Origin of the sequence: Rhodococcus tibetensis, from assembly GCF_024438035.1 — a bacterium.
Taxonomy (GTDB): domain Bacteria; phylum Actinomycetota; class Actinomycetes; order Mycobacteriales; family Mycobacteriaceae; genus Rhodococcus_F; species Rhodococcus_F tibetensis.
The window spans coordinates 115,343-173,013 of sequence record NZ_JANFQF010000014.1; the positions used below are offsets into that span (position 1 = coordinate 115,343).

A 57,671-nucleotide genomic window follows, 5' to 3' on the forward strand; every position below is an offset into this window, starting at 1 on the left:
GCGGCACGGCTGAACCACCGGGCGCCTACGTGGCCGGCGCTCCCCGTGCAGTACACCGACTACGCGCGATGGCAAAGTGAGATCCTCGGCGATCCCGCCGATCCGAACAGCCTGGTACACCGCGAACTCGAGTACTGGGCCGAGGCATTGAACGACATGCCCACGCTGCTGGCCCTGCCCACCGACCGGACGCGTCCCGGCACCGAGCAGTGGACCGCCGGTGTCGTGGAATTCACTGTGCCGGCCGAACTGCACCGCGCACTCGAACAACTGGCGCACCGGCAGAACGCGACCCTCTTCATGGTGATGCACGCGGCGCTGGCCGTGTTGCTGTCCAAGCTGACCGGATCCGACGACTTTGCCGTGGGAACCCCCACTTCAGGTCGCACCGACCCCGCTCTGGACGACGTGGTCGGCATGTTCGTCGGCACCGTGGCCCTGCGCAGCCGGATAGACCCGCGCGAGGCGTTCACGCAACTGCTGGCGTCGGTGCGGGAGACGGACATCGCCGCGTTCGCGCACTCCGAGGTGCCGTTCGACCTCGTGGTCGACGCCCTCGCACCCACACGGTCGGCGGGTCACCATCCGTTGTTCCAGGTGATGCTGGCGTTCGAGAACTTCGGCGACGGCGGCGCCGACCGGCTGCCCCAACTACCCGGCCTCGTCGTCCGCAGCCGCGCGGCAGGCACCGGGATCAGCCGCTTCGGCCTCGAGGTGTCGCTGCGCGACCGGCGCACCCCCGACGGAAGCGCCGCGGGTCTCGACGGCGTGTTCACCTTCCCCACCGAACTGTTCGATCAGCACACCGTCGAACTGTGGGTGCAGCGACTGCAACTGATCCTCCGTGCGGTAACCGACCGGCCCCACGTCCACATCGGCGCCATCGAGGTGCTGACCGCGGACGAACAGAGGACCCTGGTGGCGGGCACCGACGGCGTCGCACCCACGGCGGAGTCTGTGGCGGAACTCTTCGAACAGCGCGCCGCCGAGAAGCCGACCGCGGTGGCCGTCACCGACGGCGAGACCACCCTGACCTACGGTGAACTGGACCGGCGTTCCGCCGAGCTGGCCGCGATGCTGATCGATGCCGGAGTGGAGGCCGAAGACGTCGTCGCCGTGGCGCTGTCGCGGTCCGCAGACCTGATCGCAGCGCTGCTCGCGGTAGTCCGCGCCGGTGGTGTGTACCTGCCCGTCGACGTCGACTACCCGGCCGAACGCGTGCGCTACCTCCTCGCCGACGCGTCACCCGCGGTGCTGCTGACCTCCGCCGGAGACGCCGCACAGCTGCCCGAGGTCTCGTGCCCGGTTCTCCTGCTCGAGGCTTCGCCTGTGAGTGGTTCGCGAGTCCAGGGACTCCTCAACCACTCACGGGCGCACGGCGCCTACCTCATCTACACCTCTGGCTCCACCGGCGAGCCGAAAGGTGTGCTGGTCTCACACGCCAATGTGCTCTGGCTGCTGGCGAATACGTGCCGAGAATTCGATTTCGGTGCGGGCGACGTGTGGACCATGTTCCATTCCCACGCCTTCGACTTCTCGGTGTGGGAGATGTGGGGAGCGCTCACCACAGGCGGGCGTCTGGTGCTGGTGGAACACGAGGTGGCCCGTTCTCCCCGCGAGTTCGCGGAACTGCTGAGCCGCGAGGGTGTGACGGTACTCAACCAGACGCCGTCCGCGTTCGGTCAGCTGGCCGAATTCGACATCACCGACACCGTGCGACTGCTGATCTTCGGTGGGGAGGCTCTCGACCTTGCGCTGGTGTCACCGTGGCTCGCGAGGCACCCCTCGGTTCGCGCCGTCAACATGTTCGGGATCACCGAAACCACCGTGCACGTCACCCACGCCGACGTGAGCGTCGGCGACGGCAGGGCCTCCCTCGGCTGGGCGATTCCGGGAATGCGAACGTACGTATTGGACACCTCGCTGCGACCCGTGCCGCCGGGGACCGTCGGGGAACTGTATGTCGCGGGACCGCAGGTGTCGCGTGGCTACCTCGGGCGACCCGGCCTGACCGCCCTGCGGTTCGTGGCCGACCCGTTCACGACCGGTGCCTGCATGTACCGCACGGGAGACCTCGCCCGCCGGCGTAGCGACGGAGAACTCGACTACCTCGGCCGGGCCGACTCGCAGGTGGAGTTCCACGGGTACCGCATCGAGCCCGGCGAGGTCGAGGCAGCGCTACTGCGCCACCCCGACGTCGAACGGGCGGTGGTTCTGCTGCGCACCACGAGTATCGGCGAGCGATTGGTGGCCTACGTGGCGGCCGGAGTCGATCCGGCCTCGCTCACGCGGCACCTGCGCGCGATCCTGCCCGAGTACATGGTGCCCGGAGCAATTATTCCGCTGCCGTCGATTCCGTTGACCCGCAACGGCAAAGTGGACCGGCGTGCACTGCCCGAACTGGACGTGACCGCGGACGAGTGGCAGGTGCCGCACGGCCCGATCGAAGAAGTGGTCGCCGGCGTCTTCGCCGAACTGCTCGGCTCGCCCGAGGTAGACATCCGCCGCAGCCTGTTCGAACTGGGCGGCAATTCGCTGATCGCCACCCGGGTCGCGACCCGGGTGAGTGCCGTATTCGACACCGACGTGACAGTGCGCGACATCTTCGAAGCGCCCTCTGTGGCCGAGTTGGCAGCCCGCGTGGAGGACCGGGCACACACCGGGCGTCGTCGGCCCGCTCTGCTGCCGGACCGGTTGCGCGGCCGGGTGCCGCTCTCGCCCGCTCAGCAGCGGATGTGGGTTCTCAACCAATTCGACACAGGCGCAACTGGATACAACATTCCGATCGCCCTCCGTCTCGACGGCGAACTGGACGCCGCGGCCTTCGCTGCTGCGGCCCGAGACCTGCTCGAGCGGCACCGGGCGTTGCGCACCGTGTACCCGTCCGACACCGAGGGGGTGCACCAGGTACTGCTCGCGGCCGACGCGGTCCCCCTCGACCTGGCCCCGGTCGCCATTCCCGCCGACGCGCTCGACGCCCACGTGCGAGCCCTCGTCGGCACAGGATTCGACGTCGCCACCGCACCGCCGGTTCGGGGACGTCTGTATCGCGTCGGTGCCGATGCGCACGTGCTGGCGTTGGTGGTCCATCACATCGCCGCCGATGCCTGGTCGCTGGGCACGCTGATCCGCGACACCGCGGTCGCCTACCGTGCACGACTCGACGGTCGCAGCCCGGAATGGCTTCCGCTGCCGGTGCAGTACAGCGACTACAGCGTGTGGCAACGCACCATGCGGAACGATCTCGGCCGGGAGTACTGGCTCGAGACGCTGGCCGATCTGCCGGAACAAGTGACGCTGCCCCTCGATCACCCGCGTCCCGCGGCGCCGTCGGGGCGCGGACTCGTCCACACCGTGGAGTTGGACGAGCTACTGCACGACGGCATCGCCGCCTTGGCGCGTGCGGGGCGCGCCACCTCGTTCATGGTGTTGCATGCCGCGCTGGCCGTGCTGCTCTCCAAGTACAGCGGCAGTCGGGACATCCCGATCGGCACCGCTGTCGCCGGGCGCACCGACCCGCAACTCGACGATGTCGTCGGTATGTTCGCCGGAACCCTGGTGCTGCGCACACACATCGATCCGTCCGCCACCTTCGCCGAGGTGCTGGCCCACGTCCACACGCAGGACGTCGCCGCGTACACGCACGCCGACGTGCCGTTCGAGACTCTGGTGGAACTGCTCAATCCCGCCCGCTCGACGTCACATCACCCGCTGTTCCAGGTGGCGCTGTCGATGCAGCGGCACCGCCCGGGACACTTCACCCTGCCAGGCCTCGAGGTCACGCCGGTGACGCCGGCGACGAATCCCGCGAACTTCGACCTCCAGCTCACCGCCACCGAGGCAGCACCGGGCGGACGCATGCAGCTCGAATTCGGGTACGACGCCGAACTGTTCGACCGCTCGACGGTCATCGCGTTCGCCGAACAACTCGTGCGGTTGCTCGGGTCGGTCACCGCAGAACCGGATCTACGGGTCGGCGACGTGGACTTGTCGAGTCCGACCGAGCGAGCAGTACTCGCCCCTGCCCGTGGCGTCGCGGCACCCGCCCCCGTTCCGCTGCACCGAATCCTCACCCGCGGGGCGGTGCTGGCTCCCGGCGCAGTCGCGGTGCAGGACGGCGCCACGGCCGTCACCTATCGGCAGCTCGACCTGCAGTCGGACGCCCTGGCCCGCGACCTACGAGCACTCGGCGCGCGGCCGGGCACGACGGTGGCGTGGGCGGTGCCGCGATCGGCGCAGTCCGTGGTGGCGCTGTGGGCCATCGCGAAAACCGGTGCAGCACCCGTACTCATCGATCCCGATCTGCCCAGCGTGCGGGTACACGCGATGCTCGCCGCGGCGGGCACCACCCTCGGCGTGGGCTCCGTCGCCCTCGGCGGCGAGATCACCTGGCTGCAACCCCGCGCGCAACCGGACCCGTCGGCGATGGCGACGGCGCCGCCACACGTCCACCCGGACCAGCCCGCCTACGTGGTGTTCACCTCCGGTACCACAGGCACCCCCAAGGGAGTGGTGGTCACACACCGCGGCCTCGCCGCACTCGACCTGGACGTCGCCCAGCGCTACGCCGCCGGTCCCGGATCCCGGATGCTGCACCGTGCGGCCGCCGGCTTCGACATGGCGTTGCTCGAAATTCTCGTTGCGGGTGCTTCGGCCGCGACCCTGGTTCTCGCATCCGAGGCCGAGTTCGCGGGGCCGGAACTGGGCGCTCTGCTGGAACGGGAGCGGATCACACACGCCTGCATCACCCCGACGGCCCTGGCCACGATCGGTGCGCGCGAGTTGCCGCATCTGCGGATGATCATGCTGGGCGGGGAACGTCTGGGTACCGAACTGGTGGATCGGTGGGCACCCGGACGCCGGATGGTCAACGGCTACGGACCGGCCGAGGCGACCATGTACGCGATCGCCTCGGGCCCGCTCGCACAGGGCGGGTTCGTGCCGATCGGTGAACCCGTGCCGGGCATCGAGGCCGTCGTCCTCGACCAGCGGTTGCGTCCGGTCCCCGTCGGGGTGCCCGGTGAGCTCTACCTCGCGGGCGCGGGCCTCGCCCGGGGTTATGCCGGGCAGCCGGGACTGACAGCTGAGAGGTTCGTAGCTTCCTCCGACGGCCGGCGCAGGTACCGCACCGGTGACCTGGTGCGGTGGAAGATGGCCGGTGATGGCCACGTCCTCGAATTCCTCGGCCGCAACGACGCTCAGGTCAAAGTACGCGGGGTGCGCATCGAACCCGGCGAGATCGACGTTGCCATCGCCGGGCTCGTCGACGTGGACTTCGCCGCCACCGTGGTGCACACGACGCCTACCGGCCACGACGTGCTGGCGTCGTACGTTCTGCCGCGCGCCGAGCTCGATACCGTCGAGCTGCGCCACCGCCTCGCCGAAATCCTGCCGTCGTATCTGGTGCCGGCCGCTGTCGTGGTGCTCACCTCGCCGCCTCCGCTGGTCAACGGGAAGCTGAATGTTCGTGCGCTCCCCGTCCCCGTCCTCGGTGCAGGGGATCACGAAGCGCCGGTCACCGACACCGAGCGCGCGGTCGCCGAGGTGTTCGCGGACGTACTCGGTATCGGTACGGCGGGTAGGGGAGCGCACTTCTTCGATGCCGGCGGAAACTCGTTGCTGGCAACACAACTGACGGCTCGTCTGACCGAGACCGTCGGATTCCCGGTCCCGCTGCGCACCCTCTTCGCGCATCCCACCGTGGCCGAACTCGCCGCCGCCCTCGACACGTCGGTGCCCGCGGCGGACCTGCGTCCCGCGCTCGGAGCCCGGCGTCGCCCGGACCGGGTACCGCTGTCGCGCAGCCAGTACCGCATGTGGGTGTGGAATCGCCGCAACCCGGAATCTGCCACCTACAACCTTCCAGCCACCGTGCGGCTGGAAGGTGACCTGAAGGTGACGGCACTGGCCGCCGCACTCGGGGACGTGATCGCCCGCCACGAGGTGCTGCGTACCCGCTATCCGTCGGCGCCGGGGGAGTCGCCGTGGCAAGAGATCACGAACAGCGTGGCAGTCGACCTCACTCCTCGGGAGGTGAAGGCCTCGGATGTCGCCGACACGGTGATGCGTGCGGCGCGAGCACCATTCGACCTCACCGCCCAGCCGCCGCTGCGGATGCAACTGCTGCGAGTAGCGCCCGACGTCCACGTTCTGGTGGTCACCCTCCACCACATCGCCGCCGACGGCTGGTCTCTCGCCCCGCTGGTGGCCGACGTGCTCGCGGCGTACGCGGCTCGGTGTGCAGGTACCGCTCCGGAGTGGGAGCCGCTGGCCGTGCAATTCGCCGACTATGCGCTCTGGGAAGACGAGCTGCTGGGCAGTGCGTATGCGGCCCGCGGTATCGAGCGCTGGCGGGTCGCATTGGCCGGCGCGGAATCGGTCGCGCCCTTCCCCGTGGACCGTCCCCGCAAGGATGCTCCCGGGAACACGGCGGGGACGGTGCCGTTCTTCGTGCCTGCGCCGTTGCAGCGGGCGGTCCACCGGCTGGCACACGATCACCGGGCCACTCCGTTCATGGTGCTGCACGCCGCACTGGCTGTACTCCTGGCCAGGTTCGGCGACCAACGTGACATCACGATCGCCACCGCCGTCGCCGGTCGCGGAGACCCGGCGCTGGATGCGATGGTGGGGATGTTCGTGAACACCCTGGCCCTGCGCGCGCAGGTGGAGCCGGACATGCCGTTCACCGGTCTGCTGGCCCAGGTGCGGGACTTCGACGTGGAGGCATTCGACAATGCCGAGGTTCCGTTCGAGGTGATCGCGGACCTCCTCGGTGGCCGTGTTCCCCAGGTCGCGTTGGCGCTGGAGAATTTGCAACCTCCCGCCGTGCGGGTGTCCGGACTCGACGTGCAGGCGGAGGAAGTCGACACCGGGACAGTCAAATTCGACCTTCACCTCACCCTCACCGAACTGTGGGACGGCGCCGACCCGGCGGGAATGACGGGCGCCGTCGCCTATGCGCAGGATCTGTTCGACCACGCCACCGCCCAGTCGCTGGCCGAGGAATTCGTCCGGGTGCTGGCAGCTGTCGCCGACGACCCTGAGGTGGCCACCGGCGACATCACGCTCACCGGGGCGCCGCCACTCGTGGGAGCACCTGCCGCGGAGGAACGCACCCTCGCCGAGATCCTGACCTCGACCGCCGCCGCGTACCCCGACAACCCCGCAGTCACCGACGGCACACGGACGCTGACGTATCGCGAACTCGACCGGCAGTCGAATGCGCGCGCCCGCGAATTGGTCGCCGAGGGTTACGGGCCCGGGTGGATACTGCCGATCGATCTGCCGCGATCCGTCGACTTCGTCGCCGAGTTGTGGGCGATCACGAAGACCGGCGCCGCCTACGTGCCCAGCCCGAACCGGGCAATCGCCGCGACCGCGTCGTACCGGGACTCCGCACGGGGACTCGCCTACGTCATCTACACCTCCGGGTCGACGGGAGTCCCGAAAGGCGTCGCCCTCACGCACAGTGGGCTCGCCTCGCTGACCACCGAGGTCGTGCAGCGCTACCGGGTGACGCCGGACTCCCGGGTACTGCACGGATACAACCCCGCCTTCGATGCAGCGCTCCTCGAGATGTTGCTGGCGTTCGGATCGGGCGCCTGCCTGGTGTGCGCCCCGCCCGACGTGTACGCGGGCCCCGAGTTGCAGCGCTTCCTCGCGGAACAGCACGTGACGCACTACCTCTCCACACCCGCAGTGCTCGCAACCCTCGATTCCGACGGGCTCGACGCGTTGCGCGTGGTGGCGGTGGGTGGTGAGGCGCTGCGCGCCGAGCCGGCCGAAGTGTGGAGTGCCGGTCGGCTCATGCTCAACGCCTACGGGCCCACCGAAACCACCGTGGTGGCCACGCTCACCGAGGTGAACGGCGAGGTGACCATCGGCGCACCGGTCGCCGGCGCCACGGCGACCGTCCTGGACTCCCGCCTGCAGCCCGTGCCGGTGGGTGGCGTCGGCGAACTGTATCTGTCCGGTCCGGGTCTCGCCCGGGGATACGTGGACCAACCCGGCCTCACTGCGGCGAGTTTCATTGCCGCCGAGGGTGGCTCGCGCCGGTATCGCACCGGTGACCTGGTGCATCGCCGTGCAGACGGTGCGTTGTCGTTCTTCGGCCGCGTGGACCGGCAGGTGAAGGTGCGCGGCATGCGAGTCGAACCCGCCGAGGTGGAGGCGGGGCTGCTCCGTCTGACCGGAGTGGAACAAGCCGCTGTACTTCTCCGCGACGGCGAACTCACCGCCTTCGTCACCGGCACCGACGTGGATCCGGCATCGTTGACCGAGCGGCTGGCCGAACAACTGCCCGCGTACCTGGTGCCGCCGAGAATGGTCGTGCTCGAGTCCCTGCCCCTGACCGCCAACGGCAAACTCGATGTGCGCGCGCTGAAGCTGCCCGACGTGCAGCCGGTGAATGTGCTGCCGCCCCGAACGGTTACCGAAGAGCTGGTGGCAGGTGTCTTCGCCGATGTCCTCGATGTCGACCTGCCCGGTGCGGATCGCAGTTTCTTCGACCTCGGTGGTGATTCGCTGTTCGCCACCGCGGTGGCCGGCCGGCTCTCCGCGGCGTTCGGGGTGACCGTGGCATGGCGGGCGTTGTTCGAGAACCCCACCGCCGCCACCCTCGCACAATGGCTCGACCACGAACGATCGACCGGAGCAGCTCAGCGCCCGGCGATCGTGCGCCGCGACCCGAATGCCCGAGTTCCCCTCTCGCCGCAGCAGCAACGCATGTGGCTCCTCAACAGAGTGGATCCCGACGCGTCCGTCCATCACCTGGTGTTCGGCACACGACTCGACGCCGGCGTGGACCCGGCCGTCCTGTGGGCGGCGATCACGGATGTGGTGGAACGGCATGCAGTGCTGCGAACTGTTTTTCCCGCCGATGCGGACGGCCCGCACCAGGTGATCGTGCCCACCACCGAAGTCCTCGGCAGCCTCGTACCGGCGGACAGTGACACAGACCTTCACGAATTCGGCAGCCGACGTTTCGACCTCGAACACGAACCTCCGCTGCGCGTGCAGATGTGGACCGACCCTGCCGGCGGCTACGTGATCGCCGCGATAGTGCACCACATCGCCCTCGACGGCGGCTCGATGAATCCGGTGCTCGCCGACCTCGCCGACGCCTACCAGGCTCGGGCGGAAGGCACAGCGCCGCAGTGGGAACCACTTCCCGTCGACTACGGCGACTACACCCTGTGGCTGCGCGAGATGCTCGGTAACGCCGCGGATCCCGACAGTGTCGCGCATACTCAACTCGACTACTGGGGACGAGTCCTCGACGGCGTCGACGCGCCGCTGGCACTGCCGACGGACCGCCCGCGGCCGCGGCACCCCAGCCACACCGGTTCCGGCGTGGACTGGGTCCTCGACGAGGAACTACGCGCGCGGCTGCATCGACTGGCCCGGGAGCACGGAGTCACCGACTTCATGGTGTTGCATGCCGCGCTCGCCGTGTTGCTCGCGCGGGAGAGCGGAGAGACCGACGTCGTGGTGGGCACGGCCGTGGGTGGGCGACCCGACCCGGTGCTGGACCGGCTGGTGGGCATGTTCGTCGGCACCGTGGCGCTGCGTACCGAGGTGCCGGCCACATTGTCGTTCACGGAACTGCTCGAGCGGGTACGAATGGTGGACCTCGAGGCGTTCGCACACGCGGACGTCCCGTTCGACGACGTCGTCGCGCGGGTCGCACCGCAGCGTTCTCCCGCCCACAACCCGCTGTTCCAGGTGGTCCTCAATTATCGGCACGTGCCGGCGCAACCCATCAGTCTGCCCGGTGCCGCACCGGTCGATGTCGAAGACCCGCGCATCGAATTCGACCTCGTCTGGGACGTCCTCGATACCGGCGAAACCCTCACCCTGCGACTGGCCTACGCCACCGACCTGTTCGACGAGGCCACCGCCCGGGGATTGGTTGGACGCTACGGTCGCATCCTCGACGCCGTCACCGACAACCCGTCGATTCCGGTGGGAGACGTCACCCTCCTCACCGAGCACGAGTACGACGAGCTGGTACGTGGTCCGCTGCGCACACCGTCGCCCCGCACCCTCGCCGACGTGTTCGACGCCCAGGTGCGGGCGACCCCGGACGCGGTCGCGGTGGTGGACGGCGACCGGCAGTGGACGTACGCGGAACTCGACGCGGAAGCGGAACGCTGGGCAGGGCGGCTGATCGGCCAGGGCGTCGGACCCGAAGATGTCGTGGTGATCGCGACACCCCGCGGCCGCTATTGGGTCATGGGCGTGTGGGCCGTGACGAAGTCCGGTGCGGCGTGGGTGTCGGTCGACCCGGCGCATCCCCCGGAGCGCGTCGCCTGGATGATCACCGATTCGGCCGCGGTGCTCGGCGTGACGGTCGGGGACGTCGTCTCCACACTCCCCGACGCCGTGGAATGGCTCGATCTGTCCGATCCGCAGTGGGACGAGCAGACACCGGCCGCCGGGGATCGACGCTCTCGTCGGCGCGGCTACGCGCAAGCGACGGAACCGGATCACGCGGCCTACCTCATCTACACCTCCGGATCCACAGGACAACCGAAAGGTGTGGTGGTGCCGCATCGGGGGCTGGTGAACGTGGTGGCCGCACAGCCGCCGGTTCTCGGCGCCGAACCCGACGTCCGCGTGCTGCAACTCGCCTCACCCACCTTCGACGCCTCGCTGTTCGAGATGCTCTACGCGCTGAGCTCCGGCGGAAGCCTGGTGATGTCTTCCGAATACGGTTACGCCGGAGAGGAACTGGCCGAGACTGTCGACAGCGGACAGATCACGCACCTCATCGCGACACCCAGTGTGCTGGCAACCCTCGATGCCGAGACGCTGTCGCCGCGGACCGTCGTGGCCGTCGGTGAAGCACTGCCCACCGAACTGGCCGCACGGTGGTCTGGTCGGCATCGGCTGTTCAACGCGTACGGGCCCACCGAGTTCACCATCCTCGGGTCCCTCGCCGGACCACTCGAGCCCGGCCGAGTGAATATCGGCACGGTGATCGACGGCGGTGCCGCTCTCGTGCTGGACGCGCGCCTGCACCCCGTCCCGGAGGGTGTGGTGGGGGAGCTGTACCTCGCCGGTACCAGCGTCGCACGCGGGTATGTGGGCCGTACCGACCTCACCGCAACGCAATTCGTTGCCCACCCCTACGGCAAACCCGGTGAGCGGATGTACCGCACCGGTGACCTGGTGCGGCGCACGATCGACGGTGAACTGGAATACCTGGGCCGCCGCGACGCGCAGGTGCAGATCGCCGGGATCCGGGTGGAACCCGCCGAAGTGGATTCGGCGTTACTCCGTCACCCCCATGTCCAGTTCGCCGTCACCGTGCCCCACACCACGGGTGAAGGCGTCACCGTCCTGGTCTCCTACGTCGGTGGTGACCCCGACCTCACGTCGGCTGCGGTCCGCGCCCACGCGCGTAGTCTGCTGCCCCGGCACCTCGTACCCTCCGCCGTCACCGTTCTGGACCGGTTGCCGGTGATGCCGTCGGGCAAGGTGGATCGACACGCTCTCCGGGAGCCGCTATTCGACACCGAGGCGACTGTCCTGCCGTTCGGACGAGTCGAGCGAGACGTGGCCGATGCGATGGCAGGTGCGCTCGGCGTGGACACCGTGCCCGCCGACGAGGACTTCTTCACACTCGGCGGTACATCGATGGGCGCGGCCATCGTGGCCGGTGAACTGCGCCGACGCCTCGGCCGGGAAGTGCCGATTCAGTGGGTGTTCACCGACCCCACCGTGCAGCAACTCGCCGCCCGGATCGAGGCAGGCCCCGAACTGTCCGAGGGTGCGCTCGATACCGTGGTGCGGTTGGGTGGAACCGGGGAGGGGCCGCCCCTCTTCTGTGTCCACCCGGCGAGCGGAATGTCCTGGTGCTACGCAGGGCTCACGGACAGCGTCGGCGACCGCCCCCTCTACGGCCTCCAGGCCACGGGGACCGGCAACGTCCCCGACAGCATCCCTGACCTTGCCGCCTCCTACGTCGAGGCCATCCGAACTGTGCAACCCAGCGGTCCCTACCACCTGCTGGGCTGGTCACTGGGTGGCATCATCGCACACGAGATGGCCGTCCAGTTGAGCGAGAACGACGAGACAGTCGAGACACTGGCAATGCTCGACACCTTGCCGCCGGAATTCCACGACCGGGACGACCTCCGAGGCGAGCAGCCGTCGATCGGAGATGCGCTGGCCGAACTCGGCGTGCCGGCAGATCGATTGCCGGACGGCGGCATCGACTACGACGACGCCGCACGGATTCTGAGTGAAGAGCTCCCGGGTCTGAGTTTCCTCACCCCCGCCAGGCTCCGCCGACTCGGAAACATCATCGACCGTCTCGGGCTCATCAACGCCCAACACCAGCCCCGGCGTTACGACGGAGAGATCCACTTCTTCACCGCAGCAGCAGACCTCGAACTCCATGCGCGTCCGCCGCAGATGTGGCGGGGGCGTCTCGGCGAGAACCTCACCGAAATCGACGTCGACGCCACCCATGCCGCCTTGGCGGACAAGAAGCCGCTCGCCGAAATAGGCCGAGTGTTACGCGATCGGGGGAACACAGTGGCCCCTGGAACCTGAGCAAGCCAAGGCCCGCATCCTTCGAGACGAGGAGATTCGATCGGGTCAGGAAACGACGAATGACAACGCGATCACGGCGCTCGGCACGTGAACTCGATGGGAGACTCGAAAATGGAAATCCAGGACTACCTGCGCATTCTGCAGGCACGATGGAAAATCATCGCCATCACCACGGTGGTGGCGATCCTCGGGGCGCTCGGTGCCTCACTGCTCACTACGCCGCTGTACGAAGCCTCCACCCGGTTGTTCGTCTCCACCTCTGCCGGCTCGTCGGTCGGCGAGCTTCAGCAGGGCAGTCAGTATTCGATGAATCGTGTGACGTCGTACACCAAGCTGCTGACCGGTGAGACGCTCGCGCAGCGCACCATCGACAAGCTGGGTCTCTCCGAGACACCGGCCGAGCTCGCTTCCCAGGTGAAAGCGACGTCCGCACCCGACACCGTTCTCGTCGACGTCACAGTCCAGGATCCCTCCCCGGAACGAGCGCGCGACATCGCCAACGCGCTGTCCGACGAATTCGTCGTGATGGCACGTGAACTCGAGGCGCCGGAGAAGGGCGGAGCACCCACGGCGCGCGTCGTCGTCGAACAGCAGGCACAGACGCCGTCGACCCCCGTCTCGCCGAAGATACTGCGCAATCTGGCGCTCGGTGCCGCGGTCGGTCTCCTGCTGGGCATCGCGCTCGCCGTCCTGCGTGACCGCCTCGACAACACCGTGAAAGACCGTCGCACGGTGGAGGAGCTGGCAGGATCTGCCTTGATCGGCACCATTCCGTTCGACAAGGATCGGCAGACTCAGCAAGCCATCAATTTCGCGGAGGGCCACTCGTCGAGTGCGGAGGCGTACCGAGAACTCCGTACCAACCTGCAATTCCTCGAGGTCGACAACCCGCCCCGGGTCATCGTGGTCACCAGTTCGCTACCGACAGAGGGCAAGACGACAACAGCGATCAATATCGCGCTGGTTCTCGCCGAAGGCGGCAAGAACGTGTGCCTCGTCGAAGGCGACCTGAGGAAGCCGCGCGTGTCCAAGTATCTGGGCGTCGTCGGATCGGTCGGTCTCAGTAGCGTGTTGGCGGGGCAGGCCAAGCTCGACACAGTGCTCCAGCCGACGCAGTACAACGGGTTGACCGTGCTTGCATCCGGACCGATCCCGCCGAATCCCAGTGAGTTGCTCGGAACGGCGACGGCGCGACAGGTTCTCGCCGACCTTCGCGAACGCTTCGACTACGTCATCGTCGACGCCTCACCCCTGCTGCCGGTGACCGACGCCACCGTGCTCACCGCACTGTCGGATGGTGCCCTGGTCATCGCCCGGCACGCCGAGACGAAGCGGGAGCAGCTGTCTCGTGCAGTCGGGAATTTGCACAGCGTCGGCGCCACCATCCTGGGCACGATCATCACGATGACGCCGAGCCGTGGACAGGGCGTATACGAGTACAAGTACTACTACGAGACCGATAAGTCCCTGCCCCAGATGCAGAGGGCAGAGGCTGCCGTGCAAATTCCACCACCCCCGGTCCACGCCGCCCAGCCCCCGGCGGCGCCGCCTGTACGGAACTCGGCGCCGGCCGGGAACGGTCACCACGCGAGCTCCGCCTATGTCGAGACCCAGGCACATCAGGTGTTGGAGCAAGAACACGACACCAACTGGGTGGAGCAAGTGAATCCACCCGCGTACACGGCGCAGCCTCCCGCCCCGCGGCGTGCCCGGCGATACCGCGAGGACGGGGAGGACGCGTCAGGGCCGGACGCTCCGCGTCAGTAGTCCCGGACGCTCCGCGTCAGTAGTCCCAACAGGTCGGCTATCTCGGACCCGACGGCCAGGAACGTTTCTTCGTCCTGACCGATCGGGTCCGAGATGTCTTCGGGTGTGTCTTGCGGTCTGTGTTTGGGACGCGCTGCGGCCAGGTCGGCAACACTCTTCGCGTCCGCCGCCACAGCAAGTCGTGCCGCTTCCCTGAGTGTGAAGGTCTTCTTCAACTGCTCAGGTGCCATTGCCAGCACCTTCTCCCGCTGACGCTCGGTCATGGTCAGCACCAAGTCGGCATCCACCGCCAGGTCCTCGGTGAGCCGGCGCGCCGTGAACCCGCTGGGGTCGCCTCCGAGGCCTTCGAGTACCTGTGCCGCAGTCGGCTCCATCGGATGCCCGACCATGGCCCGGGTACCTGCACTTTCGGCAGTAAGATCGGGCAGTCCGAGCTCCTCGGCGAAGGCCACTGTGAGGCGCTCGGCCGTTGGGGAACGACAGACGTTTCCGGTGCAGACGAAGAGAACATGCATGGGCGAAGCATAGGGTCTCGGTCCGCACCATGCGTACACGCACTGTTGGCTTGGAACATCAGTCGGGTAAACACCCTGCTCACCCGCGCGGGATATCAACGGTGCATGCGCTGCACCGTCTTTGGAACCGGATACCTGGGAGCGACCCACGCCGCCTGCATGGCGGAATTGGGACACGACGTGCTGGGAGTCGACATCGATCCCGGAAAAGTGGCGAAACTCTCCGCGGGTGAGGTGCCGTTCTACGAGCCCGGCCTGGCCGAGGTTCTGCGCCGCAACATCGAGGCAGGCCGGCTGCAGTTCACCACCTCGTATGTCGAGGCCGCCGCGTTCGCCGACCTGCACTTCCTGGGAGTCGGCACCCCGCAGAAGAAGGGGGAATACGGCGCGGATCTGCGGCACGTGCACTCGGTGATCGACACACTGGCTCCCCTCCTCGACCGACCCGCCGTGATCGTCGGCAAGTCGACGGTCCCCGTCGGAACAGCGGCGGAACTGGGTGCCCGTGCGCGGGTGCTGGCGCCGGCAGGGGACGCCGTCGAGGTGGCGTGGAACCCCGAGTTCCTGCGGGAAGGGTTTGCCGTCGAGGACACCCTGCACCCCGACCGGATGGTCCTGGGAGTTGACCGGGACCGGCCCGGGAGCGCAGAGACGCAGTTGCGTCAGCTGTATGCCCCGCTGCTCGCCGAGGACATTCCCTTCCTGGTCACCGACCTCGCGACCGCCGAACTGGTCAAGGTGTCGGCGAACGCATTCCTCGCCACCAAGATCTCCTTCATCAATGCCATCTCGGAGGTGTGCGAGGCTACCGGCGCCGACGTCACCCAGCTCGCTGATGCGCTCGGCTACGACGCGAGAATAGGCCGTCGCTTCCTCAACGCCGGACTCGGATTCGGCGGAGGCTGCCTGCCCAAGGACATTCGCGCCTTCATGGCCAGGGCCGGTGAACTCGGCGCCAATCAGGCACTGCATTTTCTCCGCGAGGTCGACAGCATCAACATGCGCAGGCGTACGCGGATGGTCGAACTGGCGGCACAAGTGTGCGGCGGCTCGTTGCTGGGCGCCAACGTCGCGGTGCTGGGTGCTGCATTCAAGCCCGAATCCGACGACGTCCGTGATTCTCCCGCCCTCAATGTCGCGGGGATGATGCAACTACACGGTGCAGTCGTGAGCGTGTACGACCCCAAGGCACTCGACAACTCGAGGCGCCTCTTCCCGACTCTCAACTACGCCACCTCGGTGGCCGACGCCTGCGAAAACGCCGACGCGGTACTGGTTCTCACGGAATGGGCCGAATTCGCGGCCCTGAAGCCGGACGATCTCGCCGGAGTAGTCCGAGCCCGCGTGATGGTCGACGGCCGCAACTGCCTCGACGCCCAGCAGTGGCGGAACGCGGGATGGGTGTACCGGGGTCTGGGCAGGGGCTAACGTTGATCTCGCCGCAACGGAGGGCGAGGCGATGGCGAAGTTCCGGGTCGGATTCGCAACAGCACTGCTCGGTGCGCTCGTCTGCCTGCTCGGTGCGGTCCCCGTCCACGCGGCCGAAATCCCGACTCAGCCGGGTCCGGCACAGTCCGACGCCGGCGCGGCCATCCGGTACTCGAAAGACAACCCCGGTTCCGCACCCCCCGGCGTCAACGACTTCTCCTGCCGTCCCGATCCCGAACATCCCGCCCCGGTGGTCCTCGTGCACGGGAGCGACGGCAGCGCGTACTCCAACTGGGCAGGCCTGAGCCCGAAACTGAAGGCCGCCGGTTACTGCCTGTTTGCGCTCAACTACGGCCGCAAACCCGGAACCGAAAACTTCGGGATGCAGCCGATGGCCGTCGGTGCACACGAACTCGAGGAGTTCGTCGACGACGTGCTGTCCGAGACCGGCGCCGGGGAGGTCGACATCATCGGACACTCGCAAGGCGCGACCGTCGCGAGGTACTACATCAAAGAACTCGGTGGAGCTGGCGAGGTGAGTCGGTGGATCGGTCTCGCGTCGCCCTCCTACGGCGGAACGTTCTTCGGGATCGCAACCGCTGTGGTGTCGGTACCGGGCGGCACTCAACTGATCGAAGGGATCGGCTCGGAAGCGCTGGCCGAACAGGTGGAGGGCTCGGAGTTCCTCGACCGGCTCAACGGAGGTGGCGACACCGTGCCCGGCGTCGAGTACACGACCATAGGGACGCGGTACGACGAGGTGATCCAGCCGTACACCAATGTGGCGTTGCGCGACCCCGACGCGAAAAACATCCTCGTTCAGGATCTGTGCCCGCTCGACCAGACCGGGCACTTCAACCTTCCGTACGACCCCTTCACCCAGCAGCTCGTTCTCAACAGTCTCGACCCAGCCCACGCCGTCGTGCCACCGTGCACGGTTGTTCCCCTCGGCACGGGAATAGCGGGTGTGATCATTGCGAGCAACTCCTGATCCGCCGACTCCTGCCCTGTCCAGCTGCTCGGTTGCTCCGGAGATGCCGTTCGCTAGACTGCGGGGCAATGGAGTGGGGGATTCCATCATGCGGACCCGTGCACAGTCGAGTAAGGCGGCCCATGATTTCGGTTCTCGGAGTTTCGGTTGGTGCAAGCGCTGTGCGGTTGGCACGACCCGACTCCGTGACCCGCGAGGACCCGGGGCACCGCGCTTTGCCTGACTTCCGCGCCCAGGTGGTGGCCGCCGGGCGGGAACTGCCCGAGGACCTTGCCGCCGAATCGATCGGCGTCGTTCTAGCCGGGGGATTCGATTCGGGCGAGGTGCACGCCACCGGGGTCGCGTATCGCGACGAGGCGCAGGCAGGCGCCGTCCAGGCAGCCATGGCACGTCAACAGCTCGGCAACTATCAGCTCGTTCCCGAGGCGACCGCAGCGTTGACCGTGCTGGACGCCTCGGGGGCCTTGGGTCATCACTCGACGCTCGTGTTCTACGACCTCGGCAGTTCCGGGCTCACCGTCAGCGTCGTAGACCGGGACACCGGCGCCGTGGTGGAGAGCACCCGCACCGACACCGTGAGCGGTGACCTCTTCGACCGGCTGATCCGCGACAACCAGTTGGTGAACAAGCGCATCAGCACGCCGCTCGACGCGGCCTCGAGCATCGCGCTGGATCTTCGTTGCCGGGAGGCCAAGGAACGTCTGTCCACCGGCGGCGCCGTCGCGGTGCCCGGCGACGGCGGCTTGCTGTTGCTCTCGCGTGACGTGTTCGACTCCCTCATCGGCGTCACCGTCGAGTCCTCTGCTCGCCTCGCCCGGGACGTGATCGCTCGGTCCGGACGGATCCCCGACGCCGTAGTTCTCACCGGCGGAGGGGCGCGGATCCCACTCGTGCGCGCCGTGCTGGAATCCTGGCTTTCCTTGCCTGTAATCGTTCCGGAGCACCCCGAACTCGTCGCTGCGCAGGGCGCGGCCCTTCTCGCGCAACAACGACAGCAGGCGCCCGGTGGCGTCACCGTGCTTCCGCCGCCAGCCGAGCCGTTCGCTGCGTCGGTCGGCTCGACGGCAGCCGGTCCCTATGCCGCCATTCCCGCGGACCAGGCTTCGCCGCCGCCGATTCTGCCGGGCGAGTCCGACGCCGCCGTCGCTCGCCAGGCACCGGGTGCGTCGGGTGGTCACAGCAGTGGGCCCTCGAGTACGCCGTCCTGGTTGAGTGCGGCGGCACCACCACCGAGTCAACGGGTAGCGAAGCCCCAGATCCGCGGTGCAGCGCTCGCAGGTGGGGCGTTGGCCGTCATCGCACTGATCGGCCTCGGCCTCGGATACGGCAGCAATTTTCTGAACAGCACGGAGGGCACCTCTCAGCCCGTCACCACCCAACCGAAGACGCAGGCCCCCGCCGTGACCGAGATGGCGACTCCGTCGCCCGCGGCGCCCCCACCGCCGTCCACAACAGAAGTGGCCGACCAGCCCGCGACCGCGTCCCGAATCCAGGTTCCGGATCCGGAGCCGGAACCCGAACCGCTGCCTCCACCGCCTCCGCCCCTTTTTCCCGGGCTCCCGCAGATCCAGTTGCCACCACTGCAGCTGCCCCCGCTGCCCAGAATTCCCGGCACATAGTCCCCGCGCTTCGTACCTTTCCCGTGGTGGCGGGGCACTCAACGCGCCTACCATGGTAGTGGTTCACGCACTGTCCGATTCCGGGCGGCGTCGAACCCAAGGTCGCGCAGAGAGGATGTGTGCAGTGACTGTTACTCCCGCGGGGTCGTACCACACCCCGAACCCACGAAACTACTCGTCCGGTAGCGCGCGGGACGGCAGTCTTCCCGCCGCGTACTACAAGCCGATCCTCAGGATGTTTCCGCCCACGAGCGAGACAGCTGAGAAGGTTGCGATGCTCACCGTCTACGGGCTGATGGCCGCTGCCATCGTCGTCATCGCGCTGCAGGTGGCCGGAATCCTGAACTGACCACGCCGAATTGCCCGCGGTGCGGCGCGGGCCTCATTTCGAGTGGCGGCCGCCTCTCGAAGGTGCGGCGGCGCGGAACTCGGGGACGCCCTTGGCGCCCCGCGATCCGAGCGGACGTGCCAGTACCACCGCGATGGCCGTGGTCAATGGCACCGACAGGGCGAGCGCGATACCGCCGACCGCGGAGCGCACGATTTCGATGGAGACTGCGTCGCTGAGTAATACGTCCTGGATCGACCGTCCTGCGACGCTGAACAACAAGAGCAGGGGTAGCGCACCACCGGCGTAGGCGAGCACCAGCGTGTATACGGTGCTGGCAATGTGGTCGCGGCCCACCCGCATCGCCGAACCGAAGATCTGGCGTCGGGATGCGTCGGGATCGAGCGAGGCGAGTTCGAATGCCGACGCGGCCTGCGTGATGGTGACGTCGTTGAGCACGCCGAGTGAGCCGATGATGAACCCGGCCAGCAGAAGCCCCGTGATGCTGACGTGCTGGATATAGGCCTGGACGTTGGTGTTCTGCTCCTCGGAGAGCCCGGTCAGCTGAGTCATCTCGATCGTGACGTAGGACAGGACCGCCGCGACGATCATCGATGCGAGGGTGCCGAGCAGCGCGGAGCTGGTGCGTAGCGACACGCCGTGCGCCAGGTACAAGACGGCGTACAGGATGATCGCTCCGGACACGAGAGCAACCGGTATTGCCGGCTTGCCGTCCAGCAGGGCCGGAAGCATGAAGAGGACCAGCACCCCGAAAGACACGACGATGCCGATGAGCGCCCGGAGGCCCCGCCACCGAGCGACGACGATGACGACAACGGCGAAGGCGAGAGCGATGAGCGTGACGGGCAAGCCGCGGGCGTAATCCTCGAACGAATACTCCGTCGTCCCGTTCACATCGGTTTGCCGGGAGAGGCGAATGCTCTCACCGACCCGAAGGTCGGGTTGCCCGGGGCCCGGGATGATTTCGAGCAACGTCTGGGTGCCGCTGTTGGGACCGGACTCGATGTCGACGATGCTGCGCTGGCATTCGTATGCGTCCGTGGGCGGTGGCACGGGAGAACCGGTGAACGCTCGTCCCGCAGAGGAACTCCCACAAGCGCCGATGTCCTGCATGGTCACCGTGCCGGCCTCGGTGACCGCAACGCCGCCCTGCGCGCTCTGGAAAGGAAGGTCCACGGCGACGTCCTGCTTGCTCGGCCACAGCGCGATCGCACCGATGAGCACAGCGACGCCTATGACGACCAGGAGCCCGATCACCACTTTTGCGGCGACAGGACCCACCGGCACCGGGCCGTGGCCGTGCCCGTGGCCGTGGCCGTGAAATTCGCTCATCGGCCGTGCCGCGCCGGCTGCCGGCTGAATAGTCTCCGCACGCACACAGGGTAGCCGGAGATCAACCGTGCCCGGTGCGGCTGGAGTGACGGGAGATGCCCATGTTGCCGTCCCGCCTGGGCCGTATTGCTCTCATGTCGCCTATATGTCGCCAATGTGGTTAGATATCGATGCGCGGCGCGCTGCAGCTATTACGCAGCGAATGCCGAGATCTGGCAAAGGGATGAGTCGGAACTCCGAACGAGGGGTGGGTTCCGCTGGCGTTGATTGCCTTGCCGGAGCGAAGTGCCGAGCTGGGTGGCGGGGTACAGGGGGGGTTGACCCCGCCACCGACCTGGCGCCCACAGGGGGGGAGGGGCGACAGGTGCTCGCGGCACTCAAGGTGCCATCTGTCAATCTACCGACACGGTAGGGGTATTCGTCAACCGGGTAGGTCATTTCGCACACCGTGTCGTGACCTCATGCCCCGACGACATAGGATTACAGCCGTTCGGAGGTGTCCTATGCGCATTTCGCGGCTGCCGCGGTCGAGAAACCATCTTCGCCGGATCGTGGCGCGGATGGAGCTTCCCGTGCCCTGGAACAGGGACGAGCTGGTGAACAGTGTCGCGCGGCGCCGCGGGCGCCCCATCCTCGTCGTTCCGGTAGCGCATGCACTGGTCCGCGGCGGACACTTCGGCCTCTGGCTGGCGCGCGCCACCGACGATGTCATCCTCTACGCTGCCGGCACGTCGGACGTACACGCCACGCACATCATCTGCCACGAGCTGGCGCACATGGAACTCGGCCACGATCGTGATGCGGTCGGGGACACGTCCGTCGACTCGAGAGTGCTCGCCGAGGCGGCACCGTCCGTGGACACGACGAACGTGGTCAAGGTGTTCGGCCGCTCCAATTATTCGAACGACCAGGAATACGACGCCGAACTTCTCGCCACGCTGATCATGAGCGGACGGCGATCGACGACGTGCGAAACCGGTGGTGACCCGCGGGCCTCGCGGATGCTCGGAACGTTCTGACCGTGTACACGCCTCCCGCCTACATGACGTTGCCTCTGCTGCTGATTGTCTGGGCGACGACGATTCTCCGGCTGACTCTCGTCCGTTCGACCGTCGCCGAGCGCAGGTTGAATGCGGCGCTGGTCTTCGCGTCGTTGTCGCTCGTCCTCGGGCGTCCGGCGGTCCGTGATCTCATCGACGGTGGGTTCGGCTACGGTCTCACGCGAATCCTCGGCAATGTGTGCATCATGCTGACCGCCGCATCGCTGATCAGTCTGTTCTGCGTGTGGGCACTTGGCCCCGAGAGACTTCCCCGAATTCATCTCTTCGCGTTGTCGGCGGCGCTCGTCGCGGGGGCCATCATGATCGCCCTGAGCGCGCCTGCGCGTTCCCGAGGAGTTTCTCTCGCGGACGAGGGTGGCTGGCGGTTCGCGGCGTATTGCCTCACCTATGCATCGCCGATCTTCGGGGCGGCCTGCCTCAACCTCTCGATCTCGCTGAAAGCGGTGCGCAGCGCGGTGGCTGGGCGCGAGCGCCGCATCTTTCTGGCCGTCATCGGACTGTCCGTGTTCGAGATGGCGGACATGGCAATCGTCATGCTGACGGGCGTGAGTAAGGCCGTCGGCGACGGCAGCACGTTCACCGAATCACACTACGACTCGGGAGCGTTCATTCGGCTGTTTGCAGTGTCGGCCGGAGCATTGATCGCATTGGGGCCGGCGCTGCGGGCGGCCGATCGCAGGTATCGCTCGTGGCGAGTCGCCAGACGGCTACTGCCGATGTGGCAGACCCTGACGGAAGCCGTTCCGGAAGTGGTACTCGAACTACGGCCCGATGATCGCCGAACCTTGTCCTCGGATGACCGCCTGGACCGAATGGGCGTAGAAATCCGAGACGCGATCCTCGTCCTGGACCGATACATGGTGTTCGAATTGGGCAACCAGGCGGGCAGTGCAGCACCCGTGGTCGCGGCAACCCGGTTACACCTGGCGTGCAAGGCCCGGATTGCCGGGCACCCGGCGCACGGCACCGGTGTGCTCACCCACTCGTGGTCGTCCGATATCGGCGGTGAACCATGGGAGCTGGCAAGGCTCGCTGATCACTGGCACGACGCCGAACAGGTGGCCGCAACCCTGTGGGCGCGGCGGTTACCGCAGTTCGGTGGTCTCGAAGCACCTATCGTCCAGGATGACCGCGTGACGACTGTCGTACCCCGCTAGGCGGGGCGGCCGGGGGTTCGTCGCAGCTTTTCCAGAACCGGGATCAACGACTCCATCTCGTCGGGAGTCGGGGACGCGGCGGCATCGAGCGACCGCATCGACAGATGTTGCACGCCGGCGTCCCGGACGGCGATCTTGAAGCGCACGAGGGTGTCGTACTCGCTGTACCCGTCGGCGGCGAGGTACTGCTCGGGTGCGGAGAAATGCTGGGCGACCGCGCGGAGAACCTCGGCCTGGGCCGCGTGCTCTTCGCCGCGCCGCAACGATTCGATCACCGAGGGGTCCACGGTTCTCCCGAGAATCCGTGAAACCCCGGCCGCGACGGCCTCCGTCCCGGGTTCCGGGGCATCGAGTTCGTGGGCCAGCGCGAACAGTCGATTCACCCGCACCGACAGTGGCACACCGTTCATGCGTTCACCTCCGTGTCGCCGCTACGTTCCGGGTGGTCGGTGTCTTTCAGTCTCACCGTGTCTTCCCATCGGCGCCAGAAACGCTCACGCGTGGCCGCGTCGAGGCCCTCTTCCCGCCCGTAGAGGAAGCGGCGGTACAGCGCTTCCTCCCGTTCGTGCGGATCGCTGACAGTAGACGGTTCCTCGAGCAGATGGCCGAAGGCGAACTCGACGAGCGGCTGGCGCGGACCGGCTGGACCACCGTTGACCTCGAGCAAGCGGGTGACGTAGGCGCCGGTGATCTTGGAAACTACCCGGGAGAGGTCGGCCGCGGCCTCCGCCAGCCCCGGCACCTCCGGATGAGCTGCACTCAGCTTGTTGATCCGGGTGTGCGGACCGAGGACCTCGATGATCGTGTCCAGACTCAGCGGAATCTCGGACGGCCCCAGACTCAGCGGGCGCGACGGCAGCGACCGGTCATCCGTGTCGAGAGCCTCCAGCGGAGTGGGACTGCCGCCGTCGAGTGTCCGCGCCGCACTTCCGGGTGCCCACCGCAGCGCGACGTCCAACTTACGGAGGGTCTCGATACTCGGGTCTGGCCCTGTCCCGTTCTCGGCGCGGGTCTGGGCAGCGTCCGACGGGCCACCGGCCGCCGTGACCTGGTCCTGGGTGAGGTTCAGCAAACGCCGTCGCTTGTAGACGAACTCTCCGAATCGCGCGCGGGTGCTGGTGACCATATTTTCCCCCGGGAGACACGCAAGCGACGCGCGTGTCGCTTGCTGTGCCCCGATCCTACTGCTTGTAGCTGGTGAGGAAATTACCGAACCGCTCGATGGCCACAGCGAGGTCGCGAGCCCACGGCAGGGTCACGATCCGCAGATGGTCGTGATCCGGCCAGTTGAATCCCGTGCCCTGCACCATCAGGATCTTTTCCTGTAGCAGCAGGTCCTGGACCAGCTTTTCGTCGTCGTAGATTTCGTAGACGTCGGGGTCCAGGCGAGGGAATGCGTACAGCGCACCTCGGGGCTTGACGCACGAGACCCCGGGGATCATGTTGAGTCGCTCCCACGCCACGTCACGCTGCTCGAGCAGTCGCCCGCCGGGAAGGATCAGGTCTTCGATGCTCTGGTGGCCGCCGAGGGCCACCTGGATGGCGTGCTGACCCGGAACATTGGGGCACAAGCGGGTGGACGCGAGCAGGTCCAGTCCCTCGAGGAAACCCGCAGCGTGTGCCTTGGGCCCGGTGATGGCGACCCAGCCCGAGCGGTATCCCGCCACCCGGTACGCCTTCGACAGACCGTTGAAGGTCAGGCACAGCAGATCGGGTGCAAGTGTCGCCAGCGAAATGTGCTTGGCATCGTCGTAAAGGATCTTGTCGTAGATCTCGTCCGCCAGCAGGAGTAGATGGTGCTTACGCGCCAGATCGACCAGCTGCTGCAGCACCTCCATCGAGTACACCGCACCCGTCGGATTGTTCGGGTTGATGACCAGCAGGGCCTTGGTCTTCTCCGTGATCTTCGACTCGATGTCCGCGATGTCGGGATTCCAGTCGTTGCCCTCGTCGCAGAGGTAGTGGACGGGGGTGCCACCGGCCAGGCTGGTCATCGCCGTCCACAGCGGGTAGTCCGGCGCCGGGATCAGCACCTCGTCACCGTTGTTCAGCAGGGCCTGCATCGTCATGGTGATGAGTTCGGAGACGCCGTTGCCCAGATAGATGTCGTCGACATCCAGTTCGGGAAAACCCGGGACGAGTTCGTAGCGGGTGACGATCGCCCGGCGGGCCGACAGGATGCCCTTCGACTCGGAGTAACCCTGCGCGTAGGGGAGCGCCGCGATCATGTCGCGCATGATCACGTCGGGCGCGTCGAAACCGAACGGCGCGGGATTGCCGATGTTGAGCTTGAGGATCCGGTGTCCCTCCGCCTCGAGCCGGGCGGCGTGGGCGTGTACCGGTCCACGAATCTCGTACAGCACGTTCTGGAGCTTGGTCGACTGCTCCAGTGTGCGTGGCGGTGTGCGGTGATGGCCGTGGTCTGGGTTGCTCACGACCGTCATTCTCCCATCCTTGGGCAACTCCATTTCTACTGGTCGGTATGAGCGTCGGGACCAGGTGGTCGACCGACGAGAAAGCAGGTGCATGTGAGGAAGGTCACCGTACTCTCGGAAAAGGAGTCCGATTCGGCCGACGCCCACAGCCACCGGGAGGCACGAACACATGTCCGCACCGGAATTCACCCGTCCCGCACCCGTCGACGTCGTGCACCACAGCCACCTCACGGGCATCTTCGAGCCGCAGCGGAAGGAGGTGGACGTCAGTGACCTGGAGGTGATCGGTAACCTCCCGGCGGACCTTCATGGTGCCTACCTGCGCAACGGACCCAACCCGCGGTTCGACCCGATCGGCAGCTACATCTATCCACTCGACGGCGACGGCATGGTGCATCGCGTCGAATTGACCGACGGCACTGCCCGCTACACCAATCGATTCGTTCGCACGCCGATGGTCGAGGCGGAGGAGCAGGCGGGGCACGTCATCTGGCCGGGTGTCACCGACCTGTACACCCCGGGCGTGGAGGAGGTGGGCCCCGAACTCGCCGGCAGACCGCGCGAATTACCCGACATCAACGTGGTGCGGCACGGTGGGCGACTGCTCGCGATGGCCGAGACCACCCTTCCATACCAGTTGAACCACGAAGACCTGAGCACTCTCGGCCCGAACCACTGCGACGGCGCCATGTCCGTGGGGAGCACCGCCCACCCCAAGATCGACCCGGTGACCGGCGAAATGGTGCTGTTCAACTACATGCTCGAAGCCCCGTACCTCACCTGGTCGGTGGTCGATGCGGACGGGTCGGCGACGCGCATGCCCACACCGGTCGACGGTGTCGACACACCGTTGATGATTCACGACATGGCCCTCACCCGGCGATACATCGTGCTGATGTTGTGCCCACTGGTCTTCGACATGGCAGCGGTGCTCACCGGTGGTTCCGTGCTCGACTGGCGGCCCGAGGAGGGAACGCGGATCGCGCTGATTCCGCGCGACGGCGGCCGGGTGCGCTGGCTGACGTGTGACGCATATTGGGTATGGCACTTCGCCAATGCGTTCGACCTTCCCGGCGGGAACGTGTCTGTCGACTATGTGGAGTGGACGTACCCCGGGGGGTTCGCCAAGGCGCCGGCACCCGCCACAGGATCCCTGGTCCGCCTCGTCATCGACCCCGAGAGTGGACACCTGACGAAGGACGTGGTGTCCGACCGCGACGTCGAGTTCCCCCGTGTCGACGACCGTGAACTCGCCACACCCCATCGCGCTGTCGCCACCGTCGGCAAGCTCGACGTCAGCCGGGGCAGGCAGGACTCGTTGTGGTTCTTAGACACCGTCCGCGGCACGGAATGTCATTGGGACCCGGGAAGTGTGTCGGTGGGTGAACCGATCTTCATACCCGGCGGCGAGCACGAGTACTGGGGGATGATCGGCACCGACCGAAACGACATGTCGTCGTGGTTCTTCGTGCTTCCCGCCGAAGACCCGGGATCCGGTCCGATAGCCAAGGTGCGGTTGCCGATCCGAGTACCGGCCGGACTCCACGGGGCGTGGCTTCCTGCGCAGTAGGCGGGCGGCGGAATATCCTCGGCCAATGACATCTGCGCCCTACGGCTCCTGGCCCTCACCGATCGCGGCGGCGGACCTCGCATCCAGCGGTCATCCCGTGGAGGGCGGCCGATATGTCGGCGAGGACGTGTGGTGGTCGGAGCTACGCCCCAACGAAGGTGGGCGAGTGGCCGTGCGACGCCTCGGTCTGGACGATGAGCCCGAAGATGTGCTGCCTGCCCCCTGGAACGCGCGGACGCGGGTACACGAGTACGGCGGTGGCGCCTGGGCGGTGACCGACTCCGGCCATCTCGTCTTCGCCGAGTTCGGTGATCAGCGTCTCTACCTTCTCGAGGGGGCGACCCCGATACCGCTGACACCGGTTCCGCCGCAGCCCTGCTCACTGCGTTACGGCGACCTGTCGGTCGTCGACGGAGCGGTATGGGCGGTGCGGGAAATGCACGACACCGAGGGTGGGGTCACACGCGATATCTGCGTGGTTCCGTTGGACGGGTCCGCTGCGGACGACTCCGATCGTGTTCGGTCCGTCGTCGCCGGGTCCGACTTCCTCGCATACCCGCGGCTGTCTCCCGACCGCCGTCACCTTGCCTGGATTGCGTGGAATCACCCCCAGATGCCCTGGGACGGTACCGAACTGAGGGTTGCGGGCCTCGCGAACGGCCGGGTGATCGGGGAGGTGAGGACACTTCTCGGTGGACCCGAGGAATCGGTGCTCCAGCCGGAATGGGTAGGAGCAGATGAGCTCAACGCGGTCAGCGACCGCAGCGGTTGGTGGAACCTGTACCGCATCGGTATCGACGAAGCGGAACCCGTGGCGCTGTGCCCGACGGAGGCAGATTTCGGTGGTCCGCTGTGGATGCTGGGCGCGCGGTGGCACACGCGACGCGAAGACGGCACCCTGCTCACCGTTCGGACCTTCGGGACCGACACCCTGGCGGTGCTCGACCCGGACACCGGATCACTGGTGGACATCCCCCTCGACGGTCTCACCACAGTCGGTCTGTCGGATCGTCAGGGGAATCGGCTACTGCTGCTCACAGGGGGCGCGAAGACTCCGTCGGGCCTCCGCGAACTCGACCTCGACACCGGCGCGCTCCGCACCGTCCGCCTGTCCGTCACCGACCTTCCCGAGGCGGCATACCTACCCGAGGCGCAGCAGTTGACCTTCCAGGGGCCAGAGCGGGAGGTGCACGTGATCGCCTATCCGCCTCGACATCCGCGGTACAGCGGTATGGACGGTGAGTTGCCGCCGTATGTGGCGTTCGTCCACGGCGGGCCCACTTCCCGGGTGGCCCCGGCCCTCAATCCGGTGTTCGCGTTCTTCACCAGCCGTGGAATCGGCGTGGTCGACGTCAACTACGGCGGGTCCACCGGATACGGGCGTGAATACCGGAACCGGCTACGGGGCCAATGGGGTGTGGTCGACGTCGAAGACGTGGTCACGGCCGTGACCGGTCTCGCCGATGCAGGACTGGCGGACCCGCGCCGGCTGGCCATCGAGGGTGGTTCTGCCGGCGGCTGGACCGTTCTGGCGGCGCTGACCACGTCCGACGTGTTCGCCTGCGGGGCTTCCTACTACGGTGTGGCCGAGCTCGACGGATTCGTCAAGGAGACACACGACTTCGAGTCCCGGTACATCGACGGGTTGATCGGCCCGCTCCCCGAATCAGCCGACCTCTACGCGGAGCGTGCTCCCCTCAACAACGTCGACGGATTGAACTGCCCGGTCCTGCTGCTCCAGGGGCTCGACGACCCGATCGTCCCGGCGTCGCAGGCCGAGCGATTCCGAGATGCGCTCGTGGCCAAAGGCATACCGCACGCGTACCTTGCGTACGAGGGCGAGTCGCACGGGTTCCGCAGGCTCGCCACGTTGATCAGTTCGCGCAACGCCGAGCTCTCCTTCTACGGTCAGGTGCTGGGCTTCGAGCCCCCGGACATTCCGCGGCTCGACCTCTGGCGTCCGGACGCGGAATAGTCGGAGGGTGGTGAACTCGGACCGAAAGCAGACGTCGTGCACGGAGATCAACAGTCGGTCGTGCCATTTGCAGGGGGTGGGAGCGGCCTATACGCGGTGCCGGTGCGGACGCCGCGCGAGAATTGAGAGCCTGCGTTTGCGGGTTACATGCGCTACTGGAGGCGAAGTTGTTGGAGTGCGCTGACGATCGCAGAGCGCTTCCCAGCGGGTAGCAACGGCAGCCGGACGTTCGGAGTGGAAATGCGGCCTTGGGCATGGAGAACGGCCTTGATGACAGTGGGGTTGGGGTCGGCCATGAGCGCGCATGCAGGGCCTACGAGTTGGTTTCCCCAAGCTCGTGCCCGCACGGTGTTTCCGCAGCGCCACAGCTGGAACAGTTCGACGAATTCGCGTGCGCACACATTCGCAGTTGCCAAGATCGCTCCCGTCGCACCCATCGCCAGGAGAGGCGAGACCAGTGCGTCTTCTCCCGCGAGAACCGAGAACGAATCCGATGGTTCCGCGAGCAGTCGCGCGGTGTCGATGTCCACCGCCCCAACCGCCTGCTTGATGCCGACTATCTGCGGATGCCCGGACAGGCGGACAAGGGATTCCCAGCCCAGTTGCTGGCCCGTGCGATACGGAACGTTGTACAGAATCAGCGGGAGTGGGCTGCGCTCGGCAACGTACTCGAAGTGCGCCACAACCCCTGCCTCGGACGGGCGGGTGTAATACGGGACCACCACCAGCGCACCGGCGACATCGGCCTCGCTAGTGAGTTCCTCGATGGCGCGCACTGTGCCGACCGTGTCGTTGGAGCCTGCCCCGACCAGCAGCGGAACTTTGTGCTCGCGGCACACTCTGCTGCAGATTTGTATCACATCTCGACGTTCCTGCACGCTCAGCGTGGCCGGCTCCGCCGTGGTCCCCAACGCGACAATCCCGGCGGCTCCCTCTTCGATCACGGTGTGGGCGAGGCGCTCGAGGTCGACGACATCGAGCTCTCCGCTGTCCGCGAAGGGCGTGACGAGCGGGACAAAAAGTCCTGACGGGCGGAAGGTCATGCCTCCAGTCTCACCGACCCGATGATCAAGATCCAGTTACCATTCCTGAAGTTATCCGTAAGCTAGTCTTATGCTCGACATACGGAAGCTGAGACTCCTCCGCGAACTGGCTCACCGAGGCACCATCGCGGCGGTCGCCGAGGCACTCGCGTACACGCCCTCCGCGGTATCGCAACAGATTGCGGCCCTTGAACGCGAGGTTGGTCGGGCCCTGCTGACGCGCACCGGCCGTCGGGTAACACTGACGCCGGCTGGGGTGGTACTCGTCGAGCACACCGAGGTGGTTCTTGCCGCCTTGGAACGGACCGAAGCCGCGCTCGCCGCCACTGAGACCGGGTTGGCGGCATCGGTTCGCTTGGGGGCATTTCCGACGGCCCTACGGACGATCGTGCTCCCCGCGATGTTGGAAATCGGCCGTGCCGAACAAGACTTGGAGCTGACGGTGACCGAGGTCGACCCCGCGGATGTGCCGGACCTCCTTCGCGCAGGTCAGCTGGACATTGCGCTGGTTCACGAATATGACAACGTCCCCTCCACCATGGGCCCAGGCATCGAGATCGAACCGCTGCTTGATGAAGTCGTGTTCCTGGCGTCTTCAGCAGCGCCGGTAGTGGACAGCATGGCAGTGGTCCGCAGCCACTCCGGTTGCCGCTGGATAGTCGGCAACCCCGGCACGCTTTGCCACACCATGACTGTGCGCACCTGCCAGTCCCAGGGCTTCGAACCGCGCATAACCCATCGGGTCGATGACTTCGCGACGGTCCTACGGCTCGTTGCTGCGGGAGCCGGTGTGGCATTGGTTCCGGAGCTCGCGGCGACCGATGTCCCGGAAGGGGTAGTACTCACCGCGCTCCCGATCGGCCGACGAACCCGAATCGCCTACCGACACGGAAGCCGGTCCCGGCCGGCGTTCGCTGCGGTGACCGCTGAACTACGCCGCGCGACCCGATCCTTCCGTCCCGCATCAGGTGTCGGATGGTAATTCCGCATCGACGTACATGTTGCGGGCGGGATCAATGCAGCCTCGAGCGTTAGCGGGCTACCACGCACGATGCAGATGCGGCCCCTCCGGCAGCGCGCCTGGGACCTACTGGCGCGCACAATCAGCGATGACGAGGTGACAACAGCGCCCCCACCGTTTCCGGTGGGGGCGCTGTCGACTGGTTCGGCGGTGCTAGTTCTTTCGACCCGGCGCCTTTGCGCCGGACTTGAACCCGAGCCCACCCGGCTTCGCCTGAGGCGGCGCTGGAGTGGTTTCCGGCGCCTTACCGCTGGATCCGTCACCGTTCGACGCCGGATCCTGGGGTGTTTCTCCCGTTTCCGACTTCGGCGCTTCGGCGGTGTCCGCCACGGGCACAGGTGCCTCGCTAGCCGGAGCCTTCGGAGCCGCAGCCTTTCGGGCGCCTGGGGCCGTGGCGCCGCTCTTGAAGCCCAGGCCGCCGGCCTTGGCAGCCGGGGAAGCTTTCGGCGCTTCCGCGGCAGGCGCCTCGGCGGCGGAAGAGGCTGACGCGGGTGCCTCGGGTTCTGCAGCAGGTGCCGGCGCAACGTCCGCCGCCGGAGCAGCTTCGGCTGTCGGCGCGGCCTTGGCGCCGGGTGCCTTTGCCTTGCCCTTCATCTGCAGGCCCTTGCCGCCCGGGGCCTTGGCCCCACCGGCGAGTCCCAGCCCCTTCGCCTTGGGTGCCTCGGCTGCGGGAGCAGCTTCGGCGGTGGGTCCTGCCTCGGCGGTGGGTCCTGCCTCGGCGGTGGGTCCTGCCTCGGCGGGAGCAGTGGCCTTGGCGCCGGGCGCCTTCGCGGCACCCTTCATCTGCAGACCCTTGCCACCGGGAGCCTTGGCCCCACCTGCGAGTCCCAGACCCTTGGCCTTGGGTGCCTCTGCGGCGGATGCCTCGGTGCTTTCGGCCGCGGGCGCCGCGGTCTTCTTGGCGCCGGGCGCCTTGGCACCGCCCGCCATGCCGAGTCCCTTGCCGGGAGCTTTTGCACCTGGAGCCTTCGCACCTGGTGCTTTGGCGAGGCCCTTCATCGCCAGACCCTTGCCGGCCGGAGCTTCCTTGGCGGCCGGAGTGTCGGCTGCCTCCTCGACCTCCTCGACGCGCTCCTTCTCGACGACCGCGGCCTTCGCCTCGTCCTTCACCGGCTCGACCTGCTTCTGCGGCTCGGCCGGCTTCTCCCGCGGGATCACCTTGATGTTGTCGCTCAGTTTGTCCGCTTCGAGACGCGTGATGGACGAGAGCATCAGCTGGGCGACGTCCACCACCTCGACGCCTTCACCCTGGCCTGATTCCTGGCGCGCGGTGACCCCGTCGTTGAGCATCACGCGGCAGAACGGGCAGCCGGTCGCGATTTTGGTGGTCGCGGTGCTCAGCGCCTCGTCGACCCTGTCGACGTTGATGCGCTTGCCGATGTTCTCTTCCATCCACATGCGGGCGCCACCGGCACCACAGCACATGGAACGTTCGCCGTGTCGCGGCATTTCCTTGAGCTTCGCGCCGGACGCCTCCATGAGTTCACGCGGGGCGTCGTACACCTTGTTGTGACGGCCGAGGAAGCAGGGGTCGTGGTAGGTGACATCCTCGCCGACCGAGGCAACGGGGATCAGCTTCTTCTGCCTGACGAGGCGGTTGAGCAGCTGAGTGTGGTGAACCACCTCGTACTGTCCGCCGACCTGTGGGTACTCGTTGCCCAAGGCATTGAAGCAGTGGGCGCAGGTCACGACGATCTTGCGCTTGTTCTGCTCGACGCCGTCGAACACCGAGTCGAGTGTTTCGATGTTCTGCATGGCCAGCTGCTGGAACAGGAACTCGTTGCCCGCACGACGGGCGGAATCGCCGGTGCAGGTTTCCTCGGCACCGAGCACCATGAACTTGACGCCTGCCGTGGCAAGCAATTCAGCAACGGCCTTCGTGGTCTTCTTGGCGCGGTCCTCGTAGGCACCGGCACAACCGACCCAGAACAGGTACTCGTAGTCCTCGAAGCTGTCCGCATCCTGGCCGTAGACCGGGATGTCGAAGTCCATCTCGCTGATCCAGTTGAGGCGGTCCTTGGCGTTCTGGCCCCAGGGATTGCCCTTGTTCTCGAGGTTCTTGAACAATCCGGCGAGCTCGGAGGGGAACTCCGACTCGATCAGCACCTGGTAACGGCGCATGTCGATGATGTGGTCGACGTGCTCGATGTCCACGGGGCACTGCTCCACGCACGCACCACAGTTGGTGCACGACCACAGCACCTCGGAGTCGATGACGGGCGCCAGCTCACCCTCGACGGTCTCGCCGACGAGCTTGCGTTCTGCCTCACGGCGGGCACCCTCCGGGATCGCGGAGAGCTTGGCCTCGTCTACGGCGCCTTCGCCGTTCACCAGCCCGACCTCGTCGCCGCCCATGTCCTTGCGGCCACCGGCCAGCAGATACGGGGCCTTCGCCGACCCGTGATCGCGCAATGAGGTGATGAGGAGCTTCGGCGACAGCGGCTTGCCGGTGTTCCAGGCGGGGCACTGCGACTGGCAGCGGCCGCACTCGGTGCAGGTGCTGAAGTCGAGCCAGCCCTTCCACGAAAAGTCCTCGATGTTGCCGGCGCCGAACGTGTCGTTGTCGGGATCGGCATCGTCCATGTTGATCGGCTTGCCGCCGGACATCATGGGCTTGGCAGCACCCAGGGCGACGCCACCGTCGTCCTCGCGCTTGAAGTAGATGTTGAAGAAAGCCGCGAACCGGTGCCAGGCAACACCCCAGGTGATGTTGCGTCCGACGATGTACAGCCAGATCATGCCCGACATCAGTTTGACGAAGGCGAAGAAGGCGACGAGGTTGGGGCTCGCCGGCAGCAGCTTCGCGAGGTTCATCGTGAAGAAGTCGGTCCACGCGTTGGCGTGCCCGTAGGTGGCGATCTTCCCGGCCTTGACGAAGATCATGCCGAGACCCTCGATGAGGACGACCGCCTCGACGAAGTACGCCGCGCGGAAGTTCGAGCCTGCGAATCGGGACAGCCGCTCCGGCCGGCGCGGGTGGTTGAGCTGCCGGATCACGATCAGCGTGGTGATACCGATGACCGTGCCGAGGCCCAGGACCTCGTCGATGAAGTGGTAGACGGCGGTGTTACCGACGAGCGGCCAGTGGAAAGCCGGGTCGAAGGTCTGTCCGTAGGCCTCGAACCAGACGACCGCGCCCAGCATGAAGCCGACCATGACCAGCCAGTGGGCCCAGCCGACGGTGCGGAACTTGGCCATGCGGGTGTGGGCGATGAACTCGACGCACATCTGCTTGAAGCGGGGAAGGAACGGTCGCCAGCGGTCGGGGGCCGGTTGGCCGAGGCGGACGATGCTCACCGTCTTCAGCACGCCACCGATGAAGGCGAACCAACATACGAGGCTCAACAGCACGCCGATGGTGCCCAACGTGATCGTCAGGGCATTCATGTCGCGGCCTTTCGTTTCAGGGCGGCACAGTGGCCACCACGGGAATGCTCAAGATCGTAACCCGTAGTAAGTTACCCGCCAGTAACACACTACTCCTACTGGCCGGTAACCAGAGCGGTGCGACGGCTCACCTGCACCGTCGCAGTTCCAGTCGGCGTGGTGTGCGGCGCCGACCGGACATAACTGGATGTCACGTTAGGTGGTCGGAAAGTGACCCTGCTCCCAAGGTCGCCCTAACTCGACTTTTCGGGGACCTGCGACGGAATCGGTTCCGATCGAACTCTTTCGAATGCGCCGGGAGCCGATGTCACGAAATAAGTCGCAGTGGGGTTGCAGCTGGATAACGATCGCTGCACATTCAGTTACGTTCGGGAGTTCCATCCACTCGGTGGCTATTCGTAAAATTGCGGATTCACGAGGTTACCAGGCGGTAACTTACCGTCGCGGGAGCAAATGTGCGTATTGATCATTTTCCGTTGTGACTGCGCTGTTACTCTGAGCGTGTTTTTCGGGCCCTTGCCAGCGGCCGTCGGGGAGGGGTCGGCAGTGCAGTTCGATCGCCCAAAACTTTGTCGGGACGTTCCTGAAATGAGGCACCCATGATCGTGAGAAGAGCTGCAGCGACGGCGGGAATGGCGACAGCCGCCATGGTCCTAGCTGCTGGAGTTTCCCATGCGGAACCCATCGCGGGTCCCGCTCCCGCGCCGGTGTCGAGCGCGCCGGCGGTGTCGTCTCTGCCGTTCCGTGACGTCGCCTCCCGGGAGGAGAACGACCGCGCCTTCGCTCAGTTCGGTACGCAGGTCGGCATCGCAGTCACGGTCGGGAGTCTGGTCGGTACCATGGCCGGTGCCGGAATTGGTTGTGTGGCAACGTTACCCGCCTGCGTACCCGGTTTGGTGACCGGCGCTGGGATCGGCGGTGTCGTCGGTACGATCGTCGCCGGCGGTCCCACGCTGGGCGTGAGTGCGTATCAACTGTGGGAGACGTACAACGCTGCTCCGGGTACGTCCATCTACGCGGACCGCGACAAGTAGTCGTTGTGTCGCGATTCAGCCCCGCCGTTGCTCGCTCGCGGCAGGGCTGCGCGCGATTCGCCACCCCAGCCGGTCAGCGAGAAAACATTTCCAAAGTCTGTTTTCTTACCATTATCTGAATACATGTTCGGAAATAGGCGGGCGACCCAGACTTCCCAATTAGTCAATGGCCGCCGGACCCCACTCGACATCGGCATTGAATGGGACCTGGGTTAATCGAATCGTCTTTGAATTGGGATCTTTCACAGGCGCAAGTTACTGTTCATCACTGGATGGGGTTTGAAACTCTAAGGGGATGGAATGAAGTTGCGTCGTTTCGTTACGACATCGGCTCTATTGGTTGGTGTCCTGGCGACGGGCTCCGGAGTAGCTGTCGCGGACCCGGCAGAATCTCGCGACAATATCGGCTACGAGTCACACATCGAGGACCGTACCGTTGTGACCAAGCTCGATGCGGGGTCCTTCGCGCTGGCCTCGGACGGTGAGTCCGTGGCAATCAAGGATGCAGGTGGGGCGACGGTCGTGTCCCTCCCGCTCGCGTACCGGTTCGACGGACTCGAGTTTCCGTTCGAGGAAGAAATCACCGAAGACGGCAGGACGCTCCGTCTGACGCCGAGCGTCGACAAGGAAAAAGCCACGCCCGTCGCTCCAGAAGACCGGATCGAGGCCATAGCGCTCCACGATGTGGCCTCGATCGACGAGAACACGCGAGCTCAGTCGGCTTTTCAGCAGCAGCTCGGAATTGCCACGACCGTCGGTAGCCTCGGCGGCACGATCGTGGGCGGGATTCTCGGATTCGCCGTCGGATGCGCCATCGGCACACCCGTCGCCGTGTTCGGATGCCTGCCGTTCGGTGTCACCGGAGCTGGGATCGGTGCCATTATCGGCACTATCGTCGTTGGCGGTCCCACGCTGGCCATCGCGGGCATCGATCTGATCAATACCCTGAACGCACCTCCCGGCACCACCAAGTGGGTGAAATAAGCGCGTCCGGTTGCTCGTTGCCGCCCGTCCTCCATCAGATGGAGGACGGGTGGTTTCTCGTTTCGGTGAGTGAAACTGATCACAGCGGCCGAGCTGACTGACGGATCACACGATTGCTTAGGCTACCCTTCGTGCGTCCCATCGCTGCGCTCACCGAACGGATCTCGATGATTCTCCGAAGGTTTACTGCCACTTCCATGCTCGTCGTCGCGGCGATGGCCCTGGCAGCCTCGCCGTCAGCGGCCGAGCCTGCACCAGGCTCGGCGCCGGTCGCGCAGCAGGGTGCACCGAACATCAACTACCAGACGGCGCGCGACGGTGACGCGGCCGTCGCCACCATCGACGCGGGATCCTTCTCGATCAACGCCGGGAACGACACGGTCGACGTCGTCGACGACGGTGGCTCGGTGGTGGCGTCCATTCCGACGTTCTTCCGGGTAGACGACCTGCAACATCCGTTCGAGATCACTGTCGACGAATCCGCCAAGGTCCTTCGGCTGGTCCCGGACATGGATCCCGCGGCCGCGACACCCGTTCCGGTGGCCGAACGGCTTACTCTCGACGATGTCGCCGCGCCTCAGGACAAGGCGGAGCGGGACAAGCGTGCGCTCGACGACTTCCAGCAGCAGTTGGGTATCACGACGGCCATCACGGCCATCGTCGCGGCGATCATCGGTGGTGGCATCGGCTGCGCGATCGGCGTCATTCCCGGCACAGCTGCCCTGGTGATCCCCTTCCTCGGGCTGGCAGGCCCGATTGCCGGATGCATCGGCGGTGCGCTGGTCGTCGCTCCCGTGGTCGCGCTCGCAGGCACCATCGTGGTGGGCGGAGGCGCCCTCGTCGTGCTCGGAATTCAGTACTTCAACACGATCAACAGCCCGTTCGTTCCCCCCGTCGCTCCCGCTCCGGCCGCATGAGCGGCCGCATCGCAGGTTCTCTACGCACCATCACCAGCGGCGCGATTCTGGTCGTGGCGGCGCTCGCGATTTCGGCAGGGACCGCACATGCGGCGCCGGCCACGGTCCCGGCTTCGGAAGACATCGGGTACGCGGCGCACGCCGAGGGGACGTCTGTCGTCACGTCGATCGACGCGGGTGCTTTCCGCATCACCGACTCCCAGGATGCGGTCGAGGTGGTGGACGACGGTGGCACCGTAGTGGCCGCGCTTCCTCTGACCATCCGGGTGGGGGAGGCGGTCTATCCGATCGACGTCGACCTCGCGGACCGGACGTTGCGCCTCACGCCCCGCGTCCCGGCCGATGTCGCGCAGTCGCTGAAGTCTGTGGCCGACGAGGGTTTCGACACCCAGGACGAGCGTGATGACAAGGCGCTGGCCGATTTCAACAGTTACCTGGGATACGCCACCCTCATCGGCGGCCTCATCTTCGGGGTCGTCTTCGGTGTCGTGGGACTGGTCGTAGGATGCGGCCTCTTCGCGGTGACGCTCGTCGGCGCACCGGTCGGTTGCCTCGGTGGCCTGATGGCAGGCTTCGCGGCAGGTGGCCTCATCGGAACCATCGTCGTGGGTGGTGCCGCGCTGGCGATCCTCGGCATCCAGTACCTCGTCACCGTCAACACGCCGTTCGTCCCGCCCGCGCCGACGGCCTGATCATCGCGACTGATAGCCACGAAGAAACGGGGACCGCCTTGCGGGACCGCCACACTCGTCCTTACGCAACCTGACAGAACAATGACGGCCCGTCTCCGGCAGGAGACGGGCCGTCATCGTTGGTGCTGAGCGTTACGACGTGCGCACGCGCAGGCCGGGGTTCTCCGCCAGCACCGCATTGATCGGGGTGGCGAACAACTCGGGGCTTTCGCCGAGGACGAAGGTGACGACGTCCGCGACCTGGCATACCGGGTACTGGCCCACGTTGGACGCGCTCGAGATGCCCAGTGCCTGAGTGCCCGTGACGATGGTGCCACCGCTGTCGCCCTGCAACGCGCAGATGCTTGTCGAGAAGCTGTCTGCCAGGGTGCGTTCACCCACCGAGACGGTCTGGCCGACGGCCTTCACGACACCGCAGGTGTACCCGGTGGTGAGACCGGACTTGCAGACGGGAGCGCCGACGACAGGGTCGGCTGTTCCAGTGATAGCCAACGGCGCGGCACCAGGGACCCGCACACCGTTGTTCTCGAATCGGTGCGCAGCACCGGCGTCGGCGCGGATGATCGCGTAGTCGTGGTTGTCGAGGCTGGTCTTGGCGAAGGTGCCCACACGCGGACCAGTCCCACCCGGGGCGAGCGCGAACGCCTCGGACGCGTCGACGGTACCGGCCGCGGCGAGGTTGGGGTCGCAGTGTCCGGCTGTGATGTTCACCGGTCCACCGGAGTTGTCGGTGCCGTTGAAACCGAGCGAGCAGCGCAGGCCGATGCCGCCACCGAGCGACCCGTATGCGTCGCCACCCAGCATGGCGTCGGCGGGCATGACCTCGGCGATCGGTGCCAGATCGGTAGACGGCTGCGGGGCCGCTGTGGCAGGTGACTGCACCACCCGTGCGCCCTGCAGGAAGTCCGGAAGCTGCAATCCACCTGCGTCGTCCGCGCGGAGCACCAAGCCGTTGTTGACGATGTCGATGGTGACACCGCGAACGAGGTCGGCGACCGCGGGCGGTTGCGTGTCGAGCCAGCCGTCGAGTGTCTTCAGCTGCGCCTGCAGGCTGCTCTCACTCTGGGCCACGTCCTTGACCTGAAAGCCGGCCGTTTCGGCGGCGGCGACTGCCGCAACCTTGTCGGTGCCCTCGGCCACACCGACGACGGCGTTGCCTGCGTCGTCGAGCCAGGTACCGGCGAAGGCGTCGGGGAACTGGATGCGGGCGATCTTCGCGAACTCGGCAAGTTTCTGACCCAGCTCGGCGTGCTCCAGGTACTGGTCCGGGCTCAACGCGAGATCACGCTGAATCGCATCGACCAGTTCGAGCGGAAGTGCAGCAGCTTGATCGGAGACTTCGGGTTCGACCGGATCAGCCTGAGCCGAGGTGGTCAAGGGACCGAGGAGCAGCAGCGCTGCCGAGCCGAACACGGCGGCACGACGTGCGATGGAGCTACGCATAGGGGCCTTTCTCAGTTTGTTTGTTCGCAGGCGCCACGCGGGCACATACGATTACGGCCCCCTGTGGGTGGGGCCGTACACAGTCGGAGTCGACTATATGGGTTCCAGCCGACTAATCCCACCTGTAACACTGTCGGCTGCGAGGATCGGCCGATGGTCACGCGCACGAAGTGGACACAAGCCCCGAAAGGGACGTCGGAGCCCAGGAATGACCTCGCCCGGCATCCGAAAGGCGGATACCGGGCGAGGCGGAAGAAACGGCGGAACCTAGTCGGCGTTGGTACGGACCTGCAGGCCGGAACCGGCAGTCGCGACGATGTCGGCCACCGGAATTCCGAGGTTTGCCGTACCGCCTTCGGGTGCCAGGACCAGATTGGCCTCGGTGCAGTTGGGCGCTCCACTCGCGTTGGATCCACTGGTGATGCCCAGCGCGAGCGTTCCGGTGACGATGGCGCCGCCGCTGTCGCCCGCGAGCGTGCAGGCCGTTCCGGCGAACCCGTTGATCACCCGGTTGCTGCCGTCGGCCATGAACAGCTGCGTCTCGACATGTTCGGCGGCCACGACGCCGCACGTGAAGGACGACGTCTGTCCCGACTTACAGATCGGGGCGCCCACCACGGGCCGGGCAGTGCCGGTGATCTGCAGCGCAGTGCCGTTCGCGCCACGGATCGCCGGACGGTCGAGCCCGGCCTGCACACCGGCGTCGTTGAGCTTGATCAGCGAATAGTCCAGCTTGTCTGCGGGGTTACCCACCGACGAGTGGGAGAACGCGCCGATCTGCTGGCTGTCATCGACGTTCTGGTGGTTCGGGAGGAACACCGGGGACGGCTGCCCCTCCGCAGGATTGCAGTGGCCTGCGCTGATGTTGTAGGACTGGCCGCTGTCGTCCACACCGTTGAAACCGAGGGAACAGACGGAGATCTCTGCGATCGGCGTCTTCGGCAGTTCACCCACCGTCGTGATGTACGTGTCGCCGCCGAGGGGACCCCTCTCCACCGGTCCGCCGCCGCCCGGGCTCAGCATGACCTTGACGTTGGCGAGCAGGGTCGGCAGGTTGAGCGCCTGACCGACGGGCGAGTTGACGACGTCGATGACGACGCGGTTCTCGAGAACGTCGATCGACGCGGAGTTGATCTGCGAAGCCACATCCTTGGGGAGGCTCGCGATCCAGCCGTTCACATCGGAAAGAGTCTTCTCGAGACCGTTCGCGGAGACGGGGGCGATGCGCGTCGTGTAACCGGCCTCGGCCGCCTTGGCGGCAGCCTCTGTGGTGGTGACCGCAACGACGGGCTGGCCGTCGAGGCCGATCCAGGCACCGGCGAAACCGTCCGGGTGCTCGGCTCGGAAATCCTCGGCGTAGCTACCCAGCTCCTGGGCCTTCGCCGCGCGGTCGAGGTACTCCTGCGGACTGATCTTCAGGTCGCGGGTGATCGCTTCGACGAGTTCGGCGGGCAACGCCTCCGCACTCAGCTGCGGTGTGCTGTCGGGCTGCGTAACAGGGTCTGCCTGGGCGGCGGTCGAAAACGGAAAGAGAAGAAGCATGGCCGAGGCGCCTACTACAGCGGCGCGGTGCGCCAGCACGTTACGCATGAAATCCCTTCTGCACGGAACCCGGTCTCGAGGGATTCCTTCTGGGTGAGTATCAGCGCCCCACCTTAAGCTACGAACGAGTAAGGGTGTCGGGGAGGTGTGACCGAAGCCTCACTGCCCTGTTCCCGCCTCCGCCGTGGTCGTGGTGGTGGCCGTCTCGGTCGCCGACTCCGTGGTGGTGGGTGTGGTCGTCGTCGGCGGTGTAGTCACGGTGGGCGTCGGCGCCGTCGTCGTCGTCACGATGGTGACGGGTGGAAGGGTGATCACGGGTGGAGGTGGTGGCGGCGGTACGAACTGCGAAGTCGTCGCCACCGGGGTCGGCTCCACCGCCGCGTACGTCGGCTCGACGGCGTCGGTGGTCGCGAACACCTCCTCGCGAGCGGCGGTGGGAAACTGGGCCGGTTCTTTCGGCGCCGTCGTGCTCGACGACGGCAGCGAAGCGGTCTGCGCGTCCTGGATGGAGGGAACCGCGGTGGTGCCGGTGCCGGTGAGGGCGAAGGCGGCAACCGCACCACCGATGGCGATCAGTGCGGCCGCGGCGGCGCCCGCGAAGATCAGTGGATTGCGGTCGGGGCGCTTTGCCGCGGGAGCCGGCGGGGTGCCAGTCGATGCGGCGGCCGGTTCGGTGGCGACCGGCGGGTCCGAGGCCGAGCCTGCGTCGACCGAGCCTGCGATGACTGAGCCTGCGACGACCGGGGAGGCGGCGACAGCAGGCACGTCCGCGACTGCGGAGTACGCGGTATGCACGGGCGGTGCGATCACCGGGATCGATTCGGTGTCGGCCTGGGTGTCGTCGGGTGTCAACGCCAGACCGGCGGCCAGCAGTGCCGCACCGTGGGCCGGGGACTCGTCCGAAGCGGCCAGCGCCGCGGACTCCGCGACGAGGGTCGCCTCGTTCAGACCCATGTAGTCGAGGGATTCGCGGAGCTTCGTCACCGTTTCTGCCGCCCAGTCCGACGGATGGGTGGCCGTCACCTTCACCGGCCCCGTCAGCCCTTCGGCCGCCTCGCGGAAGAGACAGAACATGGCGGTCGCGACCAGATCCTCCGCCCGGGTGAGCGTGCCCGCGTACTCGATCCCGGCAGGCTCGCCGACTCGGGCGAGGAAGTCCTGCACCGACCCCGTCGACTCGGTACCGGGGTCACCGAGCTGCACTGTGCCGTCCGGTGCAGTGAACAGGACGGAAGGGTGCTCGATCGTTCTCACGTCGGTGCCCGAGGCGGTCACCACCGCAGTGGAAACCGAATGGCCGACGGTGAGTCCGACTCCGGTGGTCATCGCAGATCCTTACTGGGCGCACGTTCGTGGGGTGCGTCACCGCACCATTGCACAGTGTGTCGCCCGACGATGCCGATTGGTTACACCGGCCCCGTTCTCACGACCGCGCGGTGTCGGACGGATGCCCGTGCCCCATGGCCCGAAGCATCGACAGAAGTTCCGACCGCGACTCGGCGCCGAGGCGCCGCCGGATCCGTGCCACGTGGTGTTCGATCGTCTTGGCGGAGATGTACAGCCGGCTTCCGATCTCCCGGTACGTCAGGCCCTGGACGAGCAGCTCGGCCACCTCGGCTTCACGGTCGGTGAGCGTGCCCGGCGAACTCGGACCGGGGACGACTGCGGGATCGGAGCCCGTCGCCGCCGGCGCCGGCTGGCGGAGGGCACGCGCCACCTGCAGCAATGCGGTGGCCACCCGGGTGTCGGAGGCGCGCAGCGCGGCTTCTCCGGCCAGGCGCGCACCGTCCCAGGGGAGGCCGATCCGGTCGAGGGTGCGGGCAGCGTCCTCGACGGCTGCGACATCGATGTCGCCTTGCAATACCCTCAACCAGGCCCGCCCGGCGCCGGCGAGCCCGGCAGCGTAGGCACTGACCTTCGCAGCTTCGCCGAGGGCCCGAGCATGCGGCATCAGATCAGCCGGGCATTCGGCCAGTATCGAGGCCTGGACGCCGTACCAGTGCAGGGCAGAAGCCCACATCGCCGGTTCGCCGAGAGTGCGTACGAGCGACTGCGCGTCGTCGACGAGATGGGTGATCCGAGCCGGCTCACCGACCCGGATCGACGTCAGCCACAGCTCACCGAGAGGAAGCAGACTCAACAGGTCCACCGAATACTCTGCGAGCACGCCCTGCGCTCCGGCCCACGCCTGCAACAGGGCCGCGTTGTCACCGGTCCGCCTTGCCAAACCGACCCGAAGACCGTGGACGAACAGAAGATCGCGCTGGTGCATCGATTCGACCTCGAGCGCATCGAGCCGGGACTGCGCCGCAGCGAGGTCACCGCGCACCATGGACGTCCACGCCGTCAGAAGATGATGCCGATTTATGGCGACGCTTCCGGGCCGGTCGCTGTCCCGGGCACGCGCGAGCACGGCGTCCGCGTGGGCGAGTTCGCCGCAATGAAGGGCGGCGAGAGCCGTGATCGCGGCAGGTGAGTCTGGCAGCATGCGCGGCCTCGCGGCGCGGCCCGGCAACGACAGCGCGCGGGTCAGGGAGTTCAGTGCCGCGTTCGCGGAGCCCGTGACCGATTGGACGAGCCCGGTCGCGAGGAGGGCGGCACCGGCGGTCGTCGCGGTCGGCGGCGCGCCGGCGCTCGCGGCGAGGACGGATTGCGCCTCGTCGATCCGGCCGGCCACCACCAGAACCGAGGCGGCGACGGAGGCGTCCGCGCCGACCCGGTGTGGTCCCAGCCAGGCGTACAATTCGGCGCTGCGATCGATCATTCCGCAGTAGGCGGCGCCGGCGGCCGAAACCCGAACGGCTGAGGCGAGATCCGCGTCGCTGACCGAGGCGGACCGTTCGAGCACGGAATCGGCGAGACCCACGGCGGTGTCGAGGTCGCCGCTCAGAGCGCAGACCTCTGCGTAACCGAGAACAGCCGCGTCGTCGAGCCGGCCCACGCGTTCGGCATCGCCATACAGCGACACGGCCTCGGCCGGGTCGGCGAGTTCAGCTCGACTACATAGGAATTCAGTCAATTCGTCGCTGCGGACACCACTCCCGGCCACCGCCCGGGCGATGGGGAGGGTGAGTGTTCCGGCGGCGACATGATGTGTGAGCAGGCGGCGAGCCAGCGCATGTACGCGATTCTCGCCGAGGGCGCCGGCGAGGCGGCTGCGGTGGGACTCGACGAGTGTGCCTCGGCCGTCGACGAAGCCAGTTGCGCGCAAGGTCTCGATCGCACTGCGCGCGGATTCGGTTTCGATGTCGAGGACAGCGGCGACCACAGCCTCGTCGGGTTCGGCCCCGAGCAGCAGCAAACCGAGTACTGACAACTGGGGAGTGTCGAGCGACGCGAGGTCGCTGACGGTGGTGGGGGCAGGCGACGGAGGCCGTGTGGACACCGGCGGTCCTATCCGCCGTTGCCGACGGGGAGGTTGGGCACAGGTATTTGCTGAGGAGCCGTCGGTATGTACCCTCCGACGATTTGTGCTCCCTCGATGAAGGAATTCGCGATTTCGCCGCCGTCCGGCTGGACAGGAACGGGTGCGGGGGCAGGTGCCGGTGCAGGCGCAGGCGCAGGAGCGGGCGCCGGAGCGGGTGCTGGTGCGGCGGGCTGCGCGCCGGGCGCCGCAGCGACGGGTGCGGACCCCGCCGGTGCCGGTGCCGGTGCCGGTGCGGGGGCCCCGGGTGCTGCTACCGGAGTCGCGACACCTGCGGCGGTTCCCGGCGCACCCGTCACGGCGACACCGGCCGCTGCGCCGGGATCTGCCGCGGCCGACGTGCCGGGGGCAGCCACCTCGGCGGGCGTGCCGGAAGTGGTGGCGGAGCCGCCCGATGTGCTCGACAACTGTGAGGTGGCCGTGTCCGACTCGGCCGCGGGGGCGTCGAACACGGTGCCGAGCGAGAGTCCACCGGCGGCGAGCAGGACGATCGCCGCCGCGGAGGCCGTGACGATGCCGGCCTTCTTCTTCCGGGACATCCCGGTGGGCGCTGGGTCGGCGAGGACGGGCGCCGGTGTTCGCGGCATGAAGGCGACCGTCTCGGCGTCCGAGTCGGTGCGTGGAGCCGGAGCCGCGGAGGCTGCGGGGGCGGCAACGGGCACAACGGCCGGCATGCGGGTGACCGTCGGGGCGGCGGAGCGTCCGGCGTCGCGCTCGCCGGCGAGCAGGGCTGCGCCGAGCGCTGCGGTGTGCGCCGGACGTTCCGCGGCAATCACCGGGACGCGCAGCTCGGCGGACAAGAGCTCGGCCACCAGTGGAATGGCGGCGCTCCCCCCGGTGAGCACCACCTGGGTGATGTCGCTGGACTCGAGGCCGGCGGCGTGGATGCTCTCGCGGACGAGCGTCACCGATTCCTGGAGTGGTTCACGAATGAGATCCTCGAGCTCGGAACGCACCAGCCGCACGTCGGCGGCGACCCCGGGGAGCTCGATGCAGATGGTGGCCTCCGTGTCGGAGGACAGCGCCTCTTTCGCGGCGGTGCAGCGGGTGCGCAGCCGATTCAGTGCGGCCACGGTGTCGGGAGCGAACGGATCGATGTCCCCGAACTCTTCCGCGACGTTGCCCAGCACGTACTGCATGGTGGCGTGGTCGAAATGCGCGCCACCGAAGTCTTCGGAGCGGACAGGCTTTCCGAGGACGCCGGCACCTTCCCCGTCCTCGGTGGAACGGAACAAGGTGATGTCGAGGGAGGTGCCGCCGAGGTCGTAGATCACCGACACCGCGTCGCGGAGCGTGCCGCGGGTCCGCTCGAGCCAGGTCATCACGGCCTGCGCTTCGGATACCAGGGTGGCGTCCTCGACACCTGCCTGCTCGAGCGCCGACGCCAGTACACCGACGGTGTAGGGCGACCAGACGGTGGGGTGGGTGACCACCGTGGTGGGCATTCCGTGCCTGCCCGATGCAGCTTCGTGCACGAGGCAGCTGACAGCGGTGGCGACGAGGTCTTCCCCCGAGTAGGTCGAACCGTCGTCGGCGAGTATCCCCACCGGGTCCCCGACTCGGTTCGCGAAGTCGGATACCGGCATGGCGTCCGGGTCCTGAGTATCGGTTCCGAGGACCGGCGCCCGATCGGGGGAGAGGTGCAGAACGCTGGCCCGTGACAGGACCGTGAGGTCCGAGGCCTCTGCGACACCCGTTCCGTCCGCGTCGACTGCGGCCACCGTATTGACCGATCCGACACCGATGCCGAGCGCTGCAGCCATGTTCCACTCCTGTGGTCCGGGCGGGCGGGCGCCGCCGTGTCGTCAGACGGCACCGCCGTCGTGCTGTTACCCGCTTGTCGCGGGGAGAGGCTGTTTCGTTACGCCGACGGTGCAGGTCGCCGTGCATCGCGGGGGCGATCCCCTAACGGCCCCCTATCCCCTAACGAGGAGCGGGGTCCCCCGAGGGGGTGTCCCCGATCGAGGGGAACGGGAGTAGGGGGCGGCTCCCCGTTGGGAACGCGGCCGCCGATCCATAACGTGGGTTTCACTCGCCGTCACAGCTGTTGTGGTGGCCACCCGAACTCCCCGATCCTCGACCACAGGAGAGATTGCCATGGCTACCAACGCCGTCCTCGAGTTCATCCTCGGCCTTCTTCGCGACGAGCAGGCTGCGGCCGCTTACTGCGCCAACCCGACGGACGCACTGTGCGCCGCCGGCCTGGAGGGTGTGACTCACGCCGACATCGTGTCCGTCGCTCCTATGGTGGCCGAGTCCGGACTGTTCGCTGGCGGTGGAGCCGACCTGGCCGCCATCGTCAACGCCGGTGCCGGCGTCGCCGGTGACGTCGCCGGTGGGATCGGTGCCGGAATCGGCGGTGGCCTGGGCGGTGGCCTCGGTCTCGGTGGAGGTCTCGGCGGCGCGGTAGGTATCGGTGCCGGTGCGGGCCTCGGTCTCGGCGCCGGCCTCGGCGGCGACTTCGACTTCGCGGCGGAACTGTCGGCAGCATTGAGCGCGGCACTCGGCGCGGCGCTCGAAATCGGTGGCGAAATCGGTGCGCAGCTCGGTGCCGCCCTGGGTGCGGCTCTCGACGCTGCACTGTCCCTCGGCGGTGGCCTCGATGGTGCCCTCGACATCGGTGGCGTCATCAGTGGTGCCCTCGACGGCTTCCTCGGCCTCGGCGGCGAGATCACCGCCCAGCTTGCCGCTGCTCTGACCGCGGCTGTCTCCGCGCTTCCGGCGATCGATCTGAGCGGTGGTCTCACCGCGATCCTCGCTCCCGCGCTTGCCATCGGTGGCGACCTGGGTGCCGAGGTCGGTGCTGCCCTCGGCGCGGCCCTCGGCGTGGCCGGTGACATCAGCGGCGACCTCGGTGGCGACATCCTTGCCGGCATCGGCGGCGGCCTCGACCTCGGTGGCGCACTCGGTGCGACCCTCGGTGGTGTGCTCGGAGTGGACGCCGGTCTCGGTGGCGCTCTCGGCGCGGCACTCGATGCTGCGATCGGTGCGGGTGGCGGACTGGGCGCGACGCTCGAAGGCTTGCTGGGTGGCGATCTCCTCGGTGATGTGGCGGGCTCGCTCGATGGTGTGCTCGGTGCGGATCTGGGTGGTGTGCTCGGTGGTGCCCTCGGTGGGGTTTTGGGTGCGGGTGGTGACCTCAGTGCCGATCTCGGTGGTGCGCTGGGTGCGACTCTCGGTTCGATCGCCGATCTCGGTGGTGGGCTGGACTTGGACGCGATTCTCGGGGCGGAGGGTGGCCTCGGTGCGGCGCTCGGTGGTTTGCTGGGCGGCGAGCTCGGTGTCGGTGGCGATCTGACCGCGGGCCTGGGTACCGCCTTGGAGGCGGTTCTCGGTGCCGGTGGCGGATTGGACCTCGGTGCGGTTCTCGGTGCGGATGGCGATCTCGGTGGTGCGTTGAGCGGCCTGCTCGGTGGGGTGCTCGGTGCCGGTGGTGATGTGAGCGCGGATCTCGGTGGTGCGCTGGGTGGTCTGCTCGGTGGTGCCCTGGATCTCGAGGGTGGTCTCGGTGGGGCCCTGTCGGCTGCGCTGGAAAGCGGTCTGGGACTCGATGCCGCACTCGGTACCGTCCTCGGTGGTGCGCTCGGACTCGACGGTGGCCTGGCTACCGAATTGGGCAGCACCCTCGAAGCGGTGCTCGGTGCCGGTGGTGTGACGGATATCGACCTCGGCGGCTTGCTGGGTGGCGATCTCCTCGGTGATGTGGCGGGCTCGCTCGATGGTGTGCTCGGTGCGGATCTGGGTGGTGTGCTCGGTGGTGCCCTCGGTGGGGTTTTGGGTGCGGGTGGTGACCTCAGTGCCGATCTCGGTGGTGCGCTGGGTGCGACTCTCGGTTCGATCGCCGATCTCGGTGGTGGGCTGGACTTGGACGCGATTCTCGGGGCGGAGGGTGGCCTCGGTGCGGCGCTCGGTGGTTTGCTGGGCGGCGAGCTCGGTGTCGGTGGCGATCTGACCGCGGGCCTGGGTACCGCCTTGGAGGCGGTTCTCGGTGCCGGTGGCGGATTGGACCTCGGTGCGGTTCTCGGTGCGGATGGCGATCTCGGTGGTGCGTTGAGCGGCCTGCTCGGTGGGGTGCTCGGTGCCGGTGGTGATGTGAGCGCGGATCTCGGTGGTGCGCTGGGTGGTCTGCTCGGTGGTGCCCTGGATCTCGAGGGTGGTCTCGGTGGGGCCCTGTCGGCTGCGCTGGAAAGCGGTCTGGGACTCGATGCCGCACTCGGTACCGTCCTCGGTGGTGCGCTCGGACTCGACGGTGGCCTGGCTACCGAATTGGGCAGCACCCTCGAAGCGGTGCTCGGTGCCGGTGGTGTGACGGATATCGACCTCGGCGGCCTGCTGGGCGGCGATCTGGGTCTGGGCGCCGGGCTCGGACTCGGTGGTGACCTCGGACTCGGGGGCGAACTGACTTCCGAGCTGACGACGGCGCTCAGCGGCGCCCTCGGGTTGGGCGGCGAGGCCGGTGCGGACCTGGGAGCGGTTCTGGGCGGTGCTCTCGAAAGCGGCCTGGGACTCGGCGGCATTCTCGAAGGCGGTGCCGATGTGGGCACCACGATCAGCAGCGCGCTCGGTGGGGTCCTCGGAGTCGACGGTGACGCCACCGCCGGTCTGGGTGCAGCGCTCGACGCGGCGCTCGGTGCCGGTGGCGGGGTCGACCTCGACGCGGTGACCGATCTGGGTGGCTTGCTCGGTGGAGCGTTCGGTGTCGGTGGCGGCGCCGGAGCGGATCTCGGTGCAGCCCTCGGCGGTGTCCTCGGTGGCGCACTCGAGACCGGTGGCGCCCTGGACCTCGACACCGTCCTCGGTGGTGAAGGAAGCATCGGCGCAACTCTGGGTACCGCTCTCGGTGGTGTCCTGGGCGCCGACGGTGACCTCAGCGCCACTCTCGGCTCCGCGTTGGAGACGGCCCTCGAGGCCGGTGGCGGACTCGACCTCGACTCGGCTCTGGACGCCGACCTCGGCCTCGGCGCTGCTGCCGGTGTGGGCGGAGCCCTGGACGGTGCCCTCGATGCGGGAACCGACCTGGCAGGCGGCCTGTCGGGTGGCATCGACGGCGCTCTCGGTGGACTGCTCGACGCAGGCAGTGACCTGACGGGCAACGTCGGTGGAGCTGTCGGCGGCGGTGTCGCCGGTGGTGCGGAGACCGCTGCGGGCATCGGTGCCGGAGTTGTAGCCGGCGTCGGTGCGGTCGCCGATGCGGGCGTCGACCTCGGCGGCAACCTCGGAACCAACCTGGTCGGTGGATTGGAGACGGCCGGTGGCCTCGGCGCCGGTCTGACGAGCGGCCTCACCGGCGGTCTCGGCGGAATCTTCGACGCCGGTGCAGGCCTGGGCGGCGCGGTGACCGGAAGTGTCGACGGAGCCGTCGACGCGGTCGGCGAGGCAGGCGCCTCGGTCGGTGCCGTCGCCGACGCCGGTGCCAACATCGACGCCAACCTGGGCGGTGCCCTCGACACTGCGGCAAACCTCGGCGGAACCGTCGAAGGCGCGCTGGACACAGCGGCCAACGTCGGTGGAAGCCTCGGTGGCACGGTGGACGCCGCGACCGGAATCGGTGGCGATGTCGCCGGTGGAATCGAAGGCAGCGTAGACAGCGCCGTCGACGCCACGGCGGGCCTGACCGGTGGCCTGGACGCCACCACGGATGCAGTCACCGACCTCGGCGCCGGACTGTCCGGTGGCGTGGGCGGCCTCGGTTCGCTCGGAACTTCGGTCGGAGGAGCCCTCGACGGAGCAGTCGATGGTGGAGCCGCAGTGGGCGGTGCGATCGACGGTGGCGCTTCGGCCGGCGGTTCGGCCGACGCCGACGCGGCCACGGGTGGTTCGGCCGACATCGGAGCGGTCGGCGGGGCTGTGGCCGACACCACCGGTTCGATCACCGGCGGACTGGACTCGACGCTGGGCGGCACTGTCGATGCAGGTTCCAACGCCTGGTCCTCGATCGACGCCCAGGACGCCTTCGGTGCGGAGTCGAGCCTGAGCGGTGATTCGGAAGGTTCTCTGTTCGCTGACACCGATTCCTCGGTGGCACCCACGCAGGACGTCACGGACGTGGTCGATCACTTCGAGCCGTGATGAGACGGCGGTTCCGGCATCCCCCAGACGGGGCGGCCGGAACCGCCGTACGATGTAACGAAATCAGCCCCGGACGCGCTATGCGGTCGGGGCTGATTCCACAGTCGGGTGTAGGTGCACTGAAACGCGGTGCGCGCACGAGGTCGGAAGAATTGCGGGTCAACGGAAATCATGGACAGTGCAGCCGCTAGAGGCAGTGCAGCCGCTAAGCACAGTGCAGCCGCCGAGCACAGTGCAGCCGCCGAGCACAGTGCCACCACTCCGCAATCCATGACCGCACTGCTGGAGCAAACCCTGGAAGTCGCGCGGCGGTTCGGCCGCGGAGATCTGGCGCAGCGGCTCGACCAGGCCAGGACCCGGGTACTGGATCCTCGAATGCGCATCGTGGTGGTCGGCCCACTCAAGCAGGGCAAGAGCCAGTTCGTGAACTCGCTACTCAACCTCACCGTGTGCTCGGTCGGTGACGACGAGACCACTGCCCTTCCCACCGTCGTTCAGAACGCCGACACCGCGTCGGCGGAACTCGTCCTCGCCGATCCCGGTGCAGATCCGATCCGGGTGCCGTTGCCCCTCGACGAACTGGTCGGCATCACGCCCGCATCGCCCAGGGCCGGGGGTCGTGAGGTCCTGCGTGTGGAGGTCAACGTGCCGAGCCCTCTGCTGGCGGACGGTCTGGTGCTCGTCGACACTCCCGGCGTGGGCGGCGCCGGCAACCCGCACGCGGCCAGCACGCTCGGACTGGTTCCCGCCTCCGACGCCGTGTTCGTTCTCTCCGACGCCAGCCAGGAGTTCACCGAACCAGAGCTCGGCTTCATTCGGCAGGTCACGAGCCTGTGCCCGTCGGTGGCCTGCCTGATCAGCAAGACCGACCTGTATCCCCACTGGCGTGAAATCGTGGAGGCCGATCGCGGACACCTGGCTCGCGCTGGACTCGAGGTGCCGCTGATTCCTGTCTCCTCCGTCCTCCGCTCCCACGCGTTGCGGCTGCAGGACGAGGAGCTGAACACCGAATCCGGCTTCGTCGAGCTCTACGCCTTCCTCCGCGACCGGGTGGTGGCCCGCGCGGAGTCGAACACGCGTCGCGCGGTGTCGCTGGACGTCTCCTCGGTGGCCGAGCATCTGACCCTGGGCATCGGTAGCGAGCTTGCGGCGCTTCGTGATCCCGCCAAGGGTGTCGCTGCCGTCGCCGAACTGCAGAAGGCGAAGGCCGCGGCCGAGGATCTGCACAAGCGGACATCGCTGTGGCAGCAGACCCTCGGTGACGGTATCGCCGACCTGGCCGCGGACATCGACCACGATCTCCGCGACCGGTTGCGCCGCGTGACGCGGGAAGCCGAAGAAACCGTCGACCAGGGCGACCCGGGCAAGGACTGGGACGCGTTGGGACAGTGGCTCGAGCAGGAGTTCGCCACCGCTATCGGTGACAACTTCGTGTGGGCGCACGACCGGGCGCTCTGGCTCGCCGAGGTGGTGGCTCAGCACTTCGCCGAAACCGGCGCCGTGGAGCTTCCGCACCTCGACATCGCGAATGTCGACGGGCTTCTGGAGCCGGTGGCCTCCCTCGCCGATCTCGAATCCGGACGGATCGGCATCACCCAGAAAGTCCTCGTCGGTATGCGCGGCTCGTACGGTGGCGTGCTCATGTTCGGGCTCATCACCACGATGATGGGCATGGCGCTGGTCAATCCCATTTCGATCGGGGCCGGGGTCCTTCTGGGTACCAAGGCATATCGGGAGGACAAGGAGAGCCGAGTCCTCAAGCGGCGTGCCGAGGCGAAGGCGGCAATCCGGCGGTTTGCCGACGATGCCAGCTTCCAAGTGGGTAAGGAATCGAAGGATCGGTTGCGCGCGATCCAGCGGTTGCTGCGAGATCACTTCACGGGCATCGCCGAGCAGGCGCTGCGTTCGATCAACGATTCGCTGCGCGCCGCGCAGGAGGCGGCCAACCTCGAGTCGACCGAGCGCACGCGGCGGATCGCGCAACTCGAGAAAGACCTGCACATCGCCTCCGCACTGAAGGGGCGGGCAGCCCAGCTCGTCGCCGGCGACGACGGAGCGATCACGGCATGACGGCCGCGCCCCTCCCCGAGGCCCGCAGACTGATCGCGTCGACCAGGCAGCTCTACGCCGGCCGACCCGAAATTCGTGATCAGCTCACCGAATGTGCTCGCCGCCTCGAACAGCCCCTGCGCGTAGCGCTGGCCGGTTCCCTGAAGGCCGGGAAGTCCACGCTGCTCAATTCGCTGGTGGGTCAGGACATTGCACCGACGGACGCGACGGAGTGCACCCGTGTCGTCACCTGGTATCGCAGCGGTTCGACGCCCGCCGTCACCGCCTGGTACCACTCGGACAGCCCGGATGCAGAGCTGCGCTCGGCGAACGTTCCGGTGTTGCGCCGAGACGGACATCTCACCTTCGATCTCGGGCACCTGACGGCTGCGCAGGTGGACCGTCTCGATGTGGAGTGGCCCTCGTCGGCCCTGGCTCATACCACCATCATCGACACACCCGGCACCTCCTCGCTGTCGCGGGATGTGTCAGCGCGCACCCTCGAAATGCTCACTCCCGACAACGAGGCTTCCGGCGCCGATGCTGTCGTGTACCTTCTGCGCACACTGAACGCGACGGATGTGCAGTTCCTCGGCCAGATCGGCGATCACGTGGGGGACGAGTCGGGCCCACTCGGTGTGGTCGGTGTCGTGTCACGAGCCGACGAAGTGGGTGCGGGGCGTCTCGACGCCATGATGTCGGCAAAAGAAGTGGCCGCCCGGTTCGCTGGCGAGCTCGAACGCACCGGGCTCTGCCAGGCAGTGGTTCCCGTCGCGGGGCTGCTGGCGTTGGGGGCCCGCACGATGCGGCAGGCCGAGTTCGCGGCATTCCAGCGCCTTGCCGAGGTGTCGGTGGACGACCTGAACATGGCGATGCTCTCGGCCGACCGGTTCGCCCGGGAAGACAGTCCACTGCCCGTCGATGCCCGCACGCGCGTTCAGTTGGCTGATCGCTTCGGGCTCTTCGGCATCCGAATGGCTGTCACGTTGATCCGGCTGGGTACCCGGGATTCGCCGACGCTGGCCGCCGAACTGGTGGAGCGCAGCGGGCTCGACGAGTTGCGGCAGGTCATCGACATCCAGTTCGGGCAGCGGGCCGACCAGTTGAAGACGCACTCCGCGCTGGTTGCGTTGAAGAGGGTGCTCACTGCCCATCCGGTGCAGGGTGCCGGGGGCATTCTGCTGGCTGCGGAGCGTCTGTTGTCCGACGTGCACGGTTTCCAGGAACTGCGGCTCCTCGGTCGGTTGCGGTCCACCGAGGTGGGGTTGCCCCCTGACGACCTTGCCGAGTTGCAGCGCCTGATCGGCGGATTCGGAATCCAGATTTCCGAGAGGCTCGGCACCGACGGTGACGATTCGGTGGAGTTGCAGCGGGTAAGGGCTCTCGCCGCCGTCCGTAAGTGGCGGGAGCGCGCGCGTCATCCGTTGCTGGACCAGTTCACAGCCAGGGCGTGCACGGTTGCCGCACGCAGCGCGGAAGGTGTTCTGGAGGAACTGAACTCGGTGCTCCTGTAAATACGCGCTCAGGTCGCGGAGACGCCCGCGATCTCGCCCTCCCGGAATGCCTCGACGAACAATTGATGGTCCTTGCGGCTCACCTCCGCGTACTCGACGCCGAAGTCGATGATCTCGTCGACGAATTCGTCCAGCCGACCCTCGATCACACTGTGGATGGCGTTCTCGGTTTGGAACGTGACCAGAGTCTGATCGCTGTCCTCGTCGGAGACACAGTGCACCTTGGCGGTCGCCCGGCCGAGATCTTCGAGCACGGGGGCGATCTCGTCCGGCTCGGTGAGGTCGGACCAGTCGAGGTCCAGTTCGTACGGTGACAGTTCGGCGACCACGAATCCGGTATCCCCGATCTCGGTGTAGCCGAGTAGGGGATCGGTGTGAACTTGCAGGGCGCGCTGGCTCACCACGGTGCGGTGGCCCTCGTGCTCGAAGTAACCGCGGACTGCCGGCTCGTCCACGATGCGGCTCGGGGCCGCGACGTTGCCCTGTTTGATGGACAGCACGATGTCGTTCTCGAGTGCCTGGGTTGCGCCCTCGATGAGCACGTTGTACGCGGGCAGTCCGGCGCTGCCGATCCCGAAACCCTTGCGCCCCACCACGTCTTTGATCCGGTAGAACACCGGACGCTCCGACCTCTTGGTGGGGGGCACTCGTTCGATGTAGGCGTTCAGCGACTCGCACACGGTGTTGCGCTCGTTCTCGTCCAGTTCCCGGACTCCGCGGCCGCGGCGGAAGTGCCGATCGTAATCGTCGAGCACCGTGACGGAGTCGAGGAGGCTGACGCGGGTGGCGAGGCGGGCCTGCAGGAGAAGGTCGTGGATACTGCCGCGAGAGTTGTCCAGCCGCAGTGCGTACGCTTCGTCCGCTTCCTGCTGCACGTAGTGCATGACCTGTTCGACGTAAGTACGCAGATAGGTCTCGGCCAGTGCCCGGACATCACTCTCGGGAAGAGCCTTCTGCCAGCCCATCAGCGCGAGGCTCGCCACGAAGCGCCGAAGGTCCCAGCTGAAGTGCCCGACGTAAGCCTCGTCGAAATCGTTGACGTCGAAGACCAGGGTGCCCTCCGAGTTCATGTACGTTCCGAAGTTCTCCAGGTGTAGGTCGCCGTGGATCCATACCCTGCTGGTGCGTTCGTCTGCCCAGGGGTCGTCGAAGTCGCGGATGTCGTTGTAGAACAGGCAGGCACTGCCCCGGTAGAACGCGAACGGGTTAGCCGCCATCTTCCGGAATTTGGTGCGGAAAGCGCTCGGGTCCGCCTCCATGAGGTCGGCGAAGGCCTCGACGAGCGCGCCGACGATCTGCTTCTGCCTGGTCGAATCGGCATTATTCACAATGCCCTCCTAGTTGCGCTGCCGGGTGACCCCGCACGTGGGCGTCACCGGACTACCCACGTTAGCGACACTCGTCGTAATGCCGCCGGCGAAGGACCTGCACAGCCCGGTAAATCTCGGATAGTAGGGAAGCGCAGCTGTATGTTACTGTCCGTCACGATAGCTAGGAAGTTGCTGATTCGAGACGAGAGGCGGAACCCAGTGAAGTTTCGCACCGTCCACGGCTACCGCCGAGCGTTCCGCATGGCCGGTGAGGGCCCTGCCCTTCTGCTGATCCATGGAATCGGGGACAACTCGTCCACTTGGACCGAGATCATCCCGCACCTGGCCCGCAATTACACAGTCATCGCACCGGACCTCCTCGGCCACGGACGTTCGGACAAGCCCCGCGCCGACTACTCCGTCGCCGGTTACGCCAACGGCATGCGCGATCTACTGTCCACCCTCGGCATCGACAACGTCACCGTCATCGGGCACTCCCTCGGCGGCGGAGTCGCGATGCAGTTGGCCTACCAGTTCCCGCAGATGGTCGACCGGTTGGTCCTCGTCTCCGCCGGCGGTGTCACCAAGGACGTCCACCCGTTGCTGCGGCTCGCGTCCCTCCCGGTTATCAACGAGGCGGTGAAGCTCCTTCGTGTTCCGGGGGCGATGCCCACCGTTCGATTACTCGGCGGCATGGTCGCCGAACGCGACGGAACCCGGCTCGTCCCCGGCATCCTGTTCCACGACACCCGGGACCTGGTGCGAATACTGGGTGACCTTGCCGATTCCACCGCCCACGAGGCCTTCGTCCGTACGCTGCGCGCGGCAGTGGACTGGCGGGGTCAGGTGGCCACCATGCTCGACCGCTGTTACCTCACCGAGGATCTGCCCGTGCAGCTGATCTGGGGTGATCAGGATGCGATCATCCCGGTCACTCACGCCCACCTCGCTCATGCGGCCATGCCGGGCTCGCACCTCGAAATCTTTCGCGGTGTCGGTCACTTCCCGTTCCGTGACGACCCGATCCGGTTCCTGCGGACGGTCGAGACATTCCTCGACAAGACCCGGCCACTCGCGTTCGACGAGATCAGGTGGCGGCAGATGCTGACGTCTGGCGCCCGCGTGGGAGCCGTCACCGGCAGCGCGTCCACCCGGATGGCAGTCCTCGACGCCATGGAGTTCGACGAACGAACCGCTACATGAATGAGTTTCAGAGTCGATGTGCCGCAGACGAGGGCGCGGCGGACAAGAACTGCGGAGTAGGCAATGCCGCGGATGCGGCGCTGTCGAGTACCTGTGCGACGACGTCGCCGACCCGGTCAGCCGGAACCAGCGCGATGGCCGAGCCGCCGAAACCGCCACCGGTCATCCGCGCTCCCCACGCTCCGGCGTCGAGGGCAGCATCGACAGCGCAGTCCAGTTCGACGGAGCTGACCTCGTAGTCGTTTCGCAACGAGAGGTGAGAGCGGGTCAGCACGCCCCCGATGTCGCTGATGCGGTTCTGGGCCAGCAGATCGGCCACCTCGATGACGCGCCGTATCTCGCCGAGGACGTGCCGCACCCGCCGCACCGACTCCGGCGACGCCAGCGAGGCGAGTGCCCCGTCCACGTCGCGAATGTCCCGCAGCGTATGCACCCCTAGCTCCGCGCACGCCTTCTCGATCGTGGCCCGTCGAGTGCCGTACTGGCCGTCGACCAGTCGGTGCGGAGCATTGGTGTCGATTACGAGGAGCTGTGCGCCCGCCGACTCGAAGTCGAGCGGGACGAGGCGGCTGTCACCGCCCCGGCAATCCAACAGCAGAGCGTGCCCGGGACGGGCCAGCATCGCGACCGACTGGTCCATGCCACCGGTCGAGGCCCCCACGATCTCGTTCTCCGCGCGGATGCATGCCGCAATCAGTGTCCGGCGTCCGTCCGTGTCGGTGGGGAGCCCGAGGAGATCGGCGACTGCGAGTGCGAACGCACATTCCAGCGCGGCCGAGCTCGACAACCCCGCGCCGACGGGAACCGTGGAGTGCACCGCGACATCGAAGCCTGCTTCTGCCGGCACGGTGCCCGACTGCCGCAGCGCCCAGACGACGCCCGCCACGTAGGCAGCCCACCCGGTCGGACGCCCCGGAGTCACATCGGACAATGGGCCCTGCCAGGGGTCCGCTGACTGGGTGGAGACGCAGTGCAGCCGGTTGTCGTCGCGGATCCGGGCGGCCACCACCGTGACGTAGGGGAGCGCGAACGGGAGGACGAGCCCGCCTGCGTAGTCGACGTGCTCACCGATGAGGTTGACCCGCCCGGGCGCGGCCCATACACCGTCCGCAGTGCCACCGAAAGTGCTGCGGAACAATGCTTCCGCGCCCGCAGCGACGGTGTGGACGTCGACGGGTTCCACCCGGCGTGGTGCGTTCACGAGGCAACCTCGCGCAGGCGGTCGGCGATGCGTTCGGGAGTGGTGTCGTTGATCCAAGCTCCCATGCTCGATTCGGAG

Annotated in this window: 34 protein-coding genes (2 of these 34 running past the window's edge); 19 read left to right on the forward strand and 15 right to left on the reverse strand. The window is 67.2% G+C overall.

Going from position 1 to position 57,671, the window contains the following annotated elements; all coding sequences use genetic code 11:
* Both NOF53_RS17685 and NOF53_RS17690 read left to right on the forward strand, forming a co-directional pair.
* Nucleotides 1-12,561 carry the 3' portion of a non-ribosomal peptide synthase/polyketide synthase gene (locus NOF53_RS17685; RefSeq protein ID WP_255971046.1) on the forward strand. The gene continues 9,648 nt to the left of window position 1, outside the view, so only the last 12,561 of its 22,209 coding nucleotides appear in the window; the start codon falls outside the window, past its left edge; its stop codon occupies nucleotides 12,559-12,561.
* 111 nt (nucleotides 12,562-12,672) lie between these two features.
* Nucleotides 12,673-14,328: a tyrosine-protein kinase domain-containing protein gene (locus NOF53_RS17690; RefSeq protein ID WP_255971128.1), complete on the forward strand. Its 1,656-nt coding sequence runs from the start codon at nucleotides 12,673-12,675 to the stop codon at nucleotides 14,326-14,328.
* Here the strand turns inward: NOF53_RS17690 and NOF53_RS17695 are convergent.
* Entirely contained in the window at nucleotides 14,322-14,843 is a 522-nt protein-coding gene (locus tag NOF53_RS17695; RefSeq protein ID WP_255971047.1) for an arsenate reductase/protein-tyrosine-phosphatase family protein, read from the reverse strand. The genes NOF53_RS17690 and NOF53_RS17695 overlap by 7 nt on opposite strands.
* Before the next feature lie 105 nt (nucleotides 14,844-14,948).
* Here NOF53_RS17695 and NOF53_RS17700 point away from each other — a divergent pair, with 105 nt between their 5' ends.
* The 4 genes from NOF53_RS17700 (at nucleotide 14,949) to NOF53_RS17715 (ending at nucleotide 19,230) form a co-directional block, all read left to right on the forward strand.
* A complete protein-coding gene (locus NOF53_RS17700) occupies nucleotides 14,949-16,271 on the forward strand; it encodes a UDP-glucose dehydrogenase family protein (protein WP_255971049.1) in 1,323 nt (440 codons plus the stop codon).
* 31 nt (nucleotides 16,272-16,302) lie between these two features.
* Nucleotides 16,303-17,262 carry an esterase/lipase family protein gene (locus NOF53_RS17705; protein ID WP_255971051.1) on the forward strand — a complete coding sequence of 320 codons (960 nt, stop codon included), beginning with the start codon at nucleotides 16,303-16,305 and terminating at the stop codon, nucleotides 17,260-17,262.
* 122 nt (nucleotides 17,263-17,384) lie between these two features.
* Nucleotides 17,385-18,881 (forward strand): DUF7159 family protein, encoded by a 1,497-nt coding sequence (locus NOF53_RS17710; protein ID WP_255971053.1) that lies wholly within the window; start codon nucleotides 17,385-17,387, stop codon nucleotides 18,879-18,881.
* A 115-nt stretch (nucleotides 18,882-18,996) separates the two neighbouring features.
* Entirely contained in the window at nucleotides 18,997-19,230 is a 234-nt protein-coding gene (locus NOF53_RS17715; RefSeq protein WP_374212630.1) for a hypothetical protein, read from the forward strand.
* Between the two features lie 33 nt (nucleotides 19,231-19,263).
* Here the strand turns inward: NOF53_RS17715 and NOF53_RS17720 are convergent, their stop codons facing one another.
* Complete coding sequence (locus NOF53_RS17720) at nucleotides 19,264-20,562, reverse strand: YibE/F family protein (RefSeq protein ID WP_255971057.1); 1,299 nt, start codon at nucleotides 20,560-20,562, stop codon at nucleotides 19,264-19,266.
* A 572-nt stretch (nucleotides 20,563-21,134) separates the two neighbouring features.
* Here NOF53_RS17720 and NOF53_RS17725 point away from each other — a divergent pair.
* Both NOF53_RS17725 and NOF53_RS17730 read left to right on the forward strand, forming a co-directional pair.
* Nucleotides 21,135-21,581 carry a hypothetical protein gene (locus NOF53_RS17725; RefSeq protein ID WP_255971059.1) on the forward strand — a complete coding sequence of 149 codons (447 nt, stop codon included), beginning with the start codon at nucleotides 21,135-21,137 and terminating at the stop codon, nucleotides 21,579-21,581.
* Nucleotides 21,582-21,583: 2 nt separating this feature from the next.
* Nucleotides 21,584-22,780 (forward strand): MAB_1171c family putative transporter, encoded by a 1,197-nt coding sequence (locus NOF53_RS17730; RefSeq protein ID WP_255971061.1) that lies wholly within the window; start codon nucleotides 21,584-21,586, stop codon nucleotides 22,778-22,780.
* Here the strand turns inward: NOF53_RS17730 and NOF53_RS17735 are convergent.
* From NOF53_RS17735 to NOF53_RS17745, 3 genes are read right to left on the reverse strand one after another with little or no spacing between them, the layout of a single operon-like run.
* Nucleotides 22,777-23,190, reverse strand: coding sequence for a hypothetical protein (locus NOF53_RS17735; protein ID WP_255971063.1), 414 nt, complete (start codon nucleotides 23,188-23,190; stop codon nucleotides 22,777-22,779). The two genes, NOF53_RS17730 and NOF53_RS17735, sit on opposite strands and share 4 nt — an antisense overlap.
* Nucleotides 23,187-23,906 (reverse strand): helix-turn-helix domain-containing protein, encoded by a 720-nt coding sequence (locus tag NOF53_RS17740; protein ID WP_255971065.1) that lies wholly within the window; start codon nucleotides 23,904-23,906, stop codon nucleotides 23,187-23,189. Before NOF53_RS17740 ends, NOF53_RS17735 begins: the two co-directional genes overlap by 4 nt.
* A gap of 55 nt (nucleotides 23,907-23,961) precedes the next feature.
* On the reverse strand, nucleotides 23,962-25,224 hold the full coding sequence (locus NOF53_RS17745) for a pyridoxal phosphate-dependent aminotransferase (RefSeq protein WP_255971067.1): 1,263 nt from the start codon (nucleotides 25,222-25,224) through the stop codon (nucleotides 23,962-23,964).
* A 160-nt stretch (nucleotides 25,225-25,384) separates the two neighbouring features.
* Here NOF53_RS17745 and NOF53_RS17750 point away from each other — a divergent pair, with 160 nt between their 5' ends.
* Complete coding sequence (locus NOF53_RS17750) at nucleotides 25,385-26,785, forward strand: carotenoid oxygenase family protein (RefSeq protein ID WP_255971069.1); 1,401 nt, start codon at nucleotides 25,385-25,387, stop codon at nucleotides 26,783-26,785.
* Nucleotides 26,786-26,810: 25 nt separating this feature from the next.
* Complete coding sequence (locus NOF53_RS17755; protein WP_255971071.1) at nucleotides 26,811-28,760, forward strand: S9 family peptidase; 1,950 nt, start codon at nucleotides 26,811-26,813, stop codon at nucleotides 28,758-28,760.
* A 152-nt stretch (nucleotides 28,761-28,912) separates the two neighbouring features.
* Here NOF53_RS17755 and dapA read toward each other — a convergent pair whose 3' ends face one another.
* Entirely contained in the window at nucleotides 28,913-29,803 is an 891-nt protein-coding gene (dapA, locus tag NOF53_RS17760; protein ID WP_255971073.1) for a 4-hydroxy-tetrahydrodipicolinate synthase, read from the reverse strand.
* A 70-nt stretch (nucleotides 29,804-29,873) separates the two neighbouring features.
* Here dapA and NOF53_RS17765 point away from each other — a divergent pair, with 70 nt between their 5' ends.
* Nucleotides 29,874-30,785, forward strand: a complete 912-nt coding sequence (locus NOF53_RS17765) for a LysR family transcriptional regulator (RefSeq protein ID WP_255971075.1) — start codon at nucleotides 29,874-29,876, stop codon at nucleotides 30,783-30,785.
* Between the two features lie 192 nt (nucleotides 30,786-30,977).
* Here NOF53_RS17765 and NOF53_RS17770 read toward each other — a convergent pair whose 3' ends face one another.
* Complete coding sequence (locus tag NOF53_RS17770) at nucleotides 30,978-34,211, reverse strand: (Fe-S)-binding protein (RefSeq protein ID WP_255971077.1); 3,234 nt, start codon at nucleotides 34,209-34,211, stop codon at nucleotides 30,978-30,980.
* Between the two features lie 599 nt (nucleotides 34,212-34,810).
* Between NOF53_RS17770 and NOF53_RS17775 the strand changes: the two genes are divergently transcribed.
* The 4 genes from NOF53_RS17775 (at nucleotide 34,811) to NOF53_RS17790 (ending at nucleotide 37,838) form a co-directional block, all read left to right on the forward strand.
* A complete protein-coding gene (locus tag NOF53_RS17775; RefSeq protein ID WP_255971079.1) occupies nucleotides 34,811-35,245 on the forward strand; it encodes a hypothetical protein in 435 nt (144 codons plus the stop codon).
* A gap of 300 nt (nucleotides 35,246-35,545) precedes the next feature.
* The gene (locus tag NOF53_RS17780) at nucleotides 35,546-36,229 is read left to right on the forward strand and encodes a DUF8020 domain-containing protein (RefSeq protein ID WP_255971081.1); all 684 of its coding nucleotides are present in this window, start codon (nucleotides 35,546-35,548) and stop codon (nucleotides 36,227-36,229) included.
* A 131-nt stretch (nucleotides 36,230-36,360) separates the two neighbouring features.
* Complete coding sequence (locus NOF53_RS17785; protein WP_255971083.1) at nucleotides 36,361-37,146, forward strand: DUF8020 domain-containing protein; 786 nt, start codon at nucleotides 36,361-36,363, stop codon at nucleotides 37,144-37,146.
* Complete coding sequence (locus NOF53_RS17790; protein ID WP_255971085.1) at nucleotides 37,143-37,838, forward strand: DUF8020 domain-containing protein; 696 nt, start codon at nucleotides 37,143-37,145, stop codon at nucleotides 37,836-37,838. Before NOF53_RS17785 ends, NOF53_RS17790 begins: the two co-directional genes overlap by 4 nt.
* Nucleotides 37,839-37,970: 132 nt before the next feature.
* On the opposite strand, the gene NOF53_RS17795 is transcribed toward NOF53_RS17790, so the two are convergent.
* From NOF53_RS17795 to NOF53_RS17815, 5 genes are all read right to left on the reverse strand, one after another.
* Nucleotides 37,971-39,281 carry a S1 family peptidase gene (locus tag NOF53_RS17795; protein WP_255971087.1) on the reverse strand — a complete coding sequence of 437 codons (1,311 nt, stop codon included), beginning with the start codon at nucleotides 39,279-39,281 and terminating at the stop codon, nucleotides 37,971-37,973.
* A gap of 267 nt (nucleotides 39,282-39,548) precedes the next feature.
* Nucleotides 39,549-40,871 carry a S1 family peptidase gene (locus NOF53_RS17800; protein ID WP_255971089.1) on the reverse strand — a complete coding sequence of 441 codons (1,323 nt, stop codon included), beginning with the start codon at nucleotides 40,869-40,871 and terminating at the stop codon, nucleotides 39,549-39,551.
* Nucleotides 40,872-40,982: 111 nt separating this feature from the next.
* Nucleotides 40,983-42,149: a hypothetical protein gene (locus tag NOF53_RS17805; RefSeq protein ID WP_255971091.1), complete on the reverse strand. Its 1,167-nt coding sequence runs from the start codon at nucleotides 42,147-42,149 to the stop codon at nucleotides 40,983-40,985.
* A gap of 97 nt (nucleotides 42,150-42,246) precedes the next feature.
* Nucleotides 42,247-44,208 carry a LuxR C-terminal-related transcriptional regulator gene (locus tag NOF53_RS27750; protein ID WP_255971092.1) on the reverse strand — a complete coding sequence of 654 codons (1,962 nt, stop codon included), beginning with the start codon at nucleotides 44,206-44,208 and terminating at the stop codon, nucleotides 42,247-42,249.
* An 8-nt stretch (nucleotides 44,209-44,216) separates the two neighbouring features.
* Nucleotides 44,217-46,010 carry an Hsp70 family protein gene (locus NOF53_RS17815; protein ID WP_255971094.1) on the reverse strand — a complete coding sequence of 598 codons (1,794 nt, stop codon included), beginning with the start codon at nucleotides 46,008-46,010 and terminating at the stop codon, nucleotides 44,217-44,219.
* Nucleotides 46,011-46,344: 334 nt separating this feature from the next.
* On the opposite strand from NOF53_RS17815, the gene NOF53_RS17820 reads away from it, so the two are divergent.
* The 3 genes from NOF53_RS17820 to NOF53_RS17830 all read left to right on the forward strand — a co-directional run bounded on the left by NOF53_RS17820 (nucleotide 46,345) and on the right by NOF53_RS17830 (nucleotide 53,879).
* On the forward strand, nucleotides 46,345-50,316 hold the full coding sequence (locus NOF53_RS17820) for an IniB N-terminal domain-containing protein (protein ID WP_255971096.1): 3,972 nt from the start codon (nucleotides 46,345-46,347) through the stop codon (nucleotides 50,314-50,316).
* Between the two features lie 270 nt (nucleotides 50,317-50,586).
* Nucleotides 50,587-52,386, forward strand: a complete 1,800-nt coding sequence (locus NOF53_RS17825) for a dynamin family protein (RefSeq protein ID WP_255971098.1) — start codon at nucleotides 50,587-50,589, stop codon at nucleotides 52,384-52,386.
* A complete protein-coding gene (locus NOF53_RS17830) occupies nucleotides 52,383-53,879 on the forward strand; it encodes a dynamin family protein (protein WP_255971100.1) in 1,497 nt (498 codons plus the stop codon). The genes NOF53_RS17825 and NOF53_RS17830 overlap by 4 nt, the downstream gene beginning before the upstream one ends.
* Nucleotides 53,880-53,887: 8 nt before the next feature.
* Here NOF53_RS17830 and NOF53_RS17835 read toward each other — a convergent pair whose 3' ends face one another.
* Nucleotides 53,888-55,207, reverse strand: coding sequence for a DUF2252 domain-containing protein (locus NOF53_RS17835; protein ID WP_255971102.1), 1,320 nt, complete (start codon nucleotides 55,205-55,207; stop codon nucleotides 53,888-53,890).
* 147 nt (nucleotides 55,208-55,354) lie between these two features.
* Here NOF53_RS17835 and NOF53_RS17840 point away from each other — a divergent pair, with 147 nt between their 5' ends.
* The gene (locus tag NOF53_RS17840) at nucleotides 55,355-56,392 is read left to right on the forward strand and encodes an alpha/beta fold hydrolase (protein ID WP_374212632.1); all 1,038 of its coding nucleotides are present in this window, start codon (nucleotides 55,355-55,357) and stop codon (nucleotides 56,390-56,392) included.
* A gap of 7 nt (nucleotides 56,393-56,399) precedes the next feature.
* Here NOF53_RS17840 and galK read toward each other — a convergent pair whose 3' ends face one another.
* Both galK and galT read right to left on the reverse strand, forming a co-directional pair.
* On the reverse strand, nucleotides 56,400-57,593 hold the full coding sequence (gene galK, locus NOF53_RS17845) for a galactokinase (protein WP_255971104.1): 1,194 nt from the start codon (nucleotides 57,591-57,593) through the stop codon (nucleotides 56,400-56,402).
* Nucleotides 57,590-57,671, reverse strand: partial view of a galactose-1-phosphate uridylyltransferase gene (galT, locus tag NOF53_RS17850; RefSeq protein ID WP_255971106.1) — the end only. Its footprint extends 1,085 nt past the window's final position; the window shows 82 of its 1,167 coding nt (coding positions 1,086-1,167); its start codon lies off the right edge, out of view — the gene reads right to left on this strand; it ends in the stop codon at nucleotides 57,590-57,592. Before galT ends, galK begins: the two co-directional genes overlap by 4 nt.

Bases quoted from the DNA above. Each gene is read 5' to 3' on its own strand.
- dapA (WP_255971073.1), bottom strand. From the start codon at position 29,803: ATGACCTTCCGCCCGTCAGGACTTTTTGTCCCGCTCGTCACGCCCTTC.
- NOF53_RS17780 (WP_255971081.1), top strand. From the start codon at position 35,546: ATGAAGTTGCGTCGTTTCGTTACGACATCGGCTCTATTGGTTGGTGTC.
- NOF53_RS17815 (WP_255971094.1), bottom strand. From the start codon at position 46,010: ATGGCTGCAGCGCTCGGCATCGGTGTCGGATCGGTCAATACGGTGGCC.
- NOF53_RS17795 (WP_255971087.1), bottom strand. From the start codon at position 39,281: ATGCGTAGCTCCATCGCACGTCGTGCCGCCGTGTTCGGCTCGGCAGCG.
- NOF53_RS17695 (WP_255971047.1), bottom strand. From the start codon at position 14,843: ATGCATGTTCTCTTCGTCTGCACCGGAAACGTCTGTCGTTCCCCAACG.
- NOF53_RS17700 (WP_255971049.1), top strand. From the start codon at position 14,949: ATGCGCTGCACCGTCTTTGGAACCGGATACCTGGGAGCGACCCACGCC.
- NOF53_RS17735 (WP_255971063.1), bottom strand. From the start codon at position 23,190: ATGAACGGTGTGCCACTGTCGGTGCGGGTGAATCGACTGTTCGCGCTG.
- NOF53_RS17690 (WP_255971128.1), top strand. From the start codon at position 12,673: ATGGAAATCCAGGACTACCTGCGCATTCTGCAGGCACGATGGAAAATC.
- NOF53_RS17705 (WP_255971051.1), top strand. From the start codon at position 16,303: ATGGCGAAGTTCCGGGTCGGATTCGCAACAGCACTGCTCGGTGCGCTC.
- NOF53_RS17775 (WP_255971079.1), top strand. From the start codon at position 34,811: ATGATCGTGAGAAGAGCTGCAGCGACGGCGGGAATGGCGACAGCCGCC.
- NOF53_RS17830 (WP_255971100.1), top strand. From the start codon at position 52,383: ATGACGGCCGCGCCCCTCCCCGAGGCCCGCAGACTGATCGCGTCGACC.
- NOF53_RS17790 (WP_255971085.1), top strand. From the start codon at position 37,143: ATGAGCGGCCGCATCGCAGGTTCTCTACGCACCATCACCAGCGGCGCG.
- NOF53_RS17805 (WP_255971091.1), bottom strand. From the start codon at position 42,149: ATGACCACCGGAGTCGGACTCACCGTCGGCCATTCGGTTTCCACTGCG.
- NOF53_RS17765 (WP_255971075.1), top strand. From the start codon at position 29,874: ATGCTCGACATACGGAAGCTGAGACTCCTCCGCGAACTGGCTCACCGA.
- NOF53_RS17720 (WP_255971057.1), bottom strand. From the start codon at position 20,562: ATGAGCGAATTTCACGGCCACGGCCACGGGCACGGCCACGGCCCGGTG.
- NOF53_RS17755 (WP_255971071.1), top strand. From the start codon at position 26,811: ATGACATCTGCGCCCTACGGCTCCTGGCCCTCACCGATCGCGGCGGCG.
- NOF53_RS17750 (WP_255971069.1), top strand. From the start codon at position 25,385: ATGTCCGCACCGGAATTCACCCGTCCCGCACCCGTCGACGTCGTGCAC.
- NOF53_RS17740 (WP_255971065.1), bottom strand. From the start codon at position 23,906: ATGGTCACCAGCACCCGCGCGCGATTCGGAGAGTTCGTCTACAAGCGA.
- NOF53_RS17770 (WP_255971077.1), bottom strand. From the start codon at position 34,211: ATGAATGCCCTGACGATCACGTTGGGCACCATCGGCGTGCTGTTGAGC.
- NOF53_RS17710 (WP_255971053.1), top strand. From the start codon at position 17,385: ATGATTTCGGTTCTCGGAGTTTCGGTTGGTGCAAGCGCTGTGCGGTTG.
- NOF53_RS17825 (WP_255971098.1), top strand. From the start codon at position 50,587: ATGACCGCACTGCTGGAGCAAACCCTGGAAGTCGCGCGGCGGTTCGGC.
- NOF53_RS17800 (WP_255971089.1), bottom strand. From the start codon at position 40,871: ATGCGTAACGTGCTGGCGCACCGCGCCGCTGTAGTAGGCGCCTCGGCC.
- NOF53_RS17820 (WP_255971096.1), top strand. From the start codon at position 46,345: ATGGCTACCAACGCCGTCCTCGAGTTCATCCTCGGCCTTCTTCGCGAC.
- NOF53_RS17745 (WP_255971067.1), bottom strand. From the start codon at position 25,224: ATGACGGTCGTGAGCAACCCAGACCACGGCCATCACCGCACACCGCCA.
- NOF53_RS17715 (WP_374212630.1), top strand. From the start codon at position 18,997: ATGTGTGCAGTGACTGTTACTCCCGCGGGGTCGTACCACACCCCGAAC.